At 68.5% G+C, this 57671-nt stretch carries 41 protein-coding genes and 2 tRNA genes (1 of these 43 only partly in view); 20 read left to right on the forward strand and 23 right to left on the reverse strand.

The annotated features are described in order from the left end of the window. Positions 1 to 93 precede the first annotated feature (93 nt). From tolB to AC1Q9M_RS18145, 7 genes are all read left to right on the forward strand, one after another. Positions 94 to 1386, forward strand: a complete 1293-nt coding sequence (gene tolB, locus AC1Q9M_RS18115; protein WP_444686623.1) for a Tol-Pal system beta propeller repeat protein TolB — start codon at positions 94 to 96, stop codon at positions 1384 to 1386. A gap of 78 nt (positions 1387 to 1464) precedes the next feature. After that, positions 1465 to 2046 carry a peptidoglycan-associated lipoprotein Pal gene (gene pal, locus AC1Q9M_RS18120; protein ID WP_382324985.1) on the forward strand — a complete coding sequence of 194 codons (582 nt, stop codon included), beginning with the start codon at positions 1465 to 1467 and terminating at the stop codon, positions 2044 to 2046. Between the two features lie 5 nt (positions 2047 to 2051). Next, positions 2052 to 2834: a tol-pal system protein YbgF gene (ybgF, locus tag AC1Q9M_RS18125; RefSeq protein WP_382157718.1), complete on the forward strand. Its 783-nt coding sequence runs from the start codon at positions 2052 to 2054 to the stop codon at positions 2832 to 2834. Between the two features lie 79 nt (positions 2835 to 2913). Beyond that, a complete protein-coding gene (locus AC1Q9M_RS18130) occupies positions 2914 to 4026 on the forward strand; it encodes a YeeE/YedE family protein (RefSeq protein ID WP_382324981.1) in 1113 nt (370 codons plus the stop codon). Next, the gene (locus tag AC1Q9M_RS18135; protein WP_382324979.1) at positions 4023 to 4850 is read left to right on the forward strand and encodes a tRNA threonylcarbamoyladenosine dehydratase; all 828 of its coding nucleotides are present in this window, start codon (positions 4023 to 4025) and stop codon (positions 4848 to 4850) included. The genes AC1Q9M_RS18130 and AC1Q9M_RS18135 overlap by 4 nt, the downstream gene beginning before the upstream one ends. 74 nt (positions 4851 to 4924) lie before the next feature. Continuing rightward, positions 4925 to 5000, forward strand: a tRNA-Lys gene (locus AC1Q9M_RS18140). 44 nt (positions 5001 to 5044) lie between these two features. Beyond that, a tRNA-Lys gene (locus AC1Q9M_RS18145) sits at positions 5045 to 5120 on the forward strand. A 5-nt stretch (positions 5121 to 5125) separates the two neighbouring features. Here AC1Q9M_RS18145 and AC1Q9M_RS18150 read toward each other — a convergent pair. The 15 genes from AC1Q9M_RS18150 to dapC form a co-directional block, all read right to left on the reverse strand. After that, positions 5126 to 6265 carry an ATP-binding protein gene (locus tag AC1Q9M_RS18150; protein WP_382324977.1) on the reverse strand — a complete coding sequence of 380 codons (1140 nt, stop codon included), beginning with the start codon at positions 6263 to 6265 and terminating at the stop codon, positions 5126 to 5128. Positions 6266 to 6268: 3 nt separating this feature from the next. Next, positions 6269 to 7225, reverse strand: a complete 957-nt coding sequence (locus AC1Q9M_RS18155; protein ID WP_492434931.1) for a diguanylate cyclase domain-containing protein — start codon at positions 7223 to 7225, stop codon at positions 6269 to 6271. Further along, positions 7222 to 8340: an HD domain-containing phosphohydrolase gene (locus tag AC1Q9M_RS18160; RefSeq protein ID WP_492434933.1), complete on the reverse strand. Its 1119-nt coding sequence runs from the start codon at positions 8338 to 8340 to the stop codon at positions 7222 to 7224. Before AC1Q9M_RS18160 ends, AC1Q9M_RS18155 begins: the two co-directional genes overlap by 4 nt. After that, complete coding sequence (gene bcsG / locus AC1Q9M_RS18165) at positions 8340 to 9917, reverse strand: cellulose biosynthesis protein BcsG (RefSeq protein WP_492434936.1); 1578 nt, start codon at positions 9915 to 9917, stop codon at positions 8340 to 8342. The genes AC1Q9M_RS18160 and bcsG overlap by 1 nt, the downstream gene beginning before the upstream one ends. Beyond that, a complete protein-coding gene (gene bcsA, locus AC1Q9M_RS18170) occupies positions 9914 to 12304 on the reverse strand; it encodes a UDP-forming cellulose synthase catalytic subunit (RefSeq protein ID WP_492434938.1) in 2391 nt (796 codons plus the stop codon). Before bcsA ends, bcsG begins: the two co-directional genes overlap by 4 nt. Further along, on the reverse strand, positions 12291 to 14159 hold the full coding sequence (locus tag AC1Q9M_RS18175; RefSeq protein ID WP_492434940.1) for a cellulose synthase subunit BcsC-related outer membrane protein: 1869 nt from the start codon (positions 14157 to 14159) through the stop codon (positions 12291 to 12293). Before AC1Q9M_RS18175 ends, bcsA begins: the two co-directional genes overlap by 14 nt. A gap of 5 nt (positions 14160 to 14164) precedes the next feature. After that, on the reverse strand, positions 14165 to 15280 hold the full coding sequence (gene bcsZ, locus AC1Q9M_RS18180; RefSeq protein WP_382324971.1) for a cellulose synthase complex periplasmic endoglucanase BcsZ: 1116 nt from the start codon (positions 15278 to 15280) through the stop codon (positions 14165 to 14167). Between the two features lie 71 nt (positions 15281 to 15351). Beyond that, on the reverse strand, positions 15352 to 17511 hold the full coding sequence (gene bcsB, locus AC1Q9M_RS18185; protein WP_492434942.1) for a cellulose biosynthesis cyclic di-GMP-binding regulatory protein BcsB: 2160 nt from the start codon (positions 17509 to 17511) through the stop codon (positions 15352 to 15354). 399 nt (positions 17512 to 17910) lie between these two features. After that, positions 17911 to 18159, reverse strand: a complete 249-nt coding sequence (locus AC1Q9M_RS18190) for a GlsB/YeaQ/YmgE family stress response membrane protein (protein ID WP_382157725.1) — start codon at positions 18157 to 18159, stop codon at positions 17911 to 17913. A 107-nt stretch (positions 18160 to 18266) separates the two neighbouring features. Continuing rightward, positions 18267 to 20273, reverse strand: coding sequence for an ABC-F family ATP-binding cassette domain-containing protein (locus tag AC1Q9M_RS18195; protein ID WP_492434945.1), 2007 nt, complete (start codon positions 20271 to 20273; stop codon positions 18267 to 18269). Next, on the reverse strand, positions 20270 to 21175 hold the full coding sequence (gene prmB, locus AC1Q9M_RS18200) for a 50S ribosomal protein L3 N(5)-glutamine methyltransferase (protein ID WP_382324967.1): 906 nt from the start codon (positions 21173 to 21175) through the stop codon (positions 20270 to 20272). The genes AC1Q9M_RS18195 and prmB overlap by 4 nt, the downstream gene beginning before the upstream one ends. A gap of 7 nt (positions 21176 to 21182) precedes the next feature. Further along, a complete protein-coding gene (gene dapE, locus AC1Q9M_RS18205; RefSeq protein WP_444686620.1) occupies positions 21183 to 22355 on the reverse strand; it encodes a succinyl-diaminopimelate desuccinylase in 1173 nt (390 codons plus the stop codon). A gap of 4 nt (positions 22356 to 22359) precedes the next feature. Further along, positions 22360 to 23520: a PilT/PilU family type 4a pilus ATPase gene (locus tag AC1Q9M_RS18210; RefSeq protein ID WP_291121522.1), complete on the reverse strand. Its 1161-nt coding sequence runs from the start codon at positions 23518 to 23520 to the stop codon at positions 22360 to 22362. Positions 23521 to 23560: 40 nt separating this feature from the next. Next, a complete protein-coding gene (gene dapD, locus AC1Q9M_RS18215) occupies positions 23561 to 24385 on the reverse strand; it encodes a 2,3,4,5-tetrahydropyridine-2,6-dicarboxylate N-succinyltransferase (RefSeq protein ID WP_291121525.1) in 825 nt (274 codons plus the stop codon). Between the two features lie 53 nt (positions 24386 to 24438). Beyond that, the gene (gene dapC, locus AC1Q9M_RS18220; protein ID WP_444686619.1) at positions 24439 to 25662 is read right to left on the reverse strand and encodes a succinyldiaminopimelate transaminase; all 1224 of its coding nucleotides are present in this window, start codon (positions 25660 to 25662) and stop codon (positions 24439 to 24441) included. 150 nt (positions 25663 to 25812) lie between these two features. On the opposite strand from dapC, the gene smc reads away from it, so the two are divergent. The 3 genes from smc to ligA are packed head-to-tail and all read left to right on the forward strand — an operon-like array spanning position 25813 to position 32555. Beyond that, positions 25813 to 29331 carry a chromosome segregation protein SMC gene (smc, locus tag AC1Q9M_RS18225; RefSeq protein ID WP_492434948.1) on the forward strand — a complete coding sequence of 1173 codons (3519 nt, stop codon included), beginning with the start codon at positions 25813 to 25815 and terminating at the stop codon, positions 29329 to 29331. 14 nt (positions 29332 to 29345) lie between these two features. Continuing rightward, the gene (locus AC1Q9M_RS18230; protein ID WP_492434950.1) at positions 29346 to 30482 is read left to right on the forward strand and encodes a cell division protein ZipA C-terminal FtsZ-binding domain-containing protein; all 1137 of its coding nucleotides are present in this window, start codon (positions 29346 to 29348) and stop codon (positions 30480 to 30482) included. Further along, positions 30483 to 32555, forward strand: coding sequence for an NAD-dependent DNA ligase LigA (ligA, locus tag AC1Q9M_RS18235; protein ID WP_382324957.1), 2073 nt, complete (start codon positions 30483 to 30485; stop codon positions 32553 to 32555). Between the two features lie 4 nt (positions 32556 to 32559). On the opposite strand, the gene AC1Q9M_RS18240 is transcribed toward ligA, so the two are convergent. Both AC1Q9M_RS18240 and AC1Q9M_RS18245 read right to left on the reverse strand, forming a co-directional pair. Further along, positions 32560 to 34257: a ShlB/FhaC/HecB family hemolysin secretion/activation protein gene (locus AC1Q9M_RS18240; protein ID WP_492434953.1), complete on the reverse strand. Its 1698-nt coding sequence runs from the start codon at positions 34255 to 34257 to the stop codon at positions 32560 to 32562. Positions 34258 to 34277: 20 nt separating this feature from the next. Next, a complete protein-coding gene (locus AC1Q9M_RS18245; protein WP_492434955.1) occupies positions 34278 to 35741 on the reverse strand; it encodes a collagen-like triple helix repeat-containing protein in 1464 nt (487 codons plus the stop codon). A gap of 459 nt (positions 35742 to 36200) precedes the next feature. Between AC1Q9M_RS18245 and def the strand changes: the two genes are divergently transcribed. The 4 genes from def (at position 36201) to AC1Q9M_RS18265 (ending at position 42585) form a co-directional block, all read left to right on the forward strand. Continuing rightward, positions 36201 to 36740, forward strand: a complete 540-nt coding sequence (def, locus tag AC1Q9M_RS18250; protein WP_382324951.1) for a peptide deformylase — start codon at positions 36201 to 36203, stop codon at positions 36738 to 36740. 121 nt (positions 36741 to 36861) lie between these two features. Further along, positions 36862 to 38292 carry an efflux transporter outer membrane subunit gene (locus tag AC1Q9M_RS18255; protein ID WP_382326627.1) on the forward strand — a complete coding sequence of 477 codons (1431 nt, stop codon included), beginning with the start codon at positions 36862 to 36864 and terminating at the stop codon, positions 38290 to 38292. Continuing rightward, positions 38289 to 39410, forward strand: a complete 1122-nt coding sequence (locus AC1Q9M_RS18260) for an efflux RND transporter periplasmic adaptor subunit (protein WP_382326629.1) — start codon at positions 38289 to 38291, stop codon at positions 39408 to 39410. The genes AC1Q9M_RS18255 and AC1Q9M_RS18260 overlap by 4 nt, the downstream gene beginning before the upstream one ends. Before the next feature lie 10 nt (positions 39411 to 39420). Next, positions 39421 to 42585: an efflux RND transporter permease subunit gene (locus AC1Q9M_RS18265; protein ID WP_382324949.1), complete on the forward strand. Its 3165-nt coding sequence runs from the start codon at positions 39421 to 39423 to the stop codon at positions 42583 to 42585. A gap of 275 nt (positions 42586 to 42860) precedes the next feature. Here AC1Q9M_RS18265 and AC1Q9M_RS18270 read toward each other — a convergent pair whose 3' ends face one another. After that, positions 42861 to 45548: a [protein-PII] uridylyltransferase gene (locus tag AC1Q9M_RS18270; protein ID WP_444687477.1), complete on the reverse strand. Its 2688-nt coding sequence runs from the start codon at positions 45546 to 45548 to the stop codon at positions 42861 to 42863. A gap of 4 nt (positions 45549 to 45552) precedes the next feature. Then, positions 45553 to 46377: a type I methionyl aminopeptidase gene (gene map, locus AC1Q9M_RS18275; protein ID WP_382157755.1), complete on the reverse strand. Its 825-nt coding sequence runs from the start codon at positions 46375 to 46377 to the stop codon at positions 45553 to 45555. Between the two features lie 127 nt (positions 46378 to 46504). Here map and purL point away from each other — a divergent pair, with 127 nt between their 5' ends. Genes purL through AC1Q9M_RS18295 form a run of 4 tightly spaced genes read left to right on the forward strand, consistent with a single transcriptional unit; the run spans position 46505 to position 52622 of the window. Continuing rightward, positions 46505 to 50515: a phosphoribosylformylglycinamidine synthase gene (gene purL, locus AC1Q9M_RS18280; RefSeq protein WP_382324947.1), complete on the forward strand. Its 4011-nt coding sequence runs from the start codon at positions 46505 to 46507 to the stop codon at positions 50513 to 50515. 13 nt (positions 50516 to 50528) lie between these two features. After that, positions 50529 to 50801, forward strand: a complete 273-nt coding sequence (locus AC1Q9M_RS18285; protein WP_444686611.1) for a DUF2164 domain-containing protein — start codon at positions 50529 to 50531, stop codon at positions 50799 to 50801. A gap of 3 nt (positions 50802 to 50804) precedes the next feature. Continuing rightward, entirely contained in the window at positions 50805 to 51638 is an 834-nt protein-coding gene (locus AC1Q9M_RS18290; protein WP_492434960.1) for a phytanoyl-CoA dioxygenase family protein, read from the forward strand. Positions 51639 to 51650: 12 nt separating this feature from the next. Then, positions 51651 to 52622, forward strand: coding sequence for a DUF808 domain-containing protein (locus AC1Q9M_RS18295; RefSeq protein WP_382326633.1), 972 nt, complete (start codon positions 51651 to 51653; stop codon positions 52620 to 52622). Positions 52623 to 52627: 5 nt separating this feature from the next. On the opposite strand, the gene AC1Q9M_RS18300 is transcribed toward AC1Q9M_RS18295, so the two are convergent. Beyond that, positions 52628 to 54595: a peptidase U32 family protein gene (locus AC1Q9M_RS18300; RefSeq protein ID WP_492434962.1), complete on the reverse strand. Its 1968-nt coding sequence runs from the start codon at positions 54593 to 54595 to the stop codon at positions 52628 to 52630. 69 nt (positions 54596 to 54664) lie between these two features. Between AC1Q9M_RS18300 and AC1Q9M_RS18305 the strand changes: the two genes are divergently transcribed. Further along, on the forward strand, positions 54665 to 55420 hold the full coding sequence (locus AC1Q9M_RS18305) for an alpha/beta fold hydrolase (protein ID WP_492434964.1): 756 nt from the start codon (positions 54665 to 54667) through the stop codon (positions 55418 to 55420). 10 nt (positions 55421 to 55430) lie between these two features. Continuing rightward, on the forward strand, positions 55431 to 56171 hold the full coding sequence (locus AC1Q9M_RS18310) for a heparan-alpha-glucosaminide N-acetyltransferase (RefSeq protein WP_492434966.1): 741 nt from the start codon (positions 55431 to 55433) through the stop codon (positions 56169 to 56171). A 67-nt stretch (positions 56172 to 56238) separates the two neighbouring features. On the opposite strand, the gene AC1Q9M_RS18315 is transcribed toward AC1Q9M_RS18310, so the two are convergent. The 3 genes from AC1Q9M_RS18315 to AC1Q9M_RS18325 all read right to left on the reverse strand — a co-directional run. Beyond that, complete coding sequence (locus tag AC1Q9M_RS18315; RefSeq protein WP_492434968.1) at positions 56239 to 57018, reverse strand: peptidylprolyl isomerase; 780 nt, start codon at positions 57016 to 57018, stop codon at positions 56239 to 56241. 100 nt (positions 57019 to 57118) lie between these two features. After that, positions 57119 to 57397, reverse strand: a complete 279-nt coding sequence (locus AC1Q9M_RS18320; protein WP_382324937.1) for a BolA family protein — start codon at positions 57395 to 57397, stop codon at positions 57119 to 57121. A gap of 61 nt (positions 57398 to 57458) precedes the next feature. Next, on the reverse strand, positions 57459 to 57671 hold the end of the coding sequence (locus tag AC1Q9M_RS18325; RefSeq protein ID WP_382324935.1) for a septation protein A. The gene runs 336 nt beyond the window's last position; the window shows 213 of its 549 coding nt (coding positions 337–549); its start codon lies beyond the right edge, outside the window; its stop codon occupies positions 57459 to 57461.

The raw sequence follows: 57671 nt of genomic DNA on the forward strand, positions 1-57671 counted from the left end.
TTATTATCAGTTGGTTGGCTGCGACGCATTCTCAGCGCCGCAACCCAAGGCACAGGCGACACACACAGGATGCTGGATTTGACTCGACACGACATGCAGGCCCCCCTTCCCAGGCGATCCGTTCTCGGGCTCGTTTCCTCCTTACCCCTGCTGACCTGGCCGCTGTCGTCCGCTCACGCCCAGTTCCGGGTGGAAGTGGCGGGTGTGGGCCTGACGCAGTTCCCGTTTTCCGTGGTCGGATTCCGCGGCAACGACGTGGCCAGCGAAAACATCGCCGCCATCGTGCGCGCCGACCTGGAGCGCAGCGGCCAGTTCCGTTTTGTCGATCCGGTGTCCGGTGGTCTGGACGAAACCTCGCGCCCCGACCTCGGCCCCTGGCGCGAACGCGGTTCGGATTCGCTGTTGACCGGCAGCGTCACCCGCCTGGCCGACGGCCGCTTCGACGTGCGCTTCCGCCTTTGGGACGTGGTGCGCGGGCAGGACCTCGGCGGCCTGAGCTACCCCGTGGGCGCCACCGACCTGCGCCTGGCAGCCCACCGCATCGCCGACCATGTGTTCGAGAAGATCACCGGCGTCAAGGGCGTGTTCTCCACCCGCATCGCCTACGTCACCAAGGCCGGCCAGCGCTACAACCTCTGGGTGGCCGATGCCGACGGCGAGAACGCGCGCGCCGCGCTCACCAGCCCCGAGCCCATCATCTCGCCGAGCTGGGCGCCTGGAGGCGGCCAACTGGCCTATGTGTCGTTCGAGGCCCGCAAGCCGGTGATCTACGCGCACGACGTCGCCACCGGCAAGCGCCGCCTGCTGGCCAACTTCAAGGGCTCCAACAGCGCGCCGTCCTGGTCGCCCGACGGCCGCTCGGTGGTGGCCACGCTCTCGATCTCGGGCAACGCCCAGATCTACACCATGGACGCCAACGGCGGTGAGCCCCGGCGCCTGAGCCAGTCGGCCAGCATCGACACCGAGCCCGTGTTCAGTCCGGATGGCAAGAGCATCTATTTCGTGAGCGACCGGGGCGGCTCCCCGCAGGTCTACCGCATGGGTGCGCAGGGCGGCAATGCCCAGCGCCTCACGTTCACCGGCAACTACAACATCTCGCCCGCGCCGAGCCCGGACGGCCGCTGGCTCGCCTTCATCTCCCGCATCAACGGCGCCTTCCGTCTGCACGTGATGGACCTGGGCAGTGGCACCGTCACCGCCCTGAGCGAGTCCAGCGGCGACGAAAGCCCGAGCTTCGCGGCCAACAGCCGCATGATCATCTACGCCACCCGCGACAAGGGCCAGGAAGCGCTCATGACCACCACCGTCGACGGTCGCATCAAGACCCGGCTGGCTGGTGCCCAGGGCGACATCCGCGAACCCGAATGGGGCCCCTTCCTCAAATGAGCGGCAGCGCACAGCGAGTCTGAGCCGCGTCCGCTATCGTCCATCCAGCTTCTTTTCTATCTCCCAAAGGAATTTCCCATGTCCAACAACAACACTTCCGCCAACTCGTTTCCTCGCACCTCGGGCCGCTGGCTGCGCCTGATCGCCGGTATCAGCCTGGTGGCAGCCCTGGCGGCCTGCAGCTCCGGCGTGAAGCTCGACAACGTGCCGGTGGAAGACCGCACGGGTTCGGCCGCCGGTGCCGGTGGCACGGGGGGCCAATCGGGCGCGGTGGATCCGCGTGGTGTTTCGGGCGTGTCGGTCAATGGTGCGGACTCGGCCCAGCCGAACGCCCTGAGCCGCGTGATCTACTTCGACTACGACAGCTTCGAAGTGAAGGCCGAGTCGGCCGCCACGCTGGAAGCCAATGCGCGCTACCTCAACGCCAACCGCACGCGCCGCGTGAACCTCGAAGGCCACACCGACGAGCGCGGCGGCCGTGAGTACAACCTGGCCCTGGGTCAGAAGCGCGCCGAATCCGTGCGCCGCGCCCTGTCGCTGCTGGGCGTGCCCGAGACCCAGATGGAAGCCGTGAGCTTCGGCGAAGAGAAGCCCGCTCAGACCGGTTTTGACGAAGCGGCGTTCAGCAAGAACCGCCGCGTTGAACTGACCTACCGTTGAGCCCCATGGTGACCCGCTTGCGTTTTGCCTCCAGCCTGCTGGGTGCGGGCTCCCTGGCGGCGGCCGCGTTGTGGCCGCTGCAGGCACACGCCCTGTTTGGCGACGATGAAGCCCGCCGGGCCATCATCGAATTGCGCCAGAAGGTCGATGCCAACCAGCAGGCCGACGAAGCCGCCAAAACCGAGGCTCGCGAAAGCAACGCGGCCACCCGCCGCAGCCTGCTCGAACTCTCCAACCAGATCGAGCAGTTGCGCGCCGAGCTCGCCCGCATGCGCGGGCAGAACGAGCAACTGGCCCGCGAAGTGTCGGAGTTGCAGCGCCAGCAGAAGGACGTGCAGGCGGGCGTGGACGAGCGCTTGCGCAAGGTGGAGCCGCTGCGCATCGATCACGATGGCCAGAGCTTCACGGTCGCACCCAACGAAAAGCGCGACTTCGATGCCGCCATGGACCTGCTGCGCAAATCCGAGTTCGGCCCGGCGGCGAGCGCGTACAACGCCTTCCTGGTGCGCTATCCCGCCAGCGGCTACCGGCCTTCGGTGCTGTACTGGCTGGGCAACGCGCAGTACGCGAGCCGTGCCTACAAGGAAGCGGTGGACACCCACCGCCGCCTGGTGACCGAGTTCCCGACCCACATGCGCACGCCCGAAGCCATGCTGGCCATGGCCAACAGCCAGATCGAACTCAAGGACACCAAGGGCTCGCGCAAGACGCTCGAGGATCTGGTGAAGGCGCATCCGAACTCGGAAGCCGCCGCGGCTGGCCGCGAACGCCTCGCGCGCCTGCGCTGAGGCGCAGGGCACACGGCACCAGCGCGGTGCCGTGGCCTTCGCCGGGTGAGGGAGTTGGCCGCCTCCTACAATGGCGGCCATGGAAATTGCCGACTTTCTCAAACTGCAGACCCAGGTTCTCTGGGCTGCCTTCGCCGTGGCCGTGGCCTTTGGCTTCATCGCCCAGCGCACCCATTTCTGCACCATGGGCGCGATCAGCGACATCGTCAACATGGGCGATTGGACCCGCATGCGCATGTGGGGCATGGCCGTCGGCGTGGCCGTGCTCGGCTTCTACGGCATGGCGTGGCTGGGCTGGATCGACGCGGGCAAATCCATCTACACCTCCGGCCGGATCATCTGGCTCTCGGCCCTGGTGGGCGGCGCGCTGTTCGGTTTCGGCATGGTGCTGGCCTCGGGATGCGGCAGCAAGACGCTGGTGCGCATTGGCGCGGGCAGCCTGAAGTCCCTGGTCGTCTTCTTCGTGATGGGTTTTGCCGCCTTCGCGACCCTGCGGGGGGTGCTGGCCGTGCTGCGCGTCAACACGGTGGACAAGGTGGCTTTCGACATCCCTGCCGGTGGCGCCATTCCCATGTGGGTGTCCAGCGGGCTGGGCATGGAGCCCGCGCTCGCCGGCCTGTTGCTGGCGGTGCTGGTGGGGGGCGCGCTGGTGGTGTGGGCGCTGCTCGGCACCGAGTTCCGCAGCTTCAACAATGTGCTGGGGGGCCTGGGCATTGGCCTGGTGATCGTGGCCATGTGGTGGGTCAGCGGCCACCTGGGCTTCGTGGCCGAACACCCCGAGACGCTCGATGCGGTCTACCTGGCCTCCAACTCGGGGCGCATGGAGTCGCTCACCTTCACCGCGCCGATGGCCTACACGCTGGACTGGATCATCTTCTTCAGCGACACGTCCAAGTTGCTCACCTTCGGCGTGGTCACCGTCGCGGGCGTGGTCGTGGGCTCGCTCGCCTGTGCCTTGATCGAAGGCAGCTTCCGCTGGGAAGGCTTTCGCAGCACGCAGGACACCGCATTGCACATCGCGGGCGCGGCCTGCATGGGGGTGGGTGGCGTGACCGCCCTGGGCTGTACCGTGGGGCAGGGTCTGTCAGGCCTGTCCACCCTGAGCTTCCTCAGCATGATCGCCGTCACCGGCATCGTGCTCGGCGCCATCGGCGGTTTCCGCTTCCAGATGTGGCTGCTGGACCGCGAGTGAGCGCCCTCACGCCCGAGGTGTTCGAACGCCGCTTCGGCGGGCTTCGGCGCCTGTATGGCGTTGAAGGCGCGCAGCGCATCTTCGATGCCCATGTGGCGGTGGTCGGCATCGGCGGGGTGGGGTCCTGGGCGGTCGAAGCACTGGCGCGCAGCGGCGTCCGGCGGCTCACGCTGATCGACCTGGACCACGTGTCCGAGTCCAACATCAACCGCCAGATCCACGCGCTGGAGCCCACGCTGGGGCAAGCCAAGGCCGACGCCATGCGCGAACGCATCGCGCTCTTCCACCCCGACTGTGTGGTCGATGTGATCGACGAGTTCGTGACACCGGACAACTGGCCCGGCCTGCTGGAGGCACTGCCTCAGGGCGCGGGGCAACTGTCCGCGCTGATCGATGCCTGCGACCAGGTGCGCGCCAAGACCACGCTGGCGGATTGGTCGGTGTCTCAGGGTGTGCCCTTCGTGACGGTGGGCGCTGCGGGGGGCAAACGCCTGGCCCAGGCCGTGGAGGTGGCCGACCTGGCCGACACCACGCACGACCCCTTGCTGGCCCAGCTGCGCTACCGGTTGCGCAAGCAACATGGCGGCTCACGCACCGGCCGGATGGGAGTGGCCTGCGTGTTCAGCCGGGAGGCGGTGGCACCGCCGGATGCATCCTGCGGGCTGGACGACAACGATGGCTCGCTCAATTGCCACGGCTATGGTTCGGCCGTGAGCGTGACCGCCACATTTGGCCTGTGCGCCGCAGGCTGGGTGATGAATACACTGGCCGCTGACGCAAAAAAAACGCGGCATCTTCAAAGACCCGTAACAACCACGCTATAATTTGAGGCTTGGCGCAGCAGTCGACAAGACTCGAATCCAGTGCAGGTCACTGGCATTCACGCAGAATCCCTTCGGGGGCGTTAGCTCAGTTGGTAGAGCAGCGGACTCTTAATCCGTAGGTCGAGTGTTCGAGTCACTCACGCCCCACCACCGTTTTTCAGCGGTTGCCCCACGGCAGCCAGACCATTTTTGATGGGACGTTAGCTCAGTTGGTAGAGCAGCGGACTTTTAATCCGTTGGTCGGCAGTTCGAGCCTGCCACGTCCTACCAAAGATCTAGGGGCTTAGCCGCAGGGCTAAGCCCCTTTTTCTTGTCTCCGCGCGATCGGTCGCCGTCTCATCGAAGTGCAAGATGGCCGTGGTGTCTTCGTTGGGCGCCAGGGTGATCCGGAAGTCGCCCTGCAGGCTTCGCATCACGCGTTGACAGAGCACCAGGCCCATGCCAAGACCTCCCGAACCCTGGGAGCGGCTGGCGGCCAGCGCATCCAGGGCCTCGGCGGGTGGACGCCTTCCGTTGTGCGATAGGCGAATGCAGGCCTCGCCTTCGTGAAGACCCACGGTGATTCGCAGGCGTGGCTGTGCCATGCCCTGCAAGGCGCTCAGCGCCGTGCGCATCAGGGTGCAGAGCACCAGATGCAACAACCCGGCCTTCGAAGGAAGCGGGAAATCGTGCCCGACGTCGATCGAGATCCAGTCGCGCTCCTCGCCCACAAAGGGATAGCCTTCCAGCATCACCCACACCCGCCCGGAGGCCGAGCTGGGGGCCGATTCCCCACGGATACACGCGTTTTGGGCCGTTTCCGCGAGCCACGTCATCAGGGACTGGCAATGCCTTGCACTTCGTTCGGTGACTTCCAGCGCCTGTCTCACGGCGCCCGTGGGAGCCGGTTCCGTGGAGAAGGCGCCCAAGCGATGGGTCATCGCATGGGTGTAGCCCTGGATCAGGGACAGCGGGGTGTTGATTTCGTGGGCAAGGAAGGCGAGTGCATCGCGCAAGCCCGTACCACCGTCCTCGCATCGCAGCGATTCCAGACGCCGTCTGGTGTACAGGTCCATCGCCGCACGAAGGTGTTGGTCCGTTGTGTGGGGCTCCAGGGGCTTTTGCAGGATTCGGAACACCGATGTCTCGTTGATTGCCGCGAAATCGGCTCGTGGGTCATGCCCATCGGTGATCAGCAGACGGACCAGATGGCCATGGCGCGTCTGGTCGTTGTGCGACAGCCTGGACGCCATGCGCCGCAGCATGCGGTGGTCGGCCGCGATCACCGCCAGGCCAAGGCTCGGGCGGCGCAGGAGCTGCAAGGCCTCGTCTTCGTCACGCGCGACACGGACAGGCCAGCCCTCCGCGTGCATCGCATGTGGCAATGGCGTCGGGTCCACCCACAGGATTTCGGGTGAGCAGGGCTGGGTGCTCATGCCTCAATCCTCGGAAGGAAGCACGTCGAACCCGGTGTCGAAGCGCAAGGGGACTTGAGGGTGCTGCTGGATGAACTCGTGCACGGAGCCCTTGCGGGAGTTCTTGGCGTGGTACATCGCGCGGTCCGCCAGTTGCAGCAGCGTCTTGCTGGAGCGGCCGTGCAGCGGGGCGTAGGCGATGCCGATGGAGGTGCTGATGACCAGCTGGTGGCGCTCGTCAGGCTGCCAGGGCACGTTCATCAGCTCACTGATGCTGGTGGCGATGCGCCGTGCCTGGTCGCACTCGGCGATGGAGAGCAGGATCACGAATTCGTCGCCGCCGATGCGTGCCACCAGCGGCTCGGACGCGGCCGGGTGGTTGCCCGCATGCTGACTGTGCCGCACGGCCACCCCCAGGCGGCGGGCCACTTCGCACAGACACAGGTCGCCGATGTGGTGGCCGAGGGTGTCGTTGATGTGCTTGAGGTCGTCCACGTCCACGAAGAGCAACGCGTATTGCAGCTCCTCGTGGCACAGGAGGTTCAAGTGGGCGTCCAGCTGCTGCATGAAATGGGAGCGGTTGAACAAGCCCGTCAGGGAGTCGAGTTGCGAGAGCTCGATGAGGCGTGCTTCGGTCTGCTTGCGTTGGGAGATGTCGGACATGACGCAGGCATGTCGGTACCCGTTCGCGTCGTGATAACGGTCCACCACCAGCCGCACGGGCAAGGATCCCGCATCGGTGCGTCGCAGCCAGATGTCGCCGTTCCAATGGCCCTGGACCACCAGATGGTTTTCGATGGTGGCGGCCAGGGCGGCGCTGCGATCGTCGAGCATGTGCCTCAGCGACATGTCGGTGGGGGTCGCCCCTTCAAAGCCCATCATGCGCAAGGCGGCGGGATTGGCAAACTCGAGCCGCAGATCCTCCGACATCACCAGGACGGCCTCCGAGGTGTTGAGCAAGGGCAGGTGGTAGTCGATCATGCGGTCACGGACGATGTCTCGCCATCTCGATGGATGTGCACGATTTCGGCGAACCGTTCGCTCAGATCCAGAAACGCATCGACGATGTCCGGATCGAACTGCGTGCCGCTGCCCTGTTGAATGATGTCGAAGGCAACTTGCTGCGGAAATGCCTCCTTGTAGACCCGCTTGGAGATGAGCGCATCGAAGACGTCGGCCACCGCCATGAGCCTGGCGGCCACAGGAATCGCGTCACCCTTGAGCCCGTAGGGGTAGCCTTTGCCGTCCCAGCGTTCATGGTGGCCGATGACGATGTCCTTGGCATAGCGGAGGAAGTCGACGCGCCGGTCGTACAGCCTTTCGGCGTCCTCCAGCGCCTGCAGCCCCAGCGTGGTGTGGGTGCGCATGATGGTCATTTCCTCGGGCGTGAGGGCGCCCGGCTTGCGCAGGATGTGATCGGGAATGCCGATCTTGCCGATGTCGTGCAAGGGAGCGGATTGCGTGATCAACCGGATGGCGTTGGGCGTCAGTTCCGCGCTGAATCGGGGGTGCTCGCGAAGCCGCTCCGCCAGCATGCGAACGTAGGCCTGCGTGCGCACGATGTGGCCACCGGTCTCCGTGTCCCGTGTGCGGGCCAGATTGACCAGCGCCAGCAGAGCGACATGCTGGGTGAGCTCGATGTGTTCGGTGCGCCGACGCACTTCCTGTTCGAGTGCCGCCTCGCGATCGCGGTTGAGATCCTGGGCGGCTTTCAGCGACAGCTGCACCTGAATGCGGGAGGCCGCAATCCGTTCGTTGATGGGCTTTCGCAGGCAGTCGGACGCGCCCACCTCGAAGGCGCGCGCCTCTCCCTCGGTGTCGATGTAGGCCGACATGAGAACCACGGGAATGTGGCGCGTCGAGGCCTGTTCCTTCAGGCGTTCGCACACGGTGTAGCCGTCCGTGCCTTCCATGCACACGTCCAGCAGAATGAGGTCGGGCAGGCGCTCCATGGCGATGGCCAGGCCCGTTTCGCCGTTGTCGGCCTGGCTGAGCTCGTAGTTGGGCGCAAGCATCATTCCCAGGTGGTCCAGCATCTCGTGCGAGTCGTCGATGACGAGGATGTGCGGCATCCGAGGCGGTGAAATTTCGTGCATCAAGGTTCCTCCCGGTGAATTCGTGGTGCAGGGGCTTCAGGCCGCGACAGGTGCTGCCAGCCGCTGGAGGCCGTGCGCAGCCACATGGCCTGTTCATCGAGCGTGACGAGGGTTTCGCCGTTGTCCGAGACGAAGGCCACGCGGGGCAGCGCCTGCGGCGCGGCCCGAAGCACTTGCCACGGATCGGGTTGGGCCATGAGGTCCGCCAGGAGCGCCGCGAACGACAGGTAGCTGGTGGGCCCGGACACCCGGATGGGGCGAACCAGATCGGCCGGCCGTTGCGCGTCCAGACCCATGAGCTTGACGGCCACCGGCACGCGCGTGATCTCGGGCCAGGGCGTCTCGCGCAGACCCGCAATGTGTTGCGCGCCCTTGCGCAAGGCCGCGCCGTGTTCCGGCATCAGCACGACGAGCGTGGGACGCCCGGAGCGCTCGATGTCCCCGATGAAGCGGTCGATGTCGTGCAGCAGGACTTCGAGGCGCTGGCGGTAGCTGTCCATCATGTCCAGCGCGGGCGCATCGGGCACACGGTTGCCGTCGTGCAGGGTGACGGTGTTGTAGTAGAGCGCCTGCGGCGGGGCCGATGCGCTCAGGCTGGCGCGCCAGGCGGTCAGCGCCGCATGGTCGCCGGCGATCGGCGAGCCATCGAACGCTTTCAAGGCCGCCGGGGTCCCCGGCCAACGAACCGGCGTCTGGATCCTGACCGTCGTTTCGCCCTGGAGGGCCTCGGCAAATCCATCGAACTGGCCATCGTGGTTGAGATAGGCCTGAACCTGATAGCCGGCCAGATGGAGTTGTTGCAACAGGCCGCACCGGTCGGGCGCGGGCTTGTAGAGCTTGTCGTGGGGCGTCTGTCCACAGTTCGCACGCATCAGGCGCAGCATGGAAGGGCCGCTGTAGCTGGTGACCGAGTTGAACTGATCGAACACCAGGTCGAACCGGCCAAACACCTCCCTGCCACCCAAGCCCAGGGCATCGAGGTCGTCCCAGGACAGCGAGCACACATGCAACAGCACGACGTCGAAAGGGGGTTGCCGACCCGGCGCGAACGGGTAGCTGCGTTGCAGCTCGCCTTGCCAGAAGTCCCGTACCTTCGTCTGCGGATCCATGGCCGGCCCCCCGGGCGCGGCGGTCCGGGTCTCCACCTCGGAAGAGCCGGCCTCGACGACACGTTGCAGGACGTTCGCCAAGGGCAGTGTCAGCAGCGCGAGGCACAGCAGGACGTCCAGCCGCAGCCATCGATTGAGCCAGAGGCAGGTCAGCAGCAGGACCACCAGCGCGGGCAGTGCATGGACTTCGAGCAGGCGAAGGCCCAGCTCCAGGGCATAGCCCGACGAAAAACCGGACAGCTGACCCAGCTGCAGCAGCAGACGCCCGCTCAGACCGATCCCGGCTTCATGAAGCACCAGCGCGAGCGCCGCAGGCCAGGCCAACAGCGCGCGGGCCAGGCGCCAGCGGCGGCGCGGCAACGGCCAGTAGGCGAGCAGGGTCAGGGGAAAGTTCAGCCACACCTGCAGGTGCAGTTGGTCCTGCGCGGCCAACCCCAGTTTGGATGCGAAGTAGAGATGCCAGATCACGGTGCGCTCTCCCGGTTCCATCGGTTGACGATGCGGTGTTTCGCATCGCGCAGAACCAGCATGAGCACGTGCAGGTAGCCGTTCACGCCGGTGCGCAGCAACTGCCACAGCTCCCACCCGGGACGGTCGCGGTGGCGCAGCGCGGACTGTCGGCGCCAAAGGTCGGGGCGCGAGAAGGTGCAGGCCATGAGCTTGCGTTGCTCGGCGACGTCGAGCGGATCGATCTGGACGCCCAGCGAGGTGCCGCGAAGGCGGGAAATGATCGCGGGGAATGCGTGCCAGGCCCGTCCGTCGTGCAGGTGCACATGGCAAGCCTGGCCCGGTTGACAGGGCAGAGCGGCCAAGATCTCCAGTCCCACGCCTTCGAGCGAGAAATCGACCAGGCTGGCGTGGAGTGGCGAAGCGCCGTTCACCTGCAAACGGGCCGGCAGGCGGTGGGCGAGCCGGATCCGTGGTGCGCTTCGGACCTGGCGGGTCTCGGTGGCCACGCGCACCGCGACGCCCAGCAGCAGGAGGTTGAACACCGCCCACCCCATGTTCAGGGACACCGCGGTGCTGTCGAGCCGGGCGCTCTGCATCAGGCTGGCCACGCCGAACAGCAAGGCGAGCAGGTTGACCGAGATGAGAACGACGTAGGGCGTGGCGATGTGCCAGTCGAAGAACTCGTGTTCGATGCGGCCGCCTTTGGCCGTGACATTGAAGCGGCCCAGGCGCGGCGCGATGAGCGCCACAAGGGTGGGGCGCATGATGTACCAGGCGAGCACGGTTTCGTACACGCTGCCCCAGGAGGAGGCGCGAAACGGTCCCATCACCCGCTTCTCGAAGATCTTTCCCATCAACAGGTGCGGCAGCAGGTAGGCCATCAGGGACGGCACGGCGGCATCGAGCAACTGCAGGCCGAACACGAGGTAGGCGATGGGTGCGGTCAACAGGATCAGACGAGGCAATCCATTGAAGAAGTGCAGCATGGCGTTGCAGTAGCACAGGCGCTGCATCAGGGTGAGCCCCCTGCCTCGCAGGGGGTTGTCGAGCCGGAATATCTGGGCCATGCCCCGCGCCCAGCGGATGCGCTGTCCGATGTGGCCGGCGAGACTCTCCGTGGCGAGCCCTGCGGCGAGGATGCGCGGGAGGTAGGTGGTCGTGTAGCCCAGGCGATGCAGTTTCAGCGCGGTGTGCGCGTCTTCGGTGACGGTCTCCACCGCGATCCCGCCGATGGCCTCCAGGGCGCTGCGGCGCAGGACCGCGCACGACCCGCAGAAGAAGGTGGCGTTCCAGAGGTCATTGCCGCTCTGCACGGGTCCGTAGAAGAGTTTTCCTTCGTTGGGGATGCCACGTTCCAGGCGCGTGTTGCGCTCCATGGGGTCTTGTGAGAACAGGTGATGCGGCGTCTGCACCATGGCGCAGTCGGGCTTGTCGACCAGCCAACCCATGGTGGCGCGCAGGAAGTCCCGCACCGGGATGTGGTCGCAGTCGAAGATGGCGACGAATTCGCCCGATGTCCGCCCCAGTGCGTGGTTGATGTTGCCGGCTTTGGCATGGCGGTTGTCCGTGCGGCGCACGTAGTTCACGCCCACGGCGCGGGCGAAGGCCGCGAATTCGTCGCGCCGGCCGTCGTCGAGCAGGTGGATGTGCAGCTTGTCGGCCGGCCAGTCCAGGTTCTGAGCCGCCAGCAAGGTGGGACGCACCACGTGCAGCGGCTCGTTGTAGGTGGGGATGAAGACGTCCACATGCGGCAGTTCGGCCGCGGGCCGGTGGACCGGTGCTTTCGCGCGCCGGAGGGGCCAAGCCGCCTGCGCGTGGCTGAGCAGCAGCACCAGCCAGTAGTAGACCTCGGCCATGAGCAGCAACAGGCCGATCACGGTTTCCGCGACACCATTGAACTGCAGGGTTTGCGTGACCCGCCACCAGGCGTATCGGCCCGCGAGCAGCACGGAAATCCCCATGAGAAGCAGCACCTGTGAGCGGTCATCGGAACCCCTGGGCGCGCTGGCGCACAGCCCGGCCACGGCCAGCAAGGCACCCCCCAGCAGGCATTGCTGCGCGTTCGAGGTGGGTGTGAGCACCATCGCCATCAGGATGAGCAGCCCCAGGCAGGTCGCGGCCCGCCAGGCCAGCTCGGGCGGATGGGCCATCCAGGGGTGCTCGGCGGCCTTGCGGCCGGCTGGGAGGCGCCTGCGCGCGGCAGCCAGGCGCGCAGGCTGGTACCCGGTCACGGGCTTGCTGGGCTCCTGCAGCGCTTTCAGCGCGGCACGCTCGGGCCCCGACAACATGGCGCCGGTCCAGCGCAGCAGGGCCGCGAGAGCCCGGGGACGCAGCACCCACAGGCTCAGGCGCCAGTGGGTGGGCAGACGATGGGCGGCGCGGGGAAAAGGTTCAAACGCCAGCATGGGGCATCACCGTTGAAGGCCACAGGGGCACGGGACCGCGCTGGGGTTTCTCGTGCCATCGCAGGTAGAGGTGAACCTGCTCTTTGGCGTAGTCGGGTGAGCGCTCGGCCGCCACCCGAAAACCGGTTGTCCAGTGTGCGTTCATGCGGTACTCCCATGTGCTTTGCAATGCCCAGCCGGCACCCGGCCCACGGCTGCCGCCATACGTGCCTTGGCCCTGTGCGGCGGCCTGGGCCTGAAGGTCGGCTCGCGTGGGGAAGCGCGGCGCGCTCGTGGTGCTCGACTGGCTCCAGGACGGCGCCACGCGAACCACCCAGGAAAGATCGGTGCCGCGCATCGCCGCCTGCACCGGAACGCTCACCGTGGTGCTGCGTTGGGGGCTGTAGTAGCCACCATGACCCACGCTGTAGTGGTTCTGGTTGTTGTCGAAGGCGCGCAGGCGAAGCACCGGACCCACGGCCAGGTAGTGGTCCGCGCCACGGCTCAGGGCCCAGTCCACGCCCATGGCGGCCGCTTGCTCGCGGTTGGGCAGAACCTCGTGCCCGCGGTAGGTCGCCCATTCGAGTTGGGCAAAAGGCTCCAGCCCCCTCCAGGTGGTGGCCAATTGCAGAAGCGCCGACGTTCGGCGCACCGCACCCCAGCGGATGCCCGAAAACAGGTCGCGTTGGCCGCCGTAGGACAGCAGGCTTCCCGTGACGGGGCGGTGGGCCAGCGAGACGCCCCAGTCCGCCGAGCCCACGCGGCCCTTCAGGTCCAGGCCCGCGGCAAGGCCGGCGAACTCAAAGCCGAGCGGCGTGGTGCCGATGTCGGCGCGCCACCGGTCGGCGTCGTAGCCGACCGTCAGGGCGCGGCCCTGGGCATGGGCGTGCATGGGAGTTCTGCCTGGACTCGGTGGTTGCCGCAAGGCGGCGCTGCCCCAGTCGCCCGAGCGGATGAGCTGTGCGGCGTCCGCCCGTCCGGCTTCCAGCCGGATCGAGTCAAGCTGCCCGAACCAATGGCCGTGATCGCCCCAAGGCTGGCGCACCCGCAGGCTCGCGACCCGGGAGTCCAGGCGCGAGACGGCCTCATCGCCGGGCTTGTACACCCAGGTCAGTCCCGTGGCCACTTCGGGTTGTCGGCGTGCGTCCAATGCCTGCAAGGCGTTTCGGGATTCCCGGGCCACCCATTGGAGAGAGGCCGGTGCCTCCAGCGATTGCCGCACGGCCTGTTCGAGGCCCAGGCGCGCCTCGCCGCGCAAGCCTGCATCCCGCAGCGCCAAGGCGAGGGCGCGGGAGACATCGGGGCGTTCGGGATACCGTTCGCTGAGCGCCCGTCCGAGCCGCACCCCGTCCGCGGCGCGGCGCTGGTCCAGGGCCTCCCACACCGCTTGAAGGTCCGGTTCAGCGCGGGCGGGCGGTTCTTCTTCCACCCATGCTTCACCCACCTCGACCCGGGGAATACCTGCGTCGGCGGGCGCCTCGGGCAGGGCGGCAGGCGGCACATCGGCGACCACGGCTTGTGCAGGCTGCGCGATGGGTGTTCGCGCGGCCCTTGCCAGTGCGAGCGCTGATGGCGCGGGCCGTGTCGTTCTGGCTCGGGTGGAAGGCGTTGGCACCGGTGAGTTGGCGGGCGCCAGCGCGCCGCTTCGCGGTGGTGAGCCAGGGTTGGCCGCCAAGCCCAGGGTCTCCAGCGCCTTGGGGTGGCGCGGCTGGATGGCCAGCAGCTTGCGCATCAGCTGGCGAACCAGGTCCGGCCGCTGGCGTTCGGCCCAATACTGGGCGCTCTCGAGCAACTGCCGCACCTCGGGCGCATCGGCCGTTGCTTTCGCGTGAGATCCAGGCAGCCACAGGCCCCACACCAGCAGGACGAGGGCCACACGCATCACCGCCCCCGTGGCTCGCATGCGCTGTCGGGCAGGAGCAATGCTCCTTGGGGCGTGAACCGGTAGCGACCCTCCATCCAGCCCAGCCCGAAGAGGGCCAGCGCATGGCTGTAGTAGCCGGGCGACTGGCGCGACAGGCTGGCGTCGATCCTCGTCTGCAAGTGCCGCTTCAGGGTGGTGAAGCCCAGGCTGTCGGCCAACACCAGCGCCGCGACATCGAACCCCGCAGGACCCTCCCGGGGCGTCTGTTCCGTGCTGACGCCGGTGGCCGCGTTGAGTGCTTCCGGGGCATGGCCGTTTTGACCCACCCAATGCAACCAGGGAAGGAATGCCAGCGCGAGCCGTTCGAAAGCGGGGTCGTTGCGGGACAGGCCCGTCCAGAGGTACGTGCGGATCGCGTTGTAGCTGCCCATCCCGTCGGTTTGTGCGTCGGCGTGCCACCCGCTGCGCGCATCCCAGATCGCCCATTCGGGCGAGATGCCGTGCGGCGCGGATTCCACCATCAGGCGCAGGGTGGGTTCGACCATCTCCAACCATTCGTGCTGGCCCGTGAGGGCGGACAGGCCCCGGAGCAAGGGCACCGGGGCGTAGCTTGGGTTGAGGCGCCATCGGTCGGGTCCAAGTTGAAAACCGATCGGAGCGGGCAGCAGGCTGCGCCCCAAGGCGGGCAACACGGCGCTGGCGTCCCGCAGCAGGCGGGCGGCGAGGCTTTGTCCCAGCCGCGTGTAGGCCTCGTCGTGCCAGAGCCGGCCTGCCGCCAGCAGGGTGTAGGCCAGCCACAGGTCGGCGTCGCTGGCGGGGTTGCTGTCCAGCAGCTCCCACTGGCCCGAGGCCGACCGTCCCCAATGCCAGCCGGGGGCGAACTGGTGCAGGTTGCCTCGGGCCAGGTTGTTCCGGGTCCACTCGAGCAAGCTCGAGAACTGCTGTCGGTCACCCGCGACCAGGGCGAAGAACAGCGCGTACGCCTGTCCTTCCGAGACCGTGGGCTTGTGTGGCAAGTCAAGGTCCTGCACCCGCGCATCCAGGCTGATGTAGGTCTTGCGAAAGGACTCCCACAAGGGCCAGTCGGCACAGGGGGCGGCCTGCGACATCCCGGGAAGGCCCGCGATCGCCAAGGCCAGGGCGCCTGTTGCGCCGCGGCCCCAGCGGGTGAATCGGAGAAGCCGGATGGGCCATGTCGGTGGTGTCATGGCTCGGTCGGTGTCACCCTGGTGGTCTTGAGGCGCCGCGCGGCGTACAGCTTGAGGCGGATGCGGGCCGCCCATACCAGCAGGCCCAATGCCAGGGCCAGGGCCGCGGCCGCCAGCCACGGATGCATGGACAGGAACAGGGACATGCGTGCCGCCCAGGGAAGCTGGCCGGTGTGATAGACGGACGCACCCTCATAGGACCGCACCTCCTGCTCGCGAACCACGGTGAGCCCCCCCTGAATCTGTGCCGCTTGCGCGGACTCGAGCAGGGCGGCCGATATCCAGTTCAGGCCCCGGGTCTGGTCGCTGCTCAAGGCCACCACCGATCGGCCGGCCTGCAGGGGCGACTCAAAGCCGGCGATCACCGCCAGGCTGCCAGGTGCCTCCACCTGGAGTGGGGCCAGCGATGGGCTCGCCGGCGTGTCGGCGCCTTCGCGGGCAGGGTGCAGCCAGGATCGCCAGCCGGCCACCTGAGTGGCCGGACCGCGCGTGTCCCTGCGATGGGCGTCGAGCGCAAGCATCGGGCCCTTCTGCCAACGCTTGAGCAAGGTGTGCAACTGCGGCCCACCGATCAGCAGGAGGTCGCGGTCATGGACCTGTTCAAGCCTGTCGGGCGTGGTGATCTCGAAGTGCCAGGCGGGCGTGCCGGTCCAGCGGCCGAAACTGCCCATCACCGCCAGCAGGGTCTCGATCTCGTGGTCGTCGGGTTGTGAGGGCAGCACGATGGCGGTTTGTGCCAGATCCGCGTACCGCGTGAAGGGAAAGCCCGATCCCGCGAAAGCCGCCAGATCGGGCATCTGCAGAAAATGCGGCAGTGCCGAGAAATCCAGCGTGGACTCGGCGTCCACCGAGGCCCGGGTGGACTCGGCGCGCCAGGCGCAGTCGCCGGCCTGGGGCTTCATGCCCAGTGGCAGTTGCACTTCGAGCGTGTTGCTTTGTCGTGGCTGGAACTCGGGCAGCTTCACGCGCACCGACCCCGACGCCTCGTCCGCGTTGCCCAGCCATCGGCCCAGCCCGCCCAGGGCGTCTGAGGAAGAAGCGGCGGCCAGGCGCCAGGCGCGCACGAAGCTGTCGTTGAGCGCCAGGCTCATGAGCGCGTTGTCCGTTGGCGCGGGCACGGCGGTGCGGTAGCGCAGGTTCAGCAGCGCGCTGCGGCCGGGGCCTTGCCAGAGATCCGGCGGCGTGCGCCAGCGCACCCGCACGGCGTCGGGATGGGCGCCCTGGAGCTGGAGCGCGGCGCGCTCCGGCACCAGCTCCCCCAGGCGCACGGGCTTGTCCGTGGCGACCCAGTTGGGCGCGTCATAGGGCGGGCGGACGGGGATCGGCGCCAGCTCGTGAACCAGGGCCGTGCTCCCGCTCATGGCCTGGCGGCCGAGGATCAGGCCCAGGGCCGCCGTGCGGAGCTCCTGCTCGTTGCGCCCTTGCAGCACCAGCAGTTTGACGTGGGGCAGTTTCGGATGGCGCATCAGCCGCACCGTGGGGCCCAGTGCCTCGGGCAGTTCAAGGCCTTCGGGGCCTGGTTGTTGCGGGCTGACCAGCACGATGGCATGGCGATTGGGCAGGCGGTCGCGCCGCACCGGGAAGACCGCGCCGCGCTCCCCCGCGAGCGAGCCCAGCCACGAGGCGATGATGGACGCGGTGCTCAGGCGGTCGTGGCCCGGCTGGGGCCCGAGAACCATGGGCACCTCGACACGGCCGGCGCCACGGCGATCGAACCAGGGCGCGGGAAACAGGGCCAGCTCGTCTTCCAGGGCGAGCGGTCGGATCGCGAGTTCGAAGCCCGTCGCGTCCACATCCACTTCGGCCCACAGGCTGTTGTGCAGCGGGTCTTCGCACGCCAGGGTGTAGTGCCCGACCAGGCGCAGGCTGAGCCAGTTGTCGTCCACGAACAGACGCGGGTCGAGCTCGATGGTCCGCACGATCCGCTCACCCGCGTGGTCCGCGCGAATGGGAACGACGGACAACAGCTTGTCGTTGAGGCGGACCTGAAGGTGGGACAGGGTGGGCAGCAGGGCCGGGGAGGGCGTGACTGCGAGGTTCAGGCGGGCGCGCACCACCATTTCATCGAGCCGCACGCCCAGATGGATGCGTTGCTCGCTGTGCGCGCCCCGAAGCGTCAGGCGGTTGCCCGTGAGCTGCCGCAAAGGCAGTTGCACGGTGCGCCAGGCGTCGGTGTTCTCAGCTGGGGGAGAAGGGGGCTGCTGGGCCCAGGCAGGGCCCTGCAAGACAGCCCAGATGCCGGCGAGCACGAGTGCCAGTCGTAGGCCGCGGGCGAAAGTGGAAACGGGGATGGAACGGGGAAACGGGGTGGGAGCGGCGAGGAGGAGGGGCACTGGACGCTGGGGCATGGGGCGAATGGCTGCGAACCATATCGCAGGCCATGCGCACAGCAGTCACAGGAGAATGAAGCGCTCCTATTCGGGATTCAGGCGCTTGTTTTCATGGCCCAAACGCACTTTTGAGTCTCCCAGCCACGGCCTCCACACCCGACGACCGTGCCAGATCCGGTGGTGGAGACGTGGGGGGGCATGCCAGCCGCGATGGGCCGGTGAGGTTCACTTCTTCTTGAAGAGGCCGTAGATCACCAGCAGCAGGATCGCACCGATGACGGAGGCGATGAAGCCTACCGGTTCGCCCTGTTGGTAGAAGCCGAGCGCGGAGCCCAGGTAGCCGGCGACGAAGGCGCCTGCCACACCGAGGATGGCGGTCATGATCCAGCCCATGCCATCGTCGCCGGGCTTGAGCGCGCGGGCAATGAAGCCGGCAATGAGACCGATGAAAAGCGTGCCGAGAATGGACATCATGTTGAGGGACCCTCCTGGTTTGTGTGAGAAAGGCCGGTCCGCTTGACCGGCCTGCACAGGATACTCCAGGGCCTCCCGCCAGGGTCTACAGGGTTGTCCCGCCCGGCTCAGGCGCCTGCCGCCGCCTCGATCGCCTCGTGCAGTTCCAGCCAGCGCGCCTCCAGCGTGTCGTTCTCGTCGTTCACGGCCTTGAGGCGGCGGCCCGATTCGGCGATGTCGGTCGGGCTGGCGGGCTGGCTCATGGCGGCTTCCAGGCGCGTTTTCTCCTGGGCGAGTTGCGCCATGCGCTTCTCGGTCTGTTCGAGCTCCTTCTTCAAGGGCTTGGTCTTTTCGGCCACCTGCTGGCGGCGCTGCGCGTCCTGGCGCTTCTGTTCCGGCGTGCGAGCGGGCTCGGACGCCTTGGGGGCAGCCACCGGAGCGGCTGCGGGCGGCGGCGCGGGGCTGCGCGACTGCCCACGCTGCTCCTGGCGTTGCGCCTCGCGCGATTGTTTGGCCACGTCGAGCAGGTAGCGCTGGTAGTCGTCGAGGTCGCCATCGAAGGGTTCGATGCCTCCGCGCGAGACCAGCCAGAACTCGTCGCACACGGCGCGCAGCAGGGCACGATCGTGGCTGACCAGCATGACGGTGCCTTCGAACTCATTGAGCGCCACGGACAGGGCTTCGCGTGTGGCCAGGTCCAGGTGGTTGGTGGGCTCGTCGAGCAGCAGCAGGTTGGGGCGCTGCCAGACGATCATGCACAGCACCAGCCGCGCCTTCTCGCCGCCGCTCATGCTGCCCACGCTCTGCTTGACCTGGTCGCCCGTGAAGTTGAAGTTGCCCAGGAAGCTGCGCAGGTCCTGCTCGCGCGTGGGCTGTCCGCTCAGGCGCCCTTGCGCGGTGCAGTCGCGCACCAGGCGGATCATGTGCTCCAGCGGGGTGTCGGCGGGGCGCAGCACGTCGAGTTCCTGCTGGGCGAAGTAGCCGATGTTGAGGCCCTTGCCTTCGGTGATCTGGCCCGCCAGCGCCTGCAGATCGCGGGCGATGGTCTTGACCACCGTGGACTTGCCCTGGCCGTTGGCGCCCAGGATGCCGATGCGCTGGCCGGCCAGCACCGAGCGGCTGATGCCGCGCACGATGGCCACCGGCTCGCCGCCGGGCTCGCGCGGCGGGTAGCCGAAGGTGACGCCTTCCATGGCCAGCATGGGGTTGGGCAGGTTCTGCGGTTCGCTGAACTCGAAGTTGAAGTCGGCCTCGGCCAGCACCGGCCCGATCTTCTCCATGCGCTCCAGCGCCTTGACCCGGCTCTGCGCCTGCTTGGCCTTGCTGGCCTTGGCCTTGAAGCGGTCGATGAACTTCTGCAGGTGGGCCATCTTCTCCTGCTGGCGCGCGTACGACGTGGCCTGCAGCGCCATCTGCTCGGCGCGCATGTCCTCGAAGCGGCTGTAGTTGCCGCCATAGCGGTTGAGCAGCGCGCGCTCGATGTGCACGGTGACGTTGGTGATGGCGTCGAGGAACTCGCGGTCGTGGCTGATCACGAGCAGGGTGCCGTCGTAGCGCTTGAGCCAGGCTTCGAGCCAGACCAGGGCATCGAGGTCCAGGTGGTTGGTGGGTTCGTCGAGCAGCAGCAGCTCGCTGGGGCACATGAGGGCGCGCGCGAGCTGCAGGCGCATGCGCCAGCCGCCGGAGAAGCTGTCGACCGGGCGCTCGAGTTCGTCGGTGCGAAAACCCAGGCCGAGGATCAGGGCCTGCGCGCGCGCGGGCGCGTCGTGCGCGCCGGCATCGTGCAAGGCCATGTAGGCGTGGGCCATGCGCTCGCCGTCACCGCTGTCTTCGGCGGCAGTCACTTCCTGCTGGGCTTTCAGCAGCGTGGAGTCGCCTTCGATGACGAACTGCGTGGCGGACATGTCGGTCTCGGGCATGTCCTGCGCGACCTGCGCCATGCGCCATTGCGGGGGCACGTAGAAGTCCCCCTTGTCTTCGTGCAGCGTGCCATCGAGCAGGCGGAACAGGCTGGACTTGCCGGCGCCGTTGCGGCCCACCAGGCCGACTTTTTCTCCCGGGTTGATGGTGCAGGAGGCGCCATCGAGCAAGACCTTCGCCCCGCGGCGAAGGACAACATTCTTCAAAGTGATCATGGAGCGGGCGCCTGCGAGATGGGCAGCGCCAAAAGGGATTCAAGGGTGAGCAGCAGGACCTGGTCGTCGCCTGCGCTGGTTTCGAGCCAGATGGCTTCGAGCTGAGGGAAGGCCGCTTCGAAGTGCTCGCGTTCGTTGCCGATCTCAAGCACCAGCACACCGTCGGGTTTCAGGCAGCGGGCCGCGCCGCGCAGCAGGGCGCGCACGAAGTCCATGCCGTCGCGGCTGCCGGCCGTGTTGCCGTCGAGCGCCAGACCGGGCTCGGCCAGGTACTCGGGCGGCAGCGTGGCCATGCTCTGCGCGCTCACGTAGGGTGGGTTGCACAGGATCAGGTCCCAGGGGCCGCGGCAGGCGGCCAGCCCATCGGACTCGACCAGCCGGATGCGGTGCTGCAGCCCATGCCGATCGACGTTGATGCGGGCCACGGCCAGCGCATCGGGCGAAATGTCGGCGCCGGTGACGCGCACATCGGGGTAGGCCATGGCGGCGAGCACGGCCAGGCTGCCGTTGCCGGTGCACAGGTCGAGCACATCGCGGGACCGCTCGTCCAGCCAGGGGTCGATCGACCCTTCGGCCAGCAGTTCGGCGATGAAGCTGCGTGGCACGATGGCCCGCCGGTCCACGTAGAACGGCACGCCCTGCAGCCAGGCCTCGCCGGTGAGGTAGGCCGCGGGTTCGCGCGTGTCGATGCGGCGCTGGATCAGGGCCAGCACGGCGGATTGTTCTTCGGCCGTCACGCGGCGCCTGGCCAGGGTTTCCAGGTCGCTGTCCAGCGGCAGGCCGAGTTGCCAGAGCACCAGCCAGGCGGCCTCGTCCTGGGCGTTGGTCGTGCCATGGCCATAGGCCAGCTGCGCGGCCTCCAGGCGTTGACGGGCTTGGATGAGGAGTTCGTTCAGGTTCACGGTGGGCTCAAGCAGGCGCACGGGCCTGGGCGTCGAGATGCTCCAGCGTGCGGCGGTAGATGTTCTTGAGCGGTTCGATGTCGGCCACGGCCACGTGCTCGTCGATCTTGTGGATGGTGGCATTGGGCGGGCCCAGCTCGATCACCTGCGGGCAGACCTGCGCGATGAAGCGGCCATCGCTGGTGCCGCCGGTGGTGGACAGCGTGGTGGCCACGCCGACCTCGTCGTGGATGGCCGCGCGCACCGCATCGACCAGCGTGCCCGGTGGCGTGAGGAAGGGCCGGCCTCCGAGCGTCCAGTCGAGGTCGAAGTCGGCGCCGGGCTGCAGGCCGTGGCGCTGCAGCAGCTCGCCGACCCGCTGCTGAAGGCCCTCGGGCGTGGACTCGGTGGAGAAACGGAAATTGAAATCGATCACCACCGTGCCCGGGATCACATTGCTCGCGCCGGTGCCGCCATGGATGTTGCTGATCTGCCAGCTGGTGGGCGGGAAGAATTCATTGCCACCGTCCCACACGGTGGCCGCGAGTTCGGCCAGCGCGGGGGCGGCGAGGTGGATCGGGTTCTTCGCCAGGTGGGGGTAGGCGATGTGGCCCTGGATGCCCTTGACGGTGAGCTTGCCGCTCATGGTCCCGCGGCGCCCGTTCTTGATCATGTCGCCGGTGCGCTCGACCGAGGTCGGCTCACCCACGATGCACCAGTCCAGCCGCTCGCCGCGCTGTTGGAGGGCATTGCAGACGATCACCGTGCCGTCCAGCGCCGGGCCTTCCTCGTCGCTGGTGAGCAGGAAGGCCACGTCGATGGCGGGCGCCGGGTTCGCGGCCACGAACTCTTCGCAGGCCACCACCATGGCCGCCAGCGAGGTCTTCATGTCGGCCGTGCCCCGGCCGAACAGCTTGCCGTCGCGGTGGCTGGGCACGAAGGGGTCGCTGGCCCAGGCGGTCAGCGGGCCGGTGGGCACCACGTCGGTGTGGCCGGCGAACACCAGGGTGGGCCGCCGGCCCTGGCCCAGGCGGGCCCAGAGGTTGGTCACACGAAAGTCGGCCGGGCCGCTCTCGATGGTCTCGCACGCGAAGCCCAGCCGCGCCAGCCGCGCGCCGATCAGCGCCTGGCAACCTTCGTCGCGGGGGGTGACGGAGGGGCAGGCGATCAGGGCTTCGGTCAGGCGCAGGGTATCGGTCATCGGATCAGAATTTGACGTCGAGCGTGAACTCGGTGAAGGTGGCGCTGTCGCCCCCGTCCTCTTCGCTGGCCTGCGCGGCTTCGCTCGCCTTGGTGGCGTTGAAGTCGTTCTGCAGGCGCCAGAGCAGGTTGTTGGGCGAATCGGCGTGGGCCAGGCCCTCGTTGCGCGCGACCAGACCATCGTTGATCAGGCGGGCCAGGTCCTGCTCGAAGCTTTGCGAGCCTTCGGCCAGCGACTTCTCCATGGCTTCGCGCACACCCGAAAAGTCGGCCTTCTGGATCAGGTCGGCGATCAGCGAGGTGTTGAGCATCACCTCCGTCGCCGGCACGCGCCCACCGGTGTGGGTGCGCAGCAGGCGTTGCGAGACGATGGCGCGCAGCGCGGCGGCCAGGTCGCCCAGCAGCGTGGGGCGCACCTCGACCGGGTAGAAGCTCAGGATGCGGTTGAGCGCCTGGTAGCTGTTGCTGGCGTGCAGCGTGGCCAGGCACAGGTGGCCTGACTGCGCATAGGAAATGGCGGCCGACATGGTCTCGCGGTCGCGGATCTCGCCGATCAGGATCACGTCCGGCGCCTGGCGCAAGGCATTCTTCAGGGCGACCTGGAGCGAGGCGGTGTCGGGCCCGATCTCGCGCTGGTTCACCACCGACTTCTTGTTGCGGTAGACGTACTCGATCGGGTCTTCGATCGTCAGGATGTGGCCCGTGGCGCGCTCGTTGCGGTGGTCGATCATGGCCGCCAGCGTGGTGCTCTTGCCCGCGCCGGTGGCGCCGACCATGAGCATGAGCCCGCGTTTTTCCATGATGAGATCGGCCAGCACCGGCGCCACGTTGAGCGAGTCCAGCGGGGGGATCTCGCTCGACACGAAGCGGATCACCACCGCGACGTGGCCGCGCTGGCGGAACGCGCTGACGCGGAAGTTGCCCAGGTTCTCCAGCGGCACGGCCATGTTGAGCTCGCCGGTTTCCTGCAGCTCTTCCATGCGGGTGGGCGGCACGATCTCGGCCAGCAGGTTGCGCGGCGCCTCCGGCGGCAGCACCTGGCTGTTGACGGGGATGGTCTGGCCGTTGATCTTGATCATGGCCGGCGCGTGCGCCGTCAGGTACACGTCCGAGGCCTTCTTGTCGGCCATCAGGCGCAGGATGCGCTCCATCGTTCCGCTGCTCATGCCATCTCCCTGTGGGTTGCTCCGGGCCGCCGCTGCCGCCTCAATCGCGCAGGAGGTCGTTCAGGCTGGTCTTGGCGCGGGTCTGCGCATCCACGCGCTTGACGATGATCGCCGCGTACAGGCTGTACTTGCCGCCGTCCTTGGGCAGGTTGCCGCTGATCACGACCGAGCCGGCCGGCACGCGGCCGTAGCTCACCTCGCCCGTGGCGCGGTCGTAGATCGGGGTGCTCTGGCCGATGTACACGCCCATGGAGATGACCGAGTTCTCCTCGATCACCACGCCTTCGACGACTTCGGAGCGGGCGCCGATGAAGCAGTTGTCTTCGATGATGGTGGGGCCGGCCTGCAGCGGCTCCAGCACGCCGCCGATGCCCACGCCGCCCGAGAGGTGCACGTTCTTGCCGATCTGCGCGCAGGAGCCCACCGTGGCCCAGGTGTCGACCATGGTGTTCTCGTCCACGTAGGCGCCGATGTTCACGTAGCTGGGCATGAGGATCGCGCCCTTGGCGATGTAGCTGCCGCGACGGGCCACGGCCGGCGGCACCACGCGCACGCCGGTGGCCTTCATCTCGGCTTCGCTCAGGTGGGCGAACTTGGTCTTGACCTTGTCGAAGAAGCCGAGGTCGCCGGCGCGCATGACTTCGTTGTCCTTCAGGCGGAAGGAGAGCAGCACGGCCTTCTTGATCCACTGGTGCACCGTCCACTGGCCCACGCCTTCGCGCGTGGCCACGCGCAGCTTGCCGTTGTTGAGCTCGGAGATCACATGCTCCACCGCGTCCACCACTTCCTTGGGAGCGGAGGCGGGGGAGAGTTCGGCACGGTTGTCCCAGGCGTTGTCGATCAGGGTTTGCAGTTGTTGGGTCATGGTCTCAGAGGAGCAAGGGTGAAGAAAAGGAGAGAAAGCGGGAGGGCGCCGCGTCAGGCGCGGCGCGACAGGAAGGCCTGGATGCGCCCGGCGGCTTCCAGGCATTCGGCGGGTTCGGCCACCAGGGCCATGCGCACGCGGCCGGTGCCCGGGTTCGCGCCGCCGACCTCGCGGGCCAGGTAGCTGCCGGGCAGCACCGTCACATTGTATTGAGCCAGCAGCTCGCGGGCGAAAGCCTCGTCGGCGCTGAGGCCGGCCGCGGCGTCGGCAAACGAGGCCGGCACGGCGGCCCACAGGTAAAAGGAGGCGTCGGGCAGGGCCACGTCGAGCACCTGGGCCAGCAGCGGCGTGACCTGGGCGAATTTCTCGCGGTACTGGCGCCGGTTGTCCACGACGTGGTCTTCATCGCCCCAGGCCGCCACGCTGGCCGCCTGCACCACCGGGCTCATGGCGCCACCGTGGTAGGTGCGGTAGAGCAGGAAGGGCTTGATCAGCGAGGCGTCGCCCGCCACGAAGCCGCTGCGCAGGCCCGGCACGTTGCTGCGCTTGGACAGGCTGGTGAACATCATCAGGCGGCGGAAGTCGGTGCGGCCCAGGCGTTGCGCGGCTTCCAGGCCGCCCAGCGGGGCGTCGTCGCGGAAGTAGATCTCGCTGTAGCACTCGTCGGAGGCGATCACGAAGCCGTGGCGGTCGCTCAGCTCGAACAGGCGCTGCCATTCGTCCAGCGGCATCACGGCCCCAGCGGGGTTGCCGGGCGAGCACACGAACAGCAGTTGCGTGCGCGCCCAGACCGCCTCGGGCACGCTGTCCCAGTCGGCCGCGAAGTTGCGCGCGGGGTCGCAGGCCACGTAGTGCGGCTCGGCACCGCCCAGGAAGGCCGCGCCTTCGTAGATTTGATAGAACGGGTTGGGCATCACCACGGTGGCGCCCGGGCGCGTCGGGTCGATCACGGTCTGCGCGAACGCGAACAGCGCCTCGCGCGAGCCATTGACGGGCAGCACCTGGGTGGCCGCGTCCAGCGCCACGCCGTAGCGCCGCTGCACCCAGGCGGCACAGGCCTCGCGCAGCGCCGGCGTGCCCGCCGTGGCGGGGTAGCTGCTCAATCCGGTGTCGAGCGAGGCGGCCAGGGCCTGTTTCAGGAAATCGGGCGCGGCGTGCTTGGGCTCGCCGATGCCCAGGCTGATGGGGCGCAGGGCGGGGTTGGGGGTGATGTCGGCAAAGAGCTTGCGCAGCCGCTCGAAGGGGTAGGGCTGCAGGCGCGAGAGCAAGGGGTTCATGGCCGACGATTATCGGGCTTGGCGCAAAGGGTGCACCGTACCGTACCCCGGGGCGCATGCACGGTATCATCAGCCACCCCTCCATCGCGCCTGCGATGGGGGAAATGCCTTTGAAATCAAACACTTGGCTATGCCAGGGGGCCTCCCAGCGTGCGTCTCAACTCGATCAAGCTCTCCGGCTTCAAGTCCTTCGCCGAACCCACCAACTTCATGCTCCCGGGCCAGCTCGTGGGTGTGGTCGGGCCCAACGGCTGCGGCAAGTCCAACATCATGGACGCGGTGCGCTGGGTGCTGGGCGAGTCCAAGGCCTCCGAGCTGCGCGGCGAATCCATGCAGGACGTGATCTTCAACGGCACGACCTCGCGCAAGCCCGCCAGCCGTTCCAGCGTCGAACTGGTGTTCGACAACAGCGACCACCGTGCGGGCGGCCAGTGGGGCCAGTTCGGCGAGATCGCGGTCAAGCGCGTGCTCACGCGCGACGGCACCAGCAGCTACTACATCAACAACCAGCCGGTGCGCCGCCGCGACGTGCAGGACGTGTTCCTGGGCACCGGCCTGGGCCCGCGCGCCTACGCCATCATTGGCCAAGGCACCATCAGCCGCATCATCGAGAGCAAGCCCGAAGAATTGCGCCTGTTCCTGGAGGAAGCCGCCGGGGTTTCCAAGTACAAGGAACGCCGCCGCGAGACCGCGCACCGCCTGGCCGACACGCGCGAAAACCTCACGCGGGTGGAAGACATCCTGCGCGAGCTCAACGCCAACCTCGACAAGCTGGAGAAACAGGCCGAGGTGGCCGCGCGCTACAACCACCTGCAGGCCAGCGCCACGCTCAAGCAGCAGCAGCTGTGGTTCCTCAAGCGCAGCGAGGCCGAGTCGGACCAGGTCAAGGTGAAGACCGATGCCGCCCAGGCGGTCAACGACCTCGAATCGCGCACCGCCGACCTGCGCCGCATCGAATCCGAGCTCGAAACCATCCGCCAGGCCCATTACGCGGCCGGTGATCAGGTGAACCAAGCCCAGGGCAAGCTGTACGAGGCCAGTGCCGAGGTCGGCAAGCTCGAGGCCGAGATCCGCTTCGTGGTCGAGGGCCGCCAGCGCGTCGAACAGCGCCTGGTGCAGCTGAAAGAACAGATGGGCTCCTGGGCCACGCGCAGCCAGGACGCGGCGGTGGAGCTGGAGCAGCTCGCCGAGTCCATGGTGCAGGCCGAGGACCAGTCGGTCGTGCTGGCCGCGCAGGGCGAGGAACAGTCGGGCGCCTTGCCCGCGCTGGAAGACCACCTGCGCCAGGCCCAGACCCGGGCCAACGAGCAGCGCGCCAGCGTGACGCAGGTGCAGCAGCAGATCCAGGTGCTGGCCGCCGAGCAGCGCAACGTCGAAGAACAGAGCCGCACGCTCAACCAGCGCCGCGAGCGCCTGGTGGCCGACCGCAACGCCCTGGCCGCACCCGACGAGGCGCGCCTGCTCAGCGCCCAGACCCAGCTGTCCAGCGCGCAGGAGACCGCCGAACTCAACGACGCCGTGCTGCACGAGCTGCAGGACAGCGTGCCCCAGCTCGACGAGGCGCGCCGCGCCGCGCAGCAGGCGGTGAACCAGGAGTCCGCGAAGCAGGCCGACCTGTCGGCCCGCATGGAGGCGCTCAAGGCGCTGCAGGACAAGGTCAAGACCGACGGCAAGTTGAAGCCCTGGCTGGCCAAACACGGCCTGGACAGCCTGCAGGGTTTGTGGAGCCGCATCCACATCGAAACCGGCTGGGAAAACGCCCTGGAAGCCGCGCTGCGCGAACGCCTGAGTGCGCTGGAGGTGTCTCGCCTGGACATGGTGCGCGCCTTCGGCAACGACGCGCCACCGGCCAAGCTGGCCTTCTACAGCCCACCGCCTGGTGCGGCCGCGAGCAGCAGCGCCACCGGCCTCAAACCCCTGGTGCAATGGCTGCGCCTGAACGACGCCGGCCAACAGGCGCTGTTGGCCGAGTGGCTGCACGGCTGCCTCACGGCCACCAACCTGGAAGAAGCGCTCGCCCAGCGCGCGCAGCTGCAGGCCGGCGAGGTGATCTTCGTCGCCAGCGGCCACGCCGTCACGGCGCACAGTGTGAGCTTCTACGCGCCCGACAGCGAGCAGGCCGGCCTGCTGGCGCGGGCGCAGGAAATCGAGAACATCGACAAGCAGCTCAAGGCCCAGGTGCTGATCGCCGAGCAGGCGCGCTCTGCCCTGATCCGCGCCGAGGCGGCCTACACCGACGCTTCGCAGCGCCTGGTGAGCGCGCGCCGCGATGCCGCCGAGTCGCGCAGCCGAGCGCACGAGCTGCAGGTGGAAGCCCTGCGCCTGACACAGCTGGCCGAACAGACCCGCGCGCGCAGCGAGCAGATCGGCGCCGACCTGGCCGAAGTGGACGCCCAGCTCGACGAGCTGCAGGAGCGCCGCGTGACGGCCGAGGCCCGCTTCGAAGAGCTGGACATGCAGCTGGCCGACAGCCAGGAGCGCCACGCACAGTTCGACGACAAGGTGATCGAAGCCGAGCGCGCGCTGAACCAGGCGCGCGAGCAGCAGCGCTCGCTGGAGCGCACCGCGCAGGAAGCCGTCTTCGCGCTGCGCAGTCTGCAGGCGCGCCAGAGCGAGCTGCAGCGCGCCATGGAAACCGCGGCCACCCAGGAAAAATCGCTGGCGGACGAGCAGCAGCGCGCCAGCGACGAACTCGCCCGGCTGAACGACGCGGCGGCCCAGGCCGGTCTGCAGAACGCCCTGGCCATGAAGCTGGAGCGCGAGCAGGCCCTGGGGGCGCTGCGCAGCCAATACGACGAACTTACCGCCAAGCTGCGCGCCAGCGACGAGCGCCGCCTGCAGCTGGAACGCGAACTCGAACCGCTGCGCAACCGCATCACCGATTTCCAGCTCAAGGAGCAGGCCGCCCGCCTGGGCGTGGAGCAGTACAGCCAGTTGCTCGAAGAGGCCCAGGCCGATCTGGCGGCGGTGGCGCAGAGCATCACCGAAGGCAATGTGCGACTCGCCGGCCTGCAGGGCGAGATCGACCGCCTGCACCGCGAGATCCAGTCGCTTGGCGCGGTCAACCTCGCCGCGCTCGATGAACTCACCGCGGCGCGCGAGCGCAAGACCTTCCTCGACGCGCAATCGGCCGACCTGGTCGAGGCCATGAACACGCTGGAAGACGCGATCAAGAAGATCGACAACGAAACCCGCGAACTGCTGGGCAGCACCTTCGAGACCGTCAACGGCCACTTCGGCCGCATGTTCCCCGAGCTGTTCGGTGGCGGCAACGCCAGGCTGGTGATGACGGGCGAGGAGATCCTCGATGCTGGCGTGCAGGTGATGGCGCAGCCGCCCGGCAAGAAGAACCAGACCATCCACCTGCTCTCGGGCGGCGAGAAGGCGCTGACCGCCATCGCGCTGGTGTTCGCCATCTTCCAGCTCAACCCCGCGCCGTTCTGTCTGCTGGACGAGGTGGACGCGCCGCTGGACGACGCCAACACCGAACGCTATGCGAAACTGGTGACCGCCATGGCCAAGGAAACCCAGTTCCTGTTCATCAGCCACAACAAGATCGCCATGGAAATGGCCGAGCAGTTGATCGGCGTGACCATGCAGGAGCAGGGCGTCTCCCGCATCGTGGCGGTGGACATGGAATCGGCCGCCGGCATGCTCGAACCCACCTGATCACACTCCACACCATGAGCACATTGCAAATCGGTCTGGCCATCATGGGCGGTCTCGTACTGGCGGGCCTGGTGGCCTACAACGCCTGGACGACCAGCCGCAGCGCGCCGCGCACGGCCCGCGAACGCAGCGAGGCGCCGCGCGACGAAGTGGCTGGCGACGAGACCCTGCCTTACACGCCGGCCGACCTCTCCGAGCACGAGATCCAGCGCATCGACCCGGTGCTCGGCGACATGCCGGGCGCGCCCCCGCCGCCCGACCCGGCGGCGATCGCGCAAGCCGCGGCGGCGGTGAGCCTCAACCCGCTGATGACCCAGCCGCCCGACAAGCGACCGGGCCTGGACGCGCTGATCGACGTCATCGCGCCCCTGCTGCTGGAGCACGAGGTGTCCGGCGACGCCTTGCTGGCCGCCTTGCCGGGCACGCGGCGCGTGGGCAGCAAACCGTTTGCTGTCGAAGGCCAGAGCGAGACCACCGGTGAATGGGAAAGCCCCCGCCTGGGCCAGCGCTACCGCGCGCTGCAGGCCGGCGTGCAACTGGCCAACCGCTCGGGGCCGCTCAACGACATCGAGTTCTCCGAATTCGTGGTGAAGGCCCAGGCCTTCGCCGACGCGGTCGGCGCCTCGCCCGATTTCCCCGACATGCGCGCCGAGGTGGCCCGGGCCCGCGAGCTGGATGCCTTCGCCAGTGGGCACGATGCCCAGCTGGGCTTCACGCTGCGCGCGCGCCGCACTGCCTGGAGCCCGGGCTATGTCGCGCAGCACGCGTCCAAGCTCGGCTTCGTCGCGGGGGCCCTGCCCGGGCGCATGGTGCTCTCGGGCAGCCAGAGCGGCCAGGCACCGATCCTCAGCCTCATGTTCGACCCGCAGGCCGCCATGGCCGAAGACCCCGAACAGACCGCCCTGCGCGAGATCGCGCTCTCGCTCGAAGTCACGCACGTGCCGCGCAGCGAACAACCCTTTGTGCGCATGCGCCAGGCCGCCACGGCGCTGGCCGAGGCCATGGAAGGCGTCGTCACCGACGACGGCGGCCAGCCGCTGTCCACCGACACCATGGACCGCATCGGTGCCGACCTCGAAAGCCTGTACGACGCGCTCGACAGCCGCGACCTGTCCGCCGGTTCCCCGCAGGCGCGCCGACTCTTCTCCTAAATGACCGCTGACCTGTTTGCCGAGCCGCCGTCGCCGGCCGCGCGCGCCGCCGAATTGCGCGCGCAACTGCACCACCACGCCCACCGCTACTACACGCTCGACGAACCGGAGATCCCCGACGCCGAGTACGACAGGCTGTTCCGCGAGCTGCAGGCCATCGAGGCCGCGCACCCCGAACTGCTCATGCCCGACTCGCCGACCCAGCGCGTGGGCGGTGCGATCCTGAAGGAACTGGTGCCCGTGCGCCACGCGGTGCCGATGCTCAGTATCCGCACCGAGACCGACACCGAAGCCACGGGCGCGGTGGCCTTCGACGCGCGCGTGCGGCGCGAGCTCAAGCTGAGCGAAACCGATCCACCCGTCGACTACCTGGCCGAACTGAAGTTCGACGGGCTGGCCATGAGCCTGCGCTACGAGCAGGGCGTGCTGGTGCGGGCCGCCACGCGCGGTGACGGCGAGACCGGCGAGGACGTGACCCACAACGTGCGCACCATCGGGCAGATCCCGCTGCGCCTGCCCGAGGGCGTGCCGGAGGTGCTCGAGGTGCGTGGCGAGGTGTACATGCGCCGCGACCAGTTCGAGCGGCTCAACGAACGCCAGCGCGAGAAGATCGCCAGTGGCGCGAAGGGCGAGAAGACCTTCGTCAATCCGCGCAACGCCGCCGCCGGGGCCGTGCGGCAACTCGACTCGAAGATCACGCGCGACCGTCCCCTGAGCTTCTTCGCCTATTCCTGGGGCGAGGTGCTGGGCGATGCCGAGCCGCCTGCGACGCAGTACGACTGGCTCATGCGCCTGAAGGCCTGGGGGTTCCCGGTCGCCGAACAGACCACGCGCTGCCGCGGTGCCGATGAGCTCGTGGCCTTTCACCGCCGCATCGGCGAACTGCGCGACACGCTGCCGTTCGACATCGACGGCGTGGTCTACAAGGTCGATTCCCTGGCGCGGCAGAAGCAGATGGGCTTTGTCACGCGCGAGCCGCGCTGGGCCGTGGCGCACAAGTACCCGGCGCAAGAACAATTGACCACCGTCCAGGCCATCGACGTGCAGGTCGGCCGCACCGGCAAGCTCACGCCGGTGGCCAAGCTGGCACCCGTGTTCGTGGGTGGTGTCACGGTGACGAACGCCACCTTGCACAACGAGATGGAGGCGCGCCGCAAGGACGTGCGCGTGGGCGACACGGTGATCGTGCGCCGCGCGGGCGATGTGATTCCCGAGGTCGTCTCGGTGCTGACCGACAAGCGCGTCGGCGATCCTCCGCCGTTCACCATGCCCGCCCAATGCCCGGTGTGCGGCAGCGACGCGGTGCGGGAAGAGGGCGAGGCCGACCACCGCTGCACCGGGGGCCTGTTCTGTGCCGCGCAGCGCAAAGAGGCCATCCTGCACTTCGCGCACCGCCGGGCCGTCGAGATCGAGGGCCTGGGCGACAAGCTGGTGGAGCAACTGGTCGACAGTGGCCTGATCAAGACGCTGCCCGATCTCTACAAACTCGGTTTCACCGCCCTGGCCGGGCTGGACCGCATGGCCGAGAAGTCCGCCAACAACATCGTGGCCGCGCTCGAGAAATCCAAGCGCACCACGCTGCCGCGTTTCCTCTTCGGCCTGGGCATCCGCCACGTGGGCGAGGCCACGGCCAAGGAACTGGCGCGCCACTTCGGCCAGCTCGACCGCATCATGGACGCCAGCGTCGAAGCCCTCTCGGAGGTCAACGACGTGGGCCCGGTGGTGGCGCAGAGCATCCACACCTTCTTCGAACAGCCGCACAACCGCGAAGTGGTGGAGCAGCTGCGCGCCTGCGGCCTGAGCTGGGAAGAGGGCGAGCCCGCCGCGCGCGCGCCGCAACCCCTGGCCGGCAAGACCTTCGTGCTCACCGGCACCTTCCCCACGCTCAGCCGAGACCAGGCCAAGGACCTGCTCGAAGCCGCGGGCGCCAAGGTGGCCGGCTCGGTGAGCAAGAAGACCGACTACGTGGTGGCCGGCACCGAAGCCGGCAGCAAGCTGGAGAAAGCGCAGACGCTGGGCGTGGCGGTGATCGACGAAGCGGCCATGCTGGCGATGCTGGGCACCGAGGCCTGACGCTTCACTCGCCCAGCCGGTAGCTCAGCGTGAGGTTCGCGCGCCAGTGGCGCTGCGTGTTCTCCAGCGGCATGTCCCCGGTCGGCTTCGACACGGCCAGATCGAGGTTGTACTGCCGGTGGTTGGTCAGCCTCAGGCCCAGGCTGACCGAACTCAGCTGCGCAGGTGCCGGCGTGGCCAGGCGGGCGTACACACGGGCGGCCTCCAGCAGCACGTAGGGTTGCCACTGCCGCAACCAGGTGCCATCGACCGCGAACACGCGGTTGAGCTCCAGGCCCAGACCCCAACCCGAGTCGCCCACCGCTTCACCGGCGCCGTAGCCGCGCGCGAAACGGTTGCCGCCGAAGGACAGCTTCTCGCTGCTGGGCAGGTTGTGCGGGCTGTATTGCATGGCGAAGGACACCGCGGTGCCGAAGCGGTTGGCGAAGCGGTGCTGGTGGCTGGCCTCGGCCTGCAGGCGCGCGAAGTCCAGCTTCACCGCGCTGGGGCCTGAGAGCCCGGGCACGTTGCTGGTGATGCCCGCGTCGGCGCCGAGGCCCGAGAGGCCATGGGTCAGCCGCAGGTTGAGCTGCACGCTGTCGTTGGGCTTCTGCGCGGTGTAGCTCAACTGGCCGAACACGGCGCGCACCTGGGTGTCGTCGGTCAGCTGTGCGCCGTTGGCGGGGTTGGCGAGGCTGTCGCGCGTGTTCACGCCGTACAGCCCGGTGCTGGCCACCCAGCTGGTTTCCCGTGACAGTTTCAACGGCAGGCTGGCCGTGAGTTCGGCCCGCTCGACCTCGGTTCTTCGCTGCAGCGGGTTGCTCACCCCGAGTTGCTCGTCGGGATCGCCCCGGTAATGCGAAAGCGACCCTCTGACCGACCATCCCCGGCTGCCGAGGACTTGCTCGTAGTGCAGGGCGTTGTACCGGTCGTTGTCCGCCGTGGACAACAGGGTGGAGACACCGAGCTGGCTGCCGGCCACGAGGGGATCGTTCAGCACGCCGGTGACCACGGCGCGCGGATTCGGCTTGCGCGTCTCCAGGCCCACGGCGACGTCATAGGGCTTCTGGTTCGCCTGGATGACCAGTGTGCTGGCCCCGTCGGTGCTCGTGGGCAGTTGCACCTGCGCCTGGATGCCCATGCCCGGCAGGCGGCCGAGCAGGGCGGTGAAGTGTTCGAAAGTGGCCGTGCGCAGCGGCTTCTCATGGCGGATGTGCTCGGCGATCTCGCGCAACGGGGCCTCGGCCTTGCCGGGGTGGCCTTCGATGCGCACCGTCTGCACATGGCCTTCCACGGCCACCACGCGCACCACGCCGTGCTGGAAGTCCTGCTTGGGCACGAAGAAGAACGAGAGCGCGTAGCCGCGCTGCTGGTACAGCGTGGTCGCCTGCTGGGCGCGCGCCACGATGTCGCCCACCGTGACCGACTGCCCGGCCAGCGGCGCGAACAGCGCGGCCACCGTCTCGAAGGGAATCGACTGCACGCCCTCGATGTCGAACTTGCGCGGTGTGAGCCGCGCGTTCAACACCTCGGCGCCTGGTGGGGCGGGGGCCTGCACATCCACGTCCACCCGCACATCCGCGCCCGGCTGCGTGGGCAGCGCGGGGCGGGGCAGGGTGTCCAGCGGGCTGCCGACCGGGGCGAGGGCTTGCGCCCCCGCACCCGTGGCCACCCACCAGGCGGCCCCCGCCAGCAGCAGTGGTCGCGTGAACTGGCTTGGCATGTGCTCCCGCCCTCCGTGCGTCAGCGGCGCAGCGCGCCGGTCAGGCCACCGGTGATGCCACCGAGGGTGTTGGTCAGGGTGGTCGTCAGCGGGGTGGTGGTTCCACCGCCGGCAGCGGCGCCGCCACCCACGGTGGCGGTGATGCCTCCGGTCAGCGCGCCGACGGTGTTGACCACGGGCGCGAGCACGTTGACCGCACCGCCCGTGCTGCCGCCGCCGACGGCGCCGCCGGTCAGGCCGCTCACGGCACCGACGACGGGTGCCAGCACGCCCCCCGCGCCGCCGCCACCGCCCGTGGTGCCGCCCACGGCGCCGCCGATGTGGGCGACCAGGCCGCCGGTCTGGTTGACCACCTCACCCAGGCTGTTGACCACGGGTTGGCTGCCGTTGCCCTGCACACCCACACCCAGCTGTTGCACCGCGCCGCCGGTGGTCACCAGCAGGTTGCCGACGGGTGTGCCGACGCCGGTGGCATCGTTCACCCGGGTCGCCACTTGCGTCACACCGGTGGTGATGGGCACGATCGCGGTGTTGATCGCGCGGCCCACCTGTTCGACCGGGCTGACGGCGCCGCCGTTGGCGGGCCCGCTCACCAGGTCACCCGTGTGGCCGAGCGTGCGCGAGGTGTTGCCGAGGACCTCGCCCACATCCCGGGTGAGCGGCGTGTTGCTGCCTGCGAGCTTCCCGCCCGCCTGGCCCACGGCCGCTGAAACGGGGTCGATGACGCGGTCCACCACGGGACCCAGGCCCGTGGCCTTGCCCACGGTCTGCGTGGCGCCCACGCCGGTGTTCACCACCGTCTCCACCACCTTGCTGGCGCCGCCCAGCAACTGGTTGGCCGGGCCCGTGCCCAACTGCGTTTCCAGACCCTGCCCCACGCGGCTGACCACCTGGCCGGCCTGATCCACGGCCTGGCCCGCGACGTTGGTCACCGGACGCAGGGCCGAAGTGGCCGGGTTCTGGCCCAGGCCGGTGACGACGTCACCCGCGCTGGACACCGCGTTGCCCGCCTGATCCACCGCGCCGCCCAGGCCGGCCGCGGTGACGCCCAGGGGGTTGTCGACCTTGCCGATCTGGCCGACGCCGTTGGCCACCGCCGAACCCAAGGCGCTGACCACGCCGCCGGTGTGGCCGACCACGCCATCCACGCCTTGCGCCGAGGCACCGCCCACCAGGGGTTTGACCACGTTGGACACCGTGCCGCCCAGGCCGGAGACGGCCTGGCCCAGGTCGGTGACCGTGTTGCCTTGCTCGCGCACGACCGCGGCCAGCGGGGAGCTGCTGGTGCCACCACCGCTTCCCCCACCGCCATTGCCGCCACCACCACCACCACCCGAGCCTCCGCCCGAGGAAACGGCCGCGCCGTCGCCGGCGGTGTTGAGTGAACCCGTGCCAGAGCACCCGCCAAGGACCAGCAGGGCCGCAGCGAGCACGGTCAAGCCGGCCCGAGCCGGGCCGTGGGAACGATCGATAATCCTTTTCATGGATATCCTCCTGGTAAAAAATAAAGCAAGTGCAGACACCCCCGGCCAATTCCGGGGGCGGTTGCCAGCAATTCATCGACGGGTCGGGAAACAACATTAATTTGTTTCACCTTGCCTCGGAATTAATTCCCGGTGCGGACATCCGGTGCGAAATGGCTGACTCCCGCGACCAGTCTAGAGACTGTTGTTGCAATTCGCAGCAGGGTTTACTTGCTCAGAAAGAGCGGCTCAATCTCGCTGCATCCGGACGGCATGGGGCCCTTTGACGAAGGGAAAGCTGTATTGCAACGGGAAATGCAAACTTTATTCAACAGGGCAATCTGTCTTTCATTTCAATTTCCATAGAATGATTTTCCAATTGGTCAAATTTGAACGAGCGGCAGAAATCCCAATGTCCCGCGACTTTTGACACGGCAGCGGCATCACCCATTCCCACTTCCAATTCCACATCGGAGCGACATGAGCATCCAGACCATCCTCAAAATGGGGGATCCGCGCCTGCTGCGGCACGCCCAGCCCGTCACCTCGTTCGACACCCCCGAGCTGCACCAGCTCGTGGTCGACCTGCAGGACACCATGGCCGCGGCCCACGGCGCCGGCCTGGCCGCGCCGCAGATCGGGGTTGATCTGCAGGTGGCGCTGTTCGGCAGCGGCCTGCCCAACCCCCGCTACCCCGATGCGCCGCCGGTGCCGCGCACGGTGCTGATCAACCCCGTGATCACGCCGCTGGGGGACGAAGAGGAGGAAGACTGGGAAGGTTGCCTGTCGGTGCCGGGCATGCGTGGCGTGGTGCCGCGCTGGCGGCGCATCCGCTACCAGGGCTTTGACGTGCAGGGCCGTTCGATCGACCGCGAAGCCGAAGGCTTTCACGCCCGCGTGGTGCAGCACGAATGCGACCACCTCTGGGGCACGCTGTACCCGATGCGGGTGCGCGACTTCCGCCGCTTCGGCTTCACCGAGGTGCTGTTCCCCGGTCTGGCGGCCGCCGAAGACGACTGAAAAACCGCCTCCAAACGGCTGTTACAAACCGCGCCGCAGTTGAAACGTATTGAAATATCCAGTCAGCGAAATCGACTAGAGTCAGTCCCCGGCATAACAACCGAACAGGGACTCCCTTTCCATGAAGCGAATGCTTGTCGTGGCGGCCAGCGCGGCCGTACTGAGCGCCTGCAGCGTGACCAAGCCGCCCGCCACTGTGCCGGTGGACTTGCCGTCCACCTGGTACGCACCGCCGCTGGCACACCAGGGCAGCACCGAACAGCTCACCGCCTGGTGGAGCCGGTTCGATGACCCGGTGCTGACCGACTGGGTGGCGCGCGCGCAGGCCCAAAGCCCTTCCGCCGCATCGGCACGCGCACAGGTGTTCGCCGCCCGCGCGGCACGCCTGGGTGTGGAGGCCGAGACCGGCCCGCAGCTCAACGCGGTGGCCAACGCCAGCCGCGGCCGCACCGATCCGACCCAGCCGCTGGGCACCTCGTTGAATGCCGGCCTGCAGGCCTCATGGGCGATCGACCTGTGGGGCGGCAACGAGGCCCGCCGGGGCAGCGCCGAGGCGCAACAGGAAGCGGCCGGCGCCGGCTGGCACCAGGCCCGCGTGCTGGTGGCCTCGGAACTCGCGCAGCTGTACTTCGCCCAGCGCCTGTGCCGCGAGCAACTGGCGGTGGCCGCGCGCGACCGCGACTCGCGCGCCGTGACAGCCGAGAACAACGCGGTCTCCGAACGCGCCGGCCTCACGGCGCCGGCCGTGGCCGCGCTGGCGCGCGCCAGCGGTGCCGAGGGCTCCGCGCGCTTCCGGCAACAGGACGAAGTCTGCGAGCGCCAGGTGAAGTCGCTCACCGCGCTCACCGGCGTGCCCGAGCCCGACGTGCGGCAGCGGCTGACCGCCGCGCCCGACCTGCAGGCACTGCTGCAATCCCCGCGCATGGACCAGTTGCTGTCGGTGAACGCCGTGCCGGCCGAGGTGATCCGCCAGCGCCCCGACGTGTACCGCGCCCAGCGCGACCTCGTGGCGGCGAGCGAAGATGTGGGCGTGGCCCGCGCCGCCTTGCTGCCCAGCCTGTCGCTCTCGGGCAGCCTGCTGCGCAACCGCTTTTCGGGCGGCGGCACCGAGGGCACCTTCAACACCTGGTCGGTCGGCCCGCTCACGCTGAGCATGCCGCTGCTCGGGCGCGATGCCCTGCGCGCCAACACCGACAGCGCCCAGGCGCGCTACGAAGCCGCCGCCATCGCCTACGCCGGCACCTTGCGCCAGGCCGTGGCCGAGGTGGAGCAGGCGCTGGTGAGCATCTCCAGCCTGCGCGAGCGCGTGGCCTCCACCGACACCGCCGTGGCCGGCTACGGCCAGTCCTTCCAGGCCACCGAGGCGCGCTACCGCGTGGGCCTGGCCAGCCTGAACGAGCTGGAAGAGGCGCGCCGCCTCAAGCTCGCGGCCGACAGCAGCGCCGTGGCCCTGCAGCAGGAACGCATCAACGCCTGGATCCAGTTGTACGTCGCCCTCGGTGGCGGCTTCGACCCCGTGAACAACCCCGACGCTCTCAAAGACCCATCATGAACGCCGTTCCTCCGCAATCGCGCAAACGCTGGCTCTGGCTGGCCATCGCCCTGGCCGTCGTCCTTCTGGGCGTGTTCTGGGTCTTCATCAAGAAGCCGGGCAACGCCGACGCGCCCACGCCCGCCGCCGAAGCCGCACCAAGGCCCTCGCTCACCGTCACCGTGGCCAAGCCCACGCGCGGCAACCTGCCGATCCGCCTGCAGGCCAACGGCAACATCACGGCCTGGCAGGAAGCCAGCGTGGGTGCCGAGGTCAACGGCCTGCGCCTGGCCTCGGTGAACGTGAACGTGGGCGACGTGGTGCGCAAGGGCCAGGTGCTGGCCGTGTTCGCCAACGAAACCACCAAGGCCGACAGCCTGCAGAGCCAGGCCAGCCTGGCGCAGGCCGAGGCCAGCTTCGAGAACGCCAAGGCCGACGCCGACCGCGCGCGCTCGATCCAGGACACCGGTGCGCTGTCGAAATCGCAGGTGGCGCAGTACCTCACGCAGGAACGGGTGGCCCGCGCGCAGTTCGAGGCCGCCAAGGCCGCCTTCGGCGCGACCGAGGTGCGACTGGGCAACACGCGCGTGCTCGCGCCCGACGACGGCGTGATCTCCGCGCGCACCGCCACCGTAGGCGCGGTGGTGGGCGCCGGTCAGGAGCTGTTCCGCATGGTGCGCCAGAGCCGCATGGAATGGCGCGGCGAGGTCACGCCCAACGAGGTGGGCCGCATCCGCGTCGGCCAGAAGGTGCAGGTCACGGGGGCCACCGGCCTGGAGATCAACGGCCAGGTGCGCGCCATCGCGCCCAGCGCCGACCCGCAGACGCGCAACATCCTGGTCTTCGTGGACCTGCCGCGCCACGCCGAACTCAAGGCCGGCACCTTCGCCAAGGGCAGCTTCGACCTCGGGCAGAGCGAGGCGCTCACCGTGCCCAGCCAGGCCATCGTGGTGCGCGACGGCAGCAACTACGTGTTCGTGGTCGACGCGCAGAGCAAGGCCAACCAGCGCAAGGTGCAGACCGGGCGGCGGGTGGAGGAGCGCGTCGAGGTGCTCGAAGGCCTCAAGGCGGACGAGGCGGTGGCGGTGCAGGGTGCGGGCTTCCTGAACGAAGCCGACCTGGTCAAGGTCGTTCAGTGAGGGCGCGGCCATGAACGTCTCCGCCTGGTCCATCAAGAACCCCATCCCGGCGGCGATGCTGTTCGTCATGCTCACGCTGGCGGGCCTGTTCTCCTTCAAGCAGATGAAGGTGCAGAACTTCCCCGACCTGGACCTGCCCACCATCACCGTGGTGGCGGCGCTGCCGGGCGCCTCGCCCAACCAGCTCGAAAACGACGTCGCCCGCATCATCGAAAACAGCCTGGCCTCGCTGCAGGGCCTCAAGCACATCTACACCAAGGTGCAGGACGGCACGGTCTCGCTCACGGTCGAGTTCCGCATCGAGAAGAACACCCAGGAAGCGCTGGACGACGTGCGCTCGGCGGTGGCCAAGGTGCGCAGCGAGCTGCCCACCGACCTGCGCGATCCCATCGTCAACAAGGTGGAGCTGGCCGGCGGCGCGGTGCTGGCCTACACGGTGTCCTCCGACAAGATGGACGCCGAGGCCCTGTCCTGGTTCGTTGACAACGACGTGTCCAAGCAGCTGCTGTCGGTGACCGGCGTGGGCGCTGTCAGCCGCGTCGGTGGCGTGGACCGCGAGGTGCAGGTGCTGCTCGACCCGCTCAAGCTGCAGTCGCTGGGCACCACCGCCACCGACGTGTCGCGCCAGCTGGCGCGCGTGCAGATCGAGAGCGCGGGCGGCCGGGTGGATTTGGGCGGCAGCCAGCAGCCGCTGCGCACCTTGTCGCAACTGGCCTCGGCCGAGGCGCTGTCGAAGATGGAAATCGCGCTCAGCGATGGCCGCCGCATCCGCCTGGACCAGATCGCCGAGGTGCGCGACACCGTGGCCGAACCGACCGCCGCCGCCTTCCTGGACGGCAAGCCGGTGGTGGGCTTCGAGGTCGCGCGCAGCCGGGGCGCGAGCGAGATCGAGGTGGGCGACGGGGTGCGCGCGCGCCTCAAGGACCTGCAGACGGCGCGGCCCGACCTGAAGATCACCGAATCGTTCGACTTCGTGACGCCGGTGAAAGAAGAGTTCGACGCCTCCATGACGCTGCTCTACGAGGGCGCCTTGCTCGCCGTGCTGGTGGTGTGGCTCTTCCTGCGCGACATCCGCGCCACCATCGTCTCGGCCGTGGCCCTGCCGCTGTCGGCCATCCCGGCCTTCATCGGCATGTACTACATGGGCTTCACCATCAACGTGGTGACGCTGCTGGCGCTCTCGCTGGTGATCGGCATTCTGGTGGACGACGCCATCGTGGAGGTGGAGAACATCGTGCGCCACATGCGCATGGGCAAGTCACCGTACCAGGCCGCGATGGAGGCGGCCGACGAGATCGGCCTGGCGGTGATCGCCACCACCTTCACCCTGATCGCGGTGTTCCTGCCCACGGCCTTCATGGCGGGCATTCCGGGCAAGTTCTTCAAGCAGTTCGGCTGGACCGCCGCGCTCGCGGTGTTCGCCTCGCTGGTGGTGGCGCGCGCGCTCACGCCGATGATGGCGGCCTACATCCTCAAGCCCTTCGTGTCCCGGGAGATGCCGCGCTGGGCGGCGTCCAACCCCGTCACCGCCGCGGCCTGGCGCTGGGTCAACAACCAGGAGGAGCCCGGCTGGCTCAACACCTACCAGAACTGGGCGCGCTGGTGCATCCGCCACCGCTGGATCACCAGCATCGGCGCGGGCCTGTTCTTCGTCGGCTCGCTGCTGCTGATCCCGCTGCTGCCGCAGGGCTTCATCCCGCCCGACGACAACTCGCAGACCCAGGTGTTCCTGGAGCTGTCTCCCGGCGCGACGCTGGAACAGACCATCGCCACGGCCGAGCGCGCGCGGGTGCTGGTGGCGGCGGTGCCGCACGTGCGCTCGGTCTACACCACCATCGGCTCGGGCACGGCCGGCACCGACCCGTTCGCGCCGCAGGGCGCGGCCGAGTCGCGCAAGGCCGCGCTGACCATCCAGCTCGACCCGCGCGGCGAACGGCCGCGCAAGCAGGGCATTGAAAACCAGCTGCGCGAGGCGATGTCGAACCTGCCGGGCGTGCGCAGCAAGGTGGGCCTGGGCGGCTCGGGCGAGAAATACATCCTCACGCTCACCGGCAGCGATGCCCATGCGCTGAGCACCGCGGCGCGCGCCATCGAGCGCGACCTGCGCACCATCCAGGGGGTGGGCAGCATCCAGTCCACGGCCGCGCTGGTGCGCACGGAAATCATCGTCACGCCCGACCTCGCGCGCGCCGCCGAACTCGGCGTCACGAGCTCGGCCATCGCCGAAACGCTGCGCATCGCCACCGTGGGCGACTACGACAACGCCTTGCCCAAGATGAACCTGCCCGAGCGGCAGATCCCCATCGTGGTCAAGCTGGACGTGGGCGCGCGGCACGACCTCGAGGTGCTCAACCGCCTCGCGGTGCCCGGCAGCAAGGGCCCGGTGATGCTGGGGCAGGTGGCCCAGCTCGACTTCGGCGGCGGGCCGGCGGTGATCGACCGCTACGACCGCGCGCGCAACATCAACTTCGAGGTGGAGCTCGCGGGCATCGCGCTGGGCGACATGAAGATGGCGGTGGAAAAGCTGCCCAGCCTGCGCAACCTGCCACCGGGCGTGTCGGTGCTGGAGATCGGCGACGCGGAAGTGCAGGGCGAGCTGTTCGCCAGCTTCGGCCTGGCGATGCTGACCGGCGTGTTGTGCATCTACATCGTGCTGGTGCTGCTGTTCAAGGCGTTCCTGCACCCGGTGACCATCCTGGCGGCGCTGCCGTTGTCGCTGGGTGGGGCTTTTGTGGCGCTTCTGCTGGCGAACAAGAGTTTTTCCATGCCTTCGCTGATCGGTCTGATCATGCTGATGGGGGTGGCGACGAAGAACTCGATCCTGCTGGTGGAGTACGCGATCGAGGCGCGGCGCGAGCACGGGTTGAGCCGGCTCGACGCGATCCTGGACGCCTGCCACAAGCGGGCCCGGCCGATCGTGATGACGACCATTGCCATGGGCGCGGGCATGTTGCCGATCGCGATTGGCTGGGGCGCGGCCGATGGCAGCTTCCGTTCACCGATGGCGGTGGCGGTGATCGGCGGCCTGATCACCTCGACCTTCCTGAGCCTGTTGGTGATTCCGGCGGTGTTCACCATCGTGGACGATGTGTCGCTGTGGTTCGCCGGCTTGTTCCGGCGCAAGCCGGCGGCCGATGGGCATGACCCTGTGGAGACGGGGACCCTTCGCGCCTAGTCCGTTGGGGGATCAGGGGGACGGCGGTGCGCTCAGCTCCGCGAATGTCCCCCGAGTCGGCTTCGCCGCCTCTCCTCCTTTACTTCGCTGCGCTGAACGCACCGCCGTCCCCCTGATCCTGCCGACGGGTTGGCCCATGGTCGGTGGTGTGCCAAGAGCACTTCCAAGCCCGCGAGGGTGGGTGTTCTGCGCAGCGGGGTAAAGGAGGAGGCGGCACCAGCCGCCGGGGGACACCCGCGGAGCAGGGCACCCGCCCTCGCGGGCCGCCAACCAAGTCAGCCCTCAAGCGTCTCCAGAAGCTCCGTCTCGATCTCGATCTGCCGCTTGTTCATCTGCAACTGCGCGCCACTGATCAGGAAGGTATCTTCCACCCGTTCCCCCAGGGTGGTCACCTTGGCGAGCTGCACGTTGATGTCGTAGCGCGCCAGCACCCGCGTGATGCCATAAAGCAGCCCAGCGCGGTCACTCGCCGAGACCGACAGCAGCCAGCGCTGCGCCTTCTCGTCCGGCCGCAGATCCACCCGCGGCGTGATCGGAAAACTCTTCACACGGCGCGAAAGCCGGCCCTTGGTCGGCGCGGGCAAGGGGCCGCGTTCGTCGATCGTCTGCGCCAGGTTGTTCTCCACCATCGCGATCAGCTCGCGGTAGTGCTCCGACATCGTCGGTGCCACCACCTGGAAGGTGTCCAGCGCATGGCCGGTCAGCGTGGTGTGCACGCGCGCGTCCAGGATGCTGAAGTGCGAACTGTCGAAATAACCGCAGATGCGCACGAACAAATCGGGCTGGTCGGGCGCATACACCAGCACCTGCAGGCCCTCACCCTCGGGCGAGATGCGCGCGCGCACGATGCACTTGTCAATCGGCTTCTCGGCCCCTTCTTCCAGCTTGGCCGCGGGCTTGGCCGCCGCCTGCGCGATCTGGCGAGAGAGCACCCGCGTGTGCCACGCGATCTCGTCGGCCTGGTGGCGCATGAAGTAGCTCACGTCCAGCGTGTCCCACAGCGCCTTGTGCGCCTGGTGGGGCAGGGCGTGCAAGGCCAGCATGGACAGCGCCTCGCGCTTGCGGCCTTCGATCACCGCCCCGGGGTCGGGCGCCCGGCCACCCAGCGCGCGCAAGGTGTAGCGGTACAGGTCTTCGAGCAGCTTGCCCTTCCAGGCGTTCCACACCTTGGGGCTGGTGCCCCGGATGTCGGCCACCGTGAGCAGGTACAGCGCCGTGAGGTAACGCTCGTTGCCCACGCGCCCGGCGAAGGCGGCGATCACGTCGGGGTCGCTCAGATCCTCCTTCTGCGCCATGCGGCTCATGGTGAGGTGCTCGGCCACCAGGTACTGGATCAGCTTCGTGTCTTCGCGGTCGATGCCGTGCTGGTGGCAGAAGGTGCGCACGTCGCGCGCGCCCAGGTCGGAATGGTCACCGCCCCGGCCTTTGGCAATGTCGTGGAACAGCGCCGCCACGTAGAGGATCCAGGGCTTGTCCCAGCCGGCCGCGAGCTGCGAGCAGAACGGGTACTCGTGCGAGTGCTCGGCGATGAAGAAGCGGCGCACGTTGCGCAGCACCATCAGGATGTGCTGGTCCACCGTGTAGACGTGGAACAGGTCGTGCTGCATCTGCCCCACGATGTGACGGAACACCCAGAGGTAGCGCCCGAGCACGGAAGTCTGGTTCATCAGCCGCATGGCGTGCGTGATGCCCTCGGGCTCCTTCAGGATCTGCAGGAACTGCGCGCGGTTGACCGGGTCGGCGCGAAAGCGCGCGTTCATCACCGGGCGGGCGTTGTACAGCGCGCGCAGGGTGCGCGCCGACAGGCCCTTGATGCCCACGGTGGTCTGGTAGAGGTGGAAGGTTTCCAGGATGGCGTGCGGCTGCTGCACGTACAGGTTGTCGCTCGCCACCTCGAGCATGCCGCCCTTGTCGAAGAAACGTTCGTTGAGCGGGCGCAGGCGGTCCACGCCGGCCACGTCACTCTGCAGCCGCTCCTGGATGTTGAGCAGCAGGATCTGGTTCAGCTGGGTCACGGCCTTGGCCGCCCAGTAGTAGCGCTTCATCAGCGCCTCGCTGGCGCGGCGCGTGCCCTTGGCGCTGCTGGCCATGCCGGCCGGCACCTGGGCCTTGAAGCCGAAGGACTCGGCCACGGCGTTCTGCAGGTCGAACACCAGCCGGTCTTCGCGGCGGTGGGCCAGCAGGTGCAGGCGCGCGCGGATCAGGCTCAGCAGGGCCTCGTTGGCCTTGATCTGCCGCGCCTCCAGGGGCGTGGCCAGGCCCTTGCGGGCCAGTTCGTCCCAGCTGCGGCCCAGGCCGGCGGCCTTGGCCACCCACAGGATGATCTGCAGGTCGCGCAGGCCACCGGGCGACTCCTTGCAGTTGGGCTCCAGGGAGTAGGGCGTGTTCTCGAACTTGGTGTGGCGCTGGCGCATTTCCAGCGTCTTGGCCACGAAGAAGGCCTTGGGGTCCATGGCCTCGGCCAGCTGGTTCACCAGGGTGGAAAAGGCGTTCTTGCTGCCCGCGATGAGCCGGCATTCGAGCAGCGAGGTCTGCACCGTCACGTCTTTCGCCGCCTCGTCCACGCAGTCGGCGATGGTGCGCACGCTGGAGCCGATCTCCAGGCCCAGGTCCCAGCAGGCGCCGATGAAGCCTTCCAGGCGGGCCTTGAGCGCGGCGTCGTCGTCGGGCCGGCTGCCGTCGGGCAGCAGCACCAGCACGTCCACGTCGGAATGGGGAAACAGCTCGCCGCGCCCGAAACCGCCCACGGCGATGAGCGAGAAACCGGGCCCGAAGCCCGCCAGGGACCACAGCTCGCGCAGGGTCTGGTCGGTCAGGCGGGAGAGTTGCTGCAGCGCCTTGCGCACGCCCCGGGTGGACGAGCCCTGCACGCCCAGCTGGTCGAGCAGGGCGGCCTTGTCCGTGCGGTATTGCTGCCGCAGGGTGCCGAGGTCGGGCGCGGCGGGCACCGGCGCGGGCGCCATGGCCTCAGGCAAGGGCGGGCGCCGGTGTCACGAAGGCGGGCGCGGGCAGGCTGCCGGCCGACAGGGTGAGCACCTCGTAGCCGGTCTCGGTGACCAGCACGGTGTGTTCCCACTGGGCCGAGAGCGAGCGGTCGCGCGTGACGATGGTCCAGCCGTCGCCCATTTCCTTGATGTCGCGCTTGCCGGCGTTGATCATGGGCTCGATGGTGAAGGTCATGCCGGGCTTGAGCTCGTCCAGCGTGCCGGGGCGGCCGTAGTGCAGCACCTGCGGGTCTTCGTGGAAGCGCTGGCCGATGCCGTGGCCGCAGAACTCGCGCACCACCGAGAAACCGTTGCCCTCGGCAAAGGTCTGGATCGCGTGGCCGATGTCGCCCAGGCGGATGCCGGGGCGCACCATCACGATGCCCTTCCACATCGCCTCGTAGGTCACCTGGCAGAGCCGGCGCGCCTGCACCGAGCAGGCGGCCTCGCCGCCGATCAGGAACATGCGGCTGTTGTCGCCGAACCAGCCGTCCTTGATCACCGTCACGTCGACGTTGAGGATGTCGCCCTTCTTGAGCGGTTTTTCGTTCGGGATGCCGTGGCAGACCACGTGGTTGATGGACGTGCACAGGTGGCCCGGGTAGGGCGGGTAGCCGCTGGGCTGGTAGCCGATGGTGGCCGAGACGGTGCCCTGCTGCTTCATGTACTCGGCCGCCAGGCGGTCGATTTCCAGCGTGGTGATGCCCGGCTGGATCAGCGGCGTGAGGTAGTCCAGCACTTCGGACGCCAGGCGGCAGGCCGTGCGCATGCCCGCGATGCCGGCTTCGTCTTTGTAGGTGATGCTCATGGGGTGCGATTATCCCATCTGACCCCGTCTGGAGGGCCCTCGGCAAGGCAAGGCCATGGGGGCGGCCGGGTAAAATTCCGGGTTTTCCACCTGCCGCCGGCGGGTCAACGCACCTCAGGCTCCCAACGTGTCCCTGCACCTGCGCTTTTTTGAAGGCGGCAACGCCGTCAGCGACTTCAAAGTCCAGCAGCTCCTGCCCCGCCTCGCGGGCATTTCCGACAAGATCAACGGCCTTTCGGCCCGCTTCGTGCACCTGGCGAGCTTCGACGGCGAGCCCGACGCGGCCACGCTGCAGCGCGTGGGCGAGCTGCTGACCTACGGCGAACCTGGCACCCCGGCGCACGCCCAGCTGGAAACGGCCGGCGCGCCGGCCCTGCTGGTGATGCCGCGCCTGGGGACGGTCTCGCCCTGGGCCTCCAAGGCGACCGACATCGCCCACAACTGCGGGCTGAGCCTGCACCGGGTGGAGCGCCTGGTCGAGTACCGGGTCGGCCTCAAGTCCGGCCTGCTGGGCAAGAAGGCCAGCCTGTCCGAAGAGCAGCTGCGCGCCGTGGCCGACCTGCTGCACGACCGCATGACGGAAAACGTCTCGCTCGACCGCAGCCAGGCCCAGGCCCTGTTCACCGAGCTGCACCCCGCGCCCATGGAGCAGGTGGACGTGCTCGGCGGTGGTCGCACCGCGCTGGAGCGCGCCAACGCCGACTGGGGCCTGGCCCTGGCCGACGACGAGATCGACTACCTCGTCAACGCCTTCAACGGCCTCAATCGCAACCCGACCGACGTCGAACTGATGATGTTCGCGCAGGCCAACAGCGAGCACTGCCGCCACAAGATCTTCAACGCGCAGTTCACCATCGACGGCGTGGCGCAGGACAAGAGCCTGTTCGGCATGATCCGCCACACCCACCAGCAGGCGCCGCAGCACACCGTGGTGGCCTACTCGGACAACGCCTCCATCATGGAAGGCAGCGTGGTCGAGCGTTTCGTGGCCCGCGCCGGCGGCGACGTCTCGCCGGCCTACGCCGCCGAAACCGCCACGCACCACGTGCTGATGAAGGTGGAGACCCACAACCACCCGACCGCCATTTCCCCGTTCCCGGGCGCCTCCACCGGCGCGGGCGGCGAAATCCGCGACGAGGGCGCCACCGGCCGGGGTTCCAAGCCCAAGGCCGGCCTGACTGGCTTCACCGTTGGCAAGCTCTGGGGCGGCCTCTCCGACCAGCCGGGCGGCAAGCCCGAGCACATCGCCAGCCCGCTGCAGATCATGACCGAGGGCCCCCTGGGCGGCGCGGCCTTCAACAACGAGTTCGGCCGGCCCAACCTGCTGGGCTACTTCCGCGAGTACGAGCTGGCGGTGGACGGCGTGCAGCGCGGCTACCACAAGCCCATCATGATCGCCGGCGGTGTCGGCGTGATCGACGCCATCCAGACGAAGAAGATCGAATTCCCGGCCGGCTCGCTGCTCATCCAGCTCGGCGGCCCGGGCATGAAGATCGGCATGGGCGGCAGCGCGGCCAGTTCCATGGCCACCGGCACCAACGCCGCCTCGCTGGACTTCGACTCCGTGCAGCGCGGCAACCCCGAGATCGAGCGCCGCGCGCAGGAGGTCATCAACCACTGCTGGCAGCAGGGCGAGAACAACCCCATCCTGGCGATCCACGACGTGGGCGCGGGCGGCCTCTCCAACGCCTTCCCCGAACTCACCAACGACGCCGGCCGGGGCGCGCGCTTCGACCTGCGTGCCGTGCCGCTGGAAGAAAGCGGCCTGGCGCCCAAGGAAATCTGGTGCAACGAGAGCCAGGAGCGCTACGTGCTGGCGATCGCTCCCGAATCGCTGGCCACGTTCCAGGCCTTCTGCGAGCGCGAGCGCTGCCCGTTCGCCGTGATCGGTGTGGCGACCGAAGAGCGCCAGCTGGTGCTGGCCGATGAGGGCGCGCCGAGCCCTGTGGACATGCCGATGAACGTGCTGCTGGGCAAACCGCCCAAGATGCACCGCGACGTGAAAAGCGTGGCGCGCCAGGCGGCCCCGCTGGCGCTCACCGGTGTGAACCTGCAGCAGGCCGTGATCGACGTGCTCAGCCACCCGACTGTGGCCTCCAAGCGTTTCCTCATCACCATCGGCGACCGCACCGTGGGCGGCCTGTCGCACCGCGACCAGATGGTCGGCCCCTGGCAGGTGCCGGTGGCGGACTGCGCCGTGACGCTGGCCGACTACAAGGGCTTCGCGGGCGAGGCCATGAGCATGGGCGAGCGCACGCCGCTGGCCGCGCTCGACGCCGCCGCGTCGGGCCGCATGGCGGTGGCCGAGGCCATCACCAACCTGCTGGCCGCGCCCATCGAGCTGCCGCGCGTGAAGCTCTCCGCCAACTGGATGGCCGCCTGCGGCGAACCGGGCGAAGACGCCGCGCTGTACGAGACCGTCAAGGCCGTGGGCCTGGAACTCTGCCCGGCGCTGGGCATTTCCATCCCGGTGGGCAAGGACAGCCTGTCCATGCGCACCCAATGGAGCGAAGGCGGCGAGACGAAGAAAGTGACTTCGCCGGTCAGCCTGATCGTGAGCGCCTTCGCCACGCTGGCCGACGTGCGCGGCACGCTCACGCCGCAACTCAACAATGCGCTCGAAGACACCACGCTGGTGCTGATCGACCTCGGCAAGGGCCGCCACCGCATGGGCGGCAGCGTGCTGGCCCAGGTGCTGGGGCAGGGCGGGGGCGAGGTGCCCGACCTGGACGACGCCCAGGACCTGGTGAGCCTGGTCAACGCGGTGAACGCGCTGCGGGCCCAGGGCCAGATCCTGGCCTACCACGACCGCAGCGACGGGGGCCTGCTGGCGGCGGCCGCCGAAATGGCCTTCGCCGGCCACGTGGGCGTGGCGCTCAACGTGGACCTGCTCGTGACCGAAGGCGATGGCATCAGCGACAGCCGCGCCGAGATGGGCGACGCCAAGAACTGGGCCGGCCAGGTCAGCGCGCGCCGCGAGGAACTCACGCTCAAGGCCTTGTTCAGCGAAGAGCTGGGCGTGCTGCTGCAGGTGCGCACCGAGGACCGCAACGCCGTGATGCAGACCCTGCGCGAGCACGGCCTGTCCAAACACAGCCACTTCGTCGGCAAGACCCGCCCGGCCTCGTCCACCATGGACGCCGGCAAGGGCCAGCTGCAGGTCTGGCGCGACACCAAGGCCGTGTTCTCGGCCAGCCTGTTCGACCTGCAACAGGTCTGGGACAGCGTGAGCTGGAAGATCAACCAGCAGCGCGACAACCCGGCGGGCGCCGATGCCGAACACGCGGCCGCCGGCCGGCCCGACGACGCCGGCCTGCACACGAAGCTGACGTTCGACGCCACCGACAACGTGGCCGCGCCGTACCTCAACCTGGCCCGGCCCAAGGTCGCGATCCTGCGCGAGCAGGGCGTGAACTCGCACGTGGAGATGGCCTACGCCTTCACCCAGGCCGGTTTCGAGGCCTTCGACGTGCACATGACCGACCTGCAGACCGGCCGTGCGAAGCTGGCCGACTTCAAGGGCGTGGTGGCCTGCGGCGGCTTCAGCTACGGCGACACGCTGGGCGCGGGCATCGGCTGGGCGCGCAGCATCACCTTCAACCCCGGTCTGTCCGAGCAGTTCCAGGCCTTCTTCGGCCGCGACGACACCTTCGGCCTGGGCGTGTGCAATGGCTGCCAGATGTTCGCCGAGCTGGCCGACATCATTCCCGGTGCCGAGGCCTGGCCGCGCTTCACCACCAACCAGAGCGAGCGCTTCGAGGCGCGCCTGTCCCTGGTGGAGGTGCTGGACTCGCCCAGCCTGTTCCTGCAGGGCATGGCCGGCAGCCGCCTGCCCATCGCGGTGGCGCATGGCGAGGGTTACGCCAACTTCCGCCACCGGGGCGACGCCAGCAAGGCCATCGCCGCGATGCGCTTCACCGACCACGGCGGCGCGGCCACCGAGGCCTACCCGTTCAACCCCAACGGCAGCCCGGGCGGCCTGACGGCGGTGACCACGGCCGACGGCCGCTTCACGGCCATGATGCCGCACCCCGAGCGCGTGTTCCGCAACATCCAGATGAGCTGGACCGACCAGGACCCGGCCGCTTTCAGCGCCTGGATGCGCCTGTGGCGCAACGCGCGCAAGTGGGTCGGCTGACCGGACGCACCCCATGGCCATCGAACTGCCCAAAGCCACCCGCGACGAGGCGATCGCCTCGATTCAGCGTTACTTCGACGCGAACATGGACGAGCGCATCGGCAACATCGCCGCCGGTGGCCTGCTGGGCTTTTTCCTGGAGGAGATCGCGCCCGCGGTTTACAACCAGGCCGTGGCCGATGTGCAGGAACGCCTGCAGGCGCGCGTGGCGGAGCTCGACATCGAAGTGCACGAGGACGCTTTCACCTACTGGCGCAAGCGGGAGAAACCCGCCAAGGGGAGATGACGCATGGCCCGAGAACTCTTTCTGCCTGAGGGCACCGCCACCGATTTCGCCACCGACGGCGCCGTGGTGCTGCGCGGCGTGTTCAATGCCGACGAACTGGGCCTGCTCGAACGCGGCATCGAGCACAACCTGGCGCATCTGAGCCCGCTGGCGCTGGTGGCGAGCGAACCCGACGACCCGGGCCGTTTCGTCGAGGACTTCTGCACCTGGCAGGACAACCCGTCGTACCAGCGCATCCTGCGCGAGTCGGCCCTGCCGCACATTGCCACCCAGCTCATGCACAGCCGCACGGCCCGGATCTACCACGATCATTTGCTGGTCAAGGAGCCTGGCACGCGCCAGCCCACGCCCTGGCACCAGGACCAGCCGTACTACAACGTCAGTGGCCGCCAGAACGTGAGCTTCTGGATTCCCGTGGACCCGGTGCCGCTGGCCAGCACGCTGCGTTTCGTGGCCGGCTCGCATGCCGGCACCTGGTACATGCCGCGCACCTTCCGCGACCAGCAGGCCCGCTGGTTCCCCGAAGGCACGCTGGCCGAGCTGCCGGCCATCGACGCCGAGCCCGACCGTTTCCGCCAGTTGGCCTGGGCACTCGAGCCCGGCGACTGCGTGGCCTTCCACATGCTCGCGCTGCACGCCTCCAGCGGCGTGGGCCCGGGGCAGCGCCGTCGCGTGTTCTCGGCCCGCTACCTGGGCGAAGACGCGCGCCATGCACCCCGGCCCTGGCGCACCTCGCCGCCGTTTCCCGGCCTGGCCGAGCGCATGGCCGATGGCGCCGAGCTCGACGATCCCCTGTTTCCGCCCGTCTGGCCCTCCCACGACAACACCCACTCCTGAAAGGGCCGCCCCATGGCCGGAACCAGCCTGCTCGCGCTGATCGACGACATCGCCACCATCCTCGACGATGTGGCCCTGATGACCAAGGTGGCGGCGCGCAAGAGCGCGGCCGTGGCGGACGACGTGGCCGCCATGACCCAGCTGGCGGCCAAGAAGACCGCCGGCGTGCTGGGCGACGACCTCGCGCTCAACGCCCAGCAGGTCACCGGCGTGAAGGCCGACCGCGAGCTGCCCGTGGTCTGGGCCGTGGCCAAGGGCTCGCTCCTCAACAAGGCCATCCTGGTGCCCAGCGCGCTGGTCATCAGCGTGATCGCCCCCTGGGCCATCACGCCGCTGCTGATGCTCGGCGGCCTGTTCCTGTGCTTCGAGGGCGCCGAGAAGCTGTGGCACGCCTTCGGCCCGCACCAGGCGGAAGACGCGGCGAACCGCGAAGCGCTGGTGGAGGCCGCGGCCAACGAAAGCGTCGATCTGGTGGCGTTCGAGCAGCAGAAGATCAAGGGCGCGGTGCGCACCGACTTCATCCTGTCGGCCGAGATCATCGTGATCACCCTGGGCACGGTGGCCGCCGTCGGCATGGGCCAGCGCATCGCCGTGCTGGTGGGCATCTCGCTGATCATGACCATCGGCGTCTACGGCCTGGTGGCGGGCATCGTCAAGCTCGACGACCTGGGCCTGCACCTCAACCAGCAGGCCGCGGCCTGGAAACAGTCCCTGGGCCGCGGCATCCTCGCGGCCGCGCCCTGGCTGATGAAAACGCTGTCGGTGGTCGGCACCGCCGCCATGTTCCTGGTCGGCGGTGGCATCCTGGTGCATGGCATCCCAGCGCTGGGCCATGGCATCGAGGCCTTCGCCGCCACGCTGGGCTGGATCGGCTCGCTCGCTTCCAGTCTGGCGGGTGCGCTCGCGGGCCTGGTCGCCGGTGGGGTGGTGCTGGCCCTGGTGAGCCTGGGCAAGCGCCTGCGCGGCGGCGCGAAGACCGCCTGAGTGCCTCAGGCGGTCGTGGCAGGCCGCGTGTGGTAGAACTTCAGCGGGCTGGCTGGCACGGCCTGCATCACGGCGGGCTTGATGCGCCCGACCACGTGCATCTCGCAGGGCTTGCAGTCGAAGCGCAGCGTGAGTTTCTCGTTGCCGTGCGTGATGCTCATGGGCTCCGCGCGGATCGTGCCCTGCACACCGGTGACGCCCTTGGCCTGCTTGGGGCACAGGCTGAGCGAGAAGCGCACGCAGTGCTTGGTGATCATCAGGCTCACTTCGCCTTCTTCCTCGTGGCTCTCGTAGGCCGAGGCGATCACCTTCACGCCGTGTTTCGCGTAAAAGTCGCGCGCCTTGTGGTTGAACACGTTGGCCAGGTAGGTCAGGGTGTCTTCCGGGTAGCTCACCGGTGGCTCCACCCGGGTGGCGCGGGGCAGGCGCTGCCAGGCCGAGGCGCGCGCGGCTTCCAGCGCGGCGATGGCGTCGCGCCGCAGCGGGTTGAGCAGCGAGGCCGGCACGAACCAGGGTTGCGAGAGCTGCAGCGACACGTCGATCGGCTCGAACACCGTCTCACCCAGGCGAGAGAGCCCTTCGCGCAGCCGGGCCTCGGCCTGGGCGGCGTCCTTGGCCGGCTCCAGCGCGCCGGGCAGGGTGGCGGCGGCGCAGTGGCCGTCCTCGTCGGTGGCGGTGAGCGTCAGGCCCTCGGCCGTGTCGTCCAGCCGCAGCCAGACGCCGATGCGGCGGTCGGCCGATTTTTTCTCCAGCGTGCGCACCCAGTCCACGTCCCGGTTGCGGTTGACCACCGTGCCGCGCTTGAGGTGGCGCAGGCCCTCCATCGCGTCCTTGGGGAACACGCGCCACTGGCCCGGCGTGCCCGTGGGTTCGGCGCGGTTGATCTGCAGCCCCACCAGTTCCTTGTGCAGGTCGAGGTAACACAGGCCGTCGCCGTTGTGCACCACGGTGGCCGGGTCGTCGGTTTCGATCTCGACGAAGTTGGGCCCGACCTTGCTCACCCAGCCGATGGGCCGGCCTGGGTTCTTGGGCGTGTCGAAGGCACCGATGTCCTCCTGGCGGCCCTGCACGAAATAGTCGGTGAACTCGCGGTTGAAGTTCTGGCCGGGGTCGGGGGTGAAGCCGAAGGTGCAGCGGCCGCTGGAGGCGCGCCCCAGCTCGGGCCGCTCGTCCAGGATCTGATCGAACAGGCGGCGGTAGTGCGCCGTGATGTTCTTGACGTAGCCCATGTCCTTGTAGCGGCCTTCGATCTTGAAGCTGCGCGCGCCCACGTCGATGAGCTCGCGCAGGTTGTCGCTCTGGTTGTTGTCCTTCATCGAGAGCACGTGCTTGTCGTGCGCGACGATGCGGCCTTGGCTGTCCTTCACCTCGTAGGGCAGGCGGCAGGCCTGCGAGCAGTCGCCGCGGTTGGCGCTGCGCCCGGTGTGGGCATGGCTCACGTAGCACTGGCCGCTGTAGGCCACGCACAGCGCGCCGTGGATGAAGAACTCGATCTGGCAGCGCTCGGCGTCCAGCACGTCGCGGATCGCGGCGATCTGCGGCAGCGTGAGCTCGCGCGCCAGCACCAGCTTGGACAGGCCCGCGTCCTGCAGGAAACGCGCCTTTTCGGGCGTGCGAATGTCGGTCTGCGTGCTCGCGTGCAGCTGGATCGGGGGCAGGTCGATCTCCAGCAGGCCCATGTCCTGCACGATCAGCGCGTCCACGCCCGCGTCGTACAGCTGCCAGGCCAGCTTGCGCGCGCCCTCCAGCTCGTCGTCGCGCAGGATGGTGTTCATGGTCACGTAGACGCGGCTGCCGAAGCGGTGCGCGTGCCGGGCCACGCGCGCGATGTCCTGCACGCGGTTGTCGGCGCTGGTGCGCGCGCCGAACGAGGGCCCGCCGATGTAGATCGCATCGGCGCCGTGGTTCACCGCCTCGATGCCGATGTCGGCGTCGCGGGCGGGGGAGAGCAGTTCAATCTGGTGGGGCAGCATGGCGGTCGGTCGTGGAGCGGGCAGAATCGGGCCAGGAAAAACAGCCCGATATTGTCCCGGAGAACGCCCATGCCCCCAAGCCCCAACCCCTCAAAAACCGCTGTCGTGCTGGTCCACGGGGCCTGGCACGGCGCCTGGTGCTGGCGCCGCGTGCTGCCACTGCTGCGCGGCGCGGGCGTGGAGGCGCACGCCGTCACCCTCACCGGCGTGGGCGAGCGCGCCCATCTGCTCAGCCCGGCCGTGGACCTGCACACCCACATCCAGGACGTGTTCGGCCTGATCGAGGCCGAGGAGCTGCAGCGCATCGTGCTGGTGGGCCACAGCTACGCGGGCGTGGTGGTCACCGGCGTCGCCGACCGCCTGCAGCGCGAGCGCCCCGGCTGCCTGGCGCACCTGGTCTACCTGGACGCGGCCGTGCCGTATCCCGGCGACAGCTGGAGCAGCCACCATTCGGCCGAAACCAAACAGGCCCGCGCCGATGCCGCGAAACCCAGCGGCGGCCTGAGCTTTCCGCCGCCCGACGCCAAGCTGTTCGGGCTGGAGGGTTCCGACCGCGATTGGGTGAACCGCCGCCAGACCCCCCAGCCTTACCGGCTCTACCAGCAACCGCTGGATTTTGACGCCGCGCTCGTGAATGCCGTGCCCCGCACCTTCATCGACTGCACCTCGCCCGCGCTGGCCACCATCGCTCCCGCGCGCGAGCGCGTGCGCCGCGAACCCGGCTGGCAGGTGCTGGAGCTGGCCACGGGACACGACCCGATGGTCAGCGAACCGCAGGCCCTGGCCGAGATGCTGCTGGGCATCCACCGCGCAGCCACCGCCTGAAAGCACCGCCGTGGCACAGCGCCTGGACCGCATCGACCTGCTGCGCGCGGCGGCCATGCTGTGGATGACCGCTTTCCATTTCTGCTTCGACCTGGATTTCTTCGGCTTCATCAACGAAGACTTCTACCGCGACCCGGTCTGGACCGGGCAACGCACCGCCATCGTCAGCCTGTTCCTGTTCACCGCCGGCCTGTCCCAGGCCGTGGCCCTGCACCAGGGGCAGACCTGGGCGCGCTTCTGGCGGCGCTGGCTGCAGGTGGCCGGGGCGGCGCTGCTGGTCACGGCGGGCTCGGTGGCCATGTTCCCGAACAGCTTCATCTACTTCGGCGTGCTGCACGGCATCGCGGCCATGCTGATCATCGTGCGGCTCACGGCGGGGTGGGGCGCCTGGCTGTGGTGGCTGGGCGCGCTGGTCATCGCGCTCAAGTTCGCGGCGCCACACGCCATCGCCACCTGGCCGGCGCTGGACGTGCTCAACACCCCGGCCCTCAACTGGCTGGGCCTGATCAACCGCAAGCCGATCACCGAAGACTATGTGCCGCTGGCGCCCTGGCTGGGCGTGATGTGGTGGGGCATGGCGGCCGGCCAGTGGGCCCTGCGGCACCGGCCGCACTGGCTGGGCACGGCCGACGCGGCGGCCACCGGTGTGCGAAGGGGCCTGGTGACGCTGGGGCGCTGGAGCCTGTCTTATTACCTGCTTCACCAGCCGGTGCTGCTGGGCCTGGTCTGGGTCGCCGCCCAGATGCGCTGAGCGGACGAGCGCCGGGCACAAAAAAGCGCGGACCGGCCGCGCTTTTTTGTGTAAGAGGCGAAACGCTTTACTGGATCTTGGCCTTTTCGCGCAGCGTCTTCTGGAACTCGGCCAGCTTCTGTTGTTGCATCTGCTGCTCGATCTGCGGCTTGATGTCTTCCAGCTTGGGCAGCTCGGCGGTGCGCACGTCGTCCACACGGATGATGTGCCAGCCGAATTGCGTCTTCACCGGCTCCTGCGTCAGCTGGCCCTTTTCGAGCTTGACCATGGCTTCGGAGAATTCCGGCACATAGCTGGCCGCGGCCGCCCAGTCCAGGTCACCCCCGTTGGCGCCGGATCCCGGGTCCTTCGATTGCTTCTTGGCGATCTCTTCGAACTTGCCACCCTTCTTGAGGCTGGCGATGATGGCCTTGGCTTCGTCTTCCTTCTCCACCAGGATGTGGCGCGCGCGGTATTCCTTGCCGCCGTTGGCCACCACGAACTTGTCGTACTCGGCCTTGACGTCGGCGTCGGTCACCGGGTTCTTCTTCTGGTAGTCGGTGAAGAGGGCACGGATCATGATGGTCTGGCGCGCCAGTTCCATCTGGTTCTTGTATTCCTCGGTGGCGGCGATGCCGCGCTTCTGCGCTTCCTGCATGAAGACCTCGCGCAGCACCACTTCTTCCTTGAGCTGGGCGCGCACGTTGTCGTCCACCGGGCGGCCGGAGGCGGCGATCTGCTGCTCCAGCACCGTCAGGCGCGCCGTGGGAACGGGCTTGCCGTTGACGATGGCCACGTTCTGGGCCAGGGCCCAGGGCGCTGCCGTGATGAGGGCAGCCGCGGTGAGGGCCGTCAGGGAGAATTTCATGGTGTTCCTCGGGATAAAAGGGGGTTGGAGCCGCCGCCAGGGGCAGGGTTTCAGCAATCAGGTATCAGAACGTAGCGGCTGAATGGGGTGTGGTCGGCCTTCAGGCCTTGATTTCGATGGCCAGGGCATGCAGCCCAGCCTCGGTGAATTTTTGCAGCGCATCATACACAAGGCGGTGCTGCGCCACCCGCGTGCGGCCGACGAACGCGGGCCCGCCGATGCGCACACGGAAATGCGTGCCATAGCCCAGGCCATTGGCGCCCGCATGGCCGGCGTGGGCCGCGCTTTCGTCCAGCACCTCGAGCACGGTGGGGGTGAGGGCTTCGCGCAGGCGCGCCTCGATCGCGGCGGCGGTGGGGACCACGGCGGTGTCGCTCATTGGAGTACCTCCACCCTGCGGGCTGCGGTGCGAGCCCCCATGGGCGCGGCCGGGCGGGTGCTCATGGCTTCTTCTCCACGGCGTCGTCGTCCTTGAGGTAACGCGCGATGTACAGGCCCTGGCCCACGATGAAGACCACGGGGAACACATAGCCCCAGAGCTTGAAGTTCACCCAGTCTTCGGTCGAGTAGTAGGCCGCCACATAGGCGTTGATGCCCGCCATGAACAGGAAGTAGCCGACCCAGGCCACGGTGAGCCGGGCCCACACGTTCGT

It is taken from the genome of Hydrogenophaga sp. GW823-FHT04C09 (assembly GCF_058796355.1).

Coding starts and splice junctions, on each gene's coding strand:
- AC1Q9M_RS18210 (WP_291121522.1), bottom strand. CDS start 23,520: ATGAGCAGCGGAACGATGGAGCGCATCCTGCGCCTGATGGCCGACAAG.
- bcsA (WP_492434938.1), bottom strand. CDS start 12,304: ATGCTGGCGTTTGAACCTTTTCCCCGCGCCGCCCATCGTCTGCCCACC.
- dapC (WP_444686619.1), bottom strand. CDS start 25,662: ATGAACCCCTTGCTCTCGCGCCTGCAGCCCTACCCCTTCGAGCGGCTG.
- AC1Q9M_RS18260 (WP_382326629.1), top strand. CDS start 38,289: ATGAACGCCGTTCCTCCGCAATCGCGCAAACGCTGGCTCTGGCTGGCC.
- AC1Q9M_RS18285 (WP_444686611.1), top strand. CDS start 50,529: ATGGCCATCGAACTGCCCAAAGCCACCCGCGACGAGGCGATCGCCTCG.
- dapD (WP_291121525.1), bottom strand. CDS start 24,385: ATGACCCAACAACTGCAAACCCTGATCGACAACGCCTGGGACAACCGT.
- pal (WP_382324985.1), top strand. CDS start 1,465: ATGTCCAACAACAACACTTCCGCCAACTCGTTTCCTCGCACCTCGGGC.
- AC1Q9M_RS18230 (WP_492434950.1), top strand. CDS start 29,346: ATGAGCACATTGCAAATCGGTCTGGCCATCATGGGCGGTCTCGTACTG.
- tolB (WP_444686623.1), top strand. CDS start 94: ATGCAGGCCCCCCTTCCCAGGCGATCCGTTCTCGGGCTCGTTTCCTCC.
- AC1Q9M_RS18300 (WP_492434962.1), bottom strand. CDS start 54,595: ATGCTGCCCCACCAGATTGAACTGCTCTCCCCCGCCCGCGACGCCGAC.
- AC1Q9M_RS18130 (WP_382324981.1), top strand. CDS start 2,914: ATGGAAATTGCCGACTTTCTCAAACTGCAGACCCAGGTTCTCTGGGCT.
- AC1Q9M_RS18305 (WP_492434964.1), top strand. CDS start 54,665: ATGCCCCCAAGCCCCAACCCCTCAAAAACCGCTGTCGTGCTGGTCCAC.
- AC1Q9M_RS18265 (WP_382324949.1), top strand. CDS start 39,421: ATGAACGTCTCCGCCTGGTCCATCAAGAACCCCATCCCGGCGGCGATG.
- AC1Q9M_RS18195 (WP_492434945.1), bottom strand. CDS start 20,273: ATGATCACTTTGAAGAATGTTGTCCTTCGCCGCGGGGCGAAGGTCTTG.
- AC1Q9M_RS18255 (WP_382326627.1), top strand. CDS start 36,862: ATGAAGCGAATGCTTGTCGTGGCGGCCAGCGCGGCCGTACTGAGCGCC.
- AC1Q9M_RS18270 (WP_444687477.1), bottom strand. CDS start 45,548: ATGGCGCCCGCGCCGGTGCCCGCCGCGCCCGACCTCGGCACCCTGCGG.
- map (WP_382157755.1), bottom strand. CDS start 46,377: ATGAGCATCACCTACAAAGACGAAGCCGGCATCGCGGGCATGCGCACG.
- AC1Q9M_RS18320 (WP_382324937.1), bottom strand. CDS start 57,397: ATGAGCGACACCGCCGTGGTCCCCACCGCCGCCGCGATCGAGGCGCGC.
- dapE (WP_444686620.1), bottom strand. CDS start 22,355: ATGACCGATACCCTGCGCCTGACCGAAGCCCTGATCGCCTGCCCCTCC.
- AC1Q9M_RS18160 (WP_492434933.1), bottom strand. CDS start 8,340: ATGCACGAAATTTCACCGCCTCGGATGCCGCACATCCTCGTCATCGAC.
- AC1Q9M_RS18290 (WP_492434960.1), top strand. CDS start 50,805: ATGGCCCGAGAACTCTTTCTGCCTGAGGGCACCGCCACCGATTTCGCC.
- AC1Q9M_RS18150 (WP_382324977.1), bottom strand. CDS start 6,265: ATGAGCACCCAGCCCTGCTCACCCGAAATCCTGTGGGTGGACCCGACG.
- AC1Q9M_RS18240 (WP_492434953.1), bottom strand. CDS start 34,257: ATGCCAAGCCAGTTCACGCGACCACTGCTGCTGGCGGGGGCCGCCTGG.
- AC1Q9M_RS18155 (WP_492434931.1), bottom strand. CDS start 7,225: ATGATCGACTACCACCTGCCCTTGCTCAACACCTCGGAGGCCGTCCTG.
- AC1Q9M_RS18245 (WP_492434955.1), bottom strand. CDS start 35,741: ATGAAAAGGATTATCGATCGTTCCCACGGCCCGGCTCGGGCCGGCTTG.
- AC1Q9M_RS18190 (WP_382157725.1), bottom strand. CDS start 18,159: ATGATGTCCATTCTCGGCACGCTTTTCATCGGTCTCATTGCCGGCTTC.
- ybgF (WP_382157718.1), top strand. CDS start 2,052: ATGGTGACCCGCTTGCGTTTTGCCTCCAGCCTGCTGGGTGCGGGCTCC.
- def (WP_382324951.1), top strand. CDS start 36,201: ATGAGCATCCAGACCATCCTCAAAATGGGGGATCCGCGCCTGCTGCGG.
- AC1Q9M_RS18295 (WP_382326633.1), top strand. CDS start 51,651: ATGGCCGGAACCAGCCTGCTCGCGCTGATCGACGACATCGCCACCATC.
- AC1Q9M_RS18315 (WP_492434968.1), bottom strand. CDS start 57,018: ATGAAATTCTCCCTGACGGCCCTCACCGCGGCTGCCCTCATCACGGCA.
- ligA (WP_382324957.1), top strand. CDS start 30,483: ATGACCGCTGACCTGTTTGCCGAGCCGCCGTCGCCGGCCGCGCGCGCC.